This is a genomic window from Streptomyces sp. NRRL F-5122 (genome assembly GCF_001507435.1).
Lineage (GTDB): Bacteria > Actinomycetota > Actinomycetes > Streptomycetales > Streptomycetaceae > Streptomyces > Streptomyces lannensis.
Window position 1 is genome coordinate 1 of the sequence record NZ_LMWH01000257.1, and the last position, 47,957, is coordinate 47,957.

Consider the following 47,957-nt stretch of genomic DNA (forward strand, 5'->3'; position numbering starts at 1 on the left):
CGTGGTGGTGGTCTTGTCCCCGGTGTGGGTGAGGTCGTCGATGCCCGCCGAAGCAGACGTCATGACGGCCTCGGTGCGCAGCGGGTTGATCTCCGAGACGGCGCCGACGAACGTGGTCTTGCCGACGCCGAAGCCCCCCGCCACCACGATCTTCGCGGAGGTGGTCGCCCGACCTCCGTCAGAGCTTGCGAAGTCCACTGAGCACCCTTTCGAGCAGTGTCACGTCCGGCGCGCCGCCGTTGTTCTCGTCGCCGCCCGGCTGGTGGATGGCGACGAGTCCGGCCTCCGCGAGGTCCGCGACGAGGATCCGTGCCACACCGAGCGGCATGGACAGCAGTGCCGACACCTCTGCCACCGACTTCACCTCGCGGCACAGGTGGCAGATCCGCTGATGCTCCGGCAACAGCCCCATCAGCTGTGCCGGGTCGGCCGTGGTGCTGATCAGCGCCTCTATCGCGAGCTGATAGCGCGGCCGGGTCCGGCCGCCCGTCATCGCATACGGACGGACCAGCGGCTGGTCGCCCTCGTCCCCGTACGGCTCGGCGTACGGATCGTGAGAGGCGGTGGGCGGGGTCATGAATCCTCCGGGCGGGACAGCAAGTCGGTCAGTCGTGCCGTCTGACGGGGCCGGTGGGGGGATTGTGGCGGCCGGACGGTGATTTGGTGAGACAGGTGGTGCCGGGGCCGATCAGTGGAGCAGACTGCCCTGGAGTTCGGCGCGCAGGTCGGGCGTGAGTACCGCCCCTGCACGGTCGACCAGAAGGGCCATTTCGTAGCCGACAAGGCCGATGTCGCACTCGGGGTGGGAGAGGACGGCGAGCGAGGAGCCGTCGGAGATGGACATGAGGAAGAGGAATCCCCGTTCCATCTCGACGACCGTCTGCGCCACCCTGCCGCCTTCGAAGATCCGGGAGGCACCCGCGGTCAGCGAGGTGAGCCCGGAGGCGACGGCTGCGAGTTGATCCGCGCGGTCGCGCGGGAAACCTTCCGACAGCGCCAGAAGAAGTCCGTCGGCGGACACGACGACGGTGTGGGACACCCCGGGGGTGTTGTCCACGAAGTTGGTGATCAACCAGTTCAGGTTCTGTGCCGCCTGGCTCATCGGGCTCAACTAACGCTCCTGCTGGTGAGTGGGGCTGGGGTAGCTGCCGGTCGGGCCGGTACCGGCCTGGCGACCCTGGGCGATGCCCCGTCGGAGATTGGTCAGTCGGCCGCGTACGTCATCGGGCGCACGCGAGACCTGCGGACCGGTGTGGTGCTGTTGCTGCTGAGCCGTGCCCGGCACGAGGTTCGCGCGCGGGACCCGGCGCGGCAGGCCGGAGGTGGTGACGCCGCCCGCGGCAGGCTGCCGCACGCGCTCGGCCTGACGGACGATCTCGTCGTTCGGCGAGGTGCGCCAGGCCGCGTTGGCGGCCGGACGCTCCGGACGCTGGGGCGCCGGGGCGGTGGGGGGCTGGTGCGGGGGCGGCGGCACGGCGCCGTTGCCCTGCGGCTGCCGGTCGCCACGGAACCAGTTGGTCTCGAGCGTGTCGAACAGCGGGGTGCGTCCGTCGCCGGGTCCCGCCGGCGGCAGGGCCTCGGGCTCCTGACGCCGCGGCGGCTGCTGCGGCGTCGGCCGGGAGGCACCGTAGCCCTCGCCACCCATCTGCGGCCGCTCGAACTGGCCGGTGGACGACGGGTCCTGGCGGTTTCCGTAGCCCGGGGCCGCGAACTGCCCCGTGCTCGAGGCGTCGTAACCCTGCGGAGCGAACTGACCGGTGGAGGCGGGGTCCTGCGGACGGCCCGGCGTCGGGAACTGGCCCGTGTCCTGACCGCGGCCGGGAGCCCGGTACTGGCCCGTCGGAGCGTTCTGTGCGGGGTACTGGCCGGTGGGAGGGTTCTGTGCGGGGTACTGGCCGGTGGGAGCGTTCTGCGTCGGGTACTGGCCCGTCGGAGGGTTCTGTGCGGGGTACTGGCCGGTGGGAGCGTTCTGCGCCGGGTACTGGCCCGTCGGACCGCCCTGCGCCGGGTACTGACCGGTGGGAGCGTTCTGCGCCGGGTACTGGCCCGTCGCACCGTTCTGTACGGGGTGCTGACCCGTCGTACTGCCCTGGCTGCCGAAGACGTCCGACCGGACGAACGGGCCGCTGTTGTTCGCCGTACCGGGGCGCGGGCCGTTGAAGTCGGGCCGCGGGAACTCGTTGGTGGAGGCGGGGCCCTGGCGGTCGTCGATGCGCGGCATCGGCGAGGTCGTGGACAGGGCGTCCGGCTCCTCGTGGCCACGCGGAGTGTCGAGCGAGGCACGTGGAACCGGCGGCTGCGCGTTCTCGTCGCTCCAGCTCGGGGTGCGCTGCGCGTTGCCACCGGGCAGCTCGGCCCGTGCACCGCCGCGGCCGGACAGCTGCGGACGGCGGCGTCCGCCGCGCTCCTTGGGCTGCTTCTGCTGAGGCTGCTGGGGTTGCTGCGGTGCGGCCGTCGGCGTGGTGTCGCCGAAGGCGACCGCCGGGTTCATGCCGGAACCGTCGTCACCGAAGCCGCCCTGGCGGGAGCCGGTGTCCTGGAAGGCCTGGGCGCCCTGCTGGCCACCCTGTCCGAAGGCTCCGGCACCGGTGCCCGCGGGGGCCGGCCGGCCCTGCTGCGGAGAGCCGGGACCCTGCGGACCGCCGGGACGCCCACCGGGGGCGCTGCCGGGCAGCGCGGGACGCGGGCCCTGACCGGCGCCCACCTGACCGCGCTGAGGCGCTGCGCCGATGCCCTGGCCACCGGCCTGACCGGTACCGAAGGACGAACCGCTCTGCTGGGCCTGACGACGGGCCGCGGCCACACCGGCGGCGGCCTGCGCGGCGGCGGGGCCACCGGTCTGCGGGGCGCCCTGGCCCGGCTTGCCGGAGGCCGGCTTCTTGCCGCCCTGGGCCACGTCGACCGGGAGCATGACCAGCGCGGTCGTACCACCGGAGTCGGACGGGCGCAGCTGGATACGGATGCCGTGCCGCTGCGACAGACGACCGACCACGAAGAGGCCCATGCGGCGGGAGACGGACACGTCCACCGTGGGCGGCGCGGCCAGCCGCTCGTTGATCTGGGCGAGGTCCTCCGGGGACAGACCGATGCCGGTGTCGTGTATCTCGATCAGCACGCGGCCGTCGGGCAGCGCGTGACCGGTGACCTTGACCTTGGTCTGCGGCGAGGAGAACGAGGTGGCGTTCTCGAGCAGCTCGGCGAGCAGGTGCACGAGGTCGTTGACCACGCGGCCGGCGACCTCGGTGGCCGGCACGGCGGCCAGCTCGATGCGCTCGTACTGCTCCACCTCGGACGCGGCGGCGCGGAGCACGTCGACCAGCGGGACCGGGCGGGTCCACCGGCGGCCGGGCTCTTCACCCGCGAGGACGAGGAGGTTCTCACCGTTACGGCGCATACGCGTCGCGAGGTGGTCGAGCTTGAACAGCGAGGACAGCTGGTCCGGGTCGGCCTCGCGGGACTCCAGCTCCGAGATCAGCGACAGCTGGCGCTGGATCAGACCCTGGGACCGGCGCGAGAGGTTGGTGAACATCGCGTTGACGTTGCCCCGCAGCAGGGCCTGCTCGGCGGCGAGGCGGACCGCCTCGCGGTGCACGTCGTCGAAGGCCGCGGCCACCTGGCCGATCTCGTCCCGGGAGTGCACACCGACCGACTGGACGGAGGTGTCGACGTCCTGCGGGTCGGACTCGGACAGCTGCTTGACCAGCTCGGGCAGGCGGTCCTGGGCGACCTTGGTGGCGGTCTCCTGCAGGCGGCGCAGCGAGCGGATCATGGAGCGGGCCACGACGAAGGCGCCGACCAGGGACACGCCGAGGACGAGCAGGATCAGGGCACCGGAGATGATCGCCTCGCGCTCGGAGGCGTCCTTCAGCTCGCGGGCCTTCTGCTCCATCTGCTCGAGGAGCGTGCCCTCGATGCTCTTCATCTGCTGGATCTTGGCCGAGTCGTCGTCGACCCAGTCCAGGTAACCCTGCTTGTCCTGCGTCTGCAGGCCGTTCGCGCTCTTCAGGACGCGGCTCGCGTACTGGTCGGCGTCCTCGATCGTCGGGCTGCCCTGGTCGATCGGCTTCGTCAGGTCCTCGGCGCCGTCACCGTAGATGCTGCGGAAGACGTCCAGCTCGGAGTCCTGGCTGTCCAGGGCCGAGAGCGCGTACTGGCGGTCGTTCTCGGAGAGATGGCCAAACGTCTTGTTGGTCGTCGGGAGGGCCGCCGCGATGACCGCGCGCTGCACGGACGCGTACTCCTTGGCGGTCGAGAAGGCCGCCAGGGCGCGGGTGCGCTGGATCATCTCCGGGTTGCTGGTCGCCTGGGCCATGTCCTGGGACAGGCTGAGCAGCTGGGTGATCAGCCGGTGGTAGGCCTCGACCGTCTGGGCGGAGTTCTCCGACTCCTTGTAGGCACCGGCGCGGATCGCGCTGAGGTTGTTGAGCTCGCTCGCGATACCGACGACGCTCTCGCGCACACCGGAGAGCCGGCCGTCGTCGGAGGCGTCACCGATCTCCTGGGTGCCCTCCAGGAAGGCGGTACGGGCCCGGTTCGTCTTGTCGCGGACACTCTTGACCGTGAAGTCGTCGGTCGAGGCCCCGTGGGCCAGCGGGCCGGCGGACCGGTCGCGCTCCTCCTGGAGCGCCTCGGCCAGCGTCGTCGCCGACTTGGTCATGTCCGTCAGCAGCTTCATGTTCTCGAGCTGCCGGATCTGGTCCACGTTGTCGCCGATGCGCAAGGCACCGAGCGATGTGGCGGCGACCACGGGGAGCGCGAGCAGCGACACCAGGCGCGTGGAGATGCGCCAGTTGCGCAGGGCTATGCGCGCACCGGGGTCGATCGGAGGAGTCGTCTTGGGTGGGGCAGGCGGTGTGGGAGCCGCGGTCGCGCCCGTGCGCCCAGGACGCTCGGGACCACCGCCGGACGGTGCCTGTCCCGGGTTCTGGGCGTGCTGGGGCGAGGAACCACGGTCGGTCCCGCCGTGCGGCTCCGGCTCCGCCGAAGCGCTGCCATCCCTCTTGAAACGTCCCTGCACTAGCGTCGCAACCTCTGGACCAGGCGCCCCTCCGCGCGAGCGGCGGGACGGTGTCGGCGTGTAGAGAGGCGTCCTGAATACGCCCCCCTGATGGTCGTGAGTGACCGGCGCAGGCTCCCCCTTCCCGCCGCTTCTCGGCGCTGCGTTGCGCCCCTGCGCGCCGGTGCGATCCCGCGGCGGTCCGTGGAATTCCAGCACAGTGCAGGATCTCCAACAAGGCCAATGGGTGAGCCCGTGACCATCGTGACGCGGTGTGAGTGCCGTGTCACGAGGCGTAGAAAGTTATCTTGTACATAACGGACTTAGGCGCACGATCCATTGGGTCGTGAGCGGTGTCCCAGTCGCCATGATCAGGGGCGGAATGCAAGGTTCAATGGAAGAATGTCCGTTTGGCCGGTGCTCAACGGCAGCCTGAATTGCCCTTTTTGATCGCCGGTCAGTGAGCAAACTCACACGGGGATCATGCCCCCTTCATGGCTTCCGGCGGGAATTGCATGTTTAGCCTGGCGCTTTACAGGGATGGCGAATCCGACAACCCGCGCCCGGGTGACGGCCCTTGAGGCCCGCCCGGCGCCCGCAACGACAAGGTCAACGACAACAGTGAAGACCACGATGATGTTCCGCACGATAGCCAACCCGCGGCGCACGACGCTGGCGCACCTCGCCGACGCCGAAGAGCTGCAGGCGCCGGCGACGCCGGAACGTTCGGTCGACCTTCCCAGCCACACCGCCAATCCCCGTCGCACGGTGCTCAACGAGATCCCGGTGCAGGCCTTCGCCGGGGAGTGACCCGCGGGCCCCGTGCCGGCCGGTCGACGTGGTGCGGCGGCAGGACCCGGTGACCGCCGGGACGGGGTGATCACGCGCGCCCCGGGCGTGCGGCCGCGTCCGGTCCAGGCGGCGCCCGCCGTAATGCGCGAGGTGCCGGCCCCCCGCCGCGTTAGCCTGGAGCGTCATACTCCAGCCAGCTCAGTGAGGGGCGCAGGGATCTCGTGCGCATCGCCAGATTCTCCATCGACGGGAATGTCGCCTTCGGCGCGGTCGAGGGCGACAAGCCGGACGAGCTCGTTCTCGACATCATCAAGGGCATCCCGTTCGCGGACTTCGAGCTCTCCGGTACGAAGGTGCCGCTGAGCAAGGTCAGGCTGTTGCCCCCGGTGCTCCCGAACAAGGTCGTCGCCTTCGGCCGCAACTACGCGGAGCACGCCAGGGAACTGGGCAACGAGGTGCCGGAGGCCCCGTTCGCCTTCTTCAAGCCGTCCACCTCGGTGATCGGTCCCGGCGACGAGATCGCCTATCCCTCCTTCACCCAGGAGCTGCACTACGAGGCGGAGCTGGCCGTGGTGATCGGCCGCCTGTGCCGCGAGGTCCCGCGTGAGCGCGTCAAGGACGTGATCCTCGGCTACACCTGTGCCAACGACGTGACCGCGCGCGATGTCCAGCGGCGTGAGAAGCAGTGGGCCCGGGCCAAGGGCTTCGACACGGCCTGTCCGCTCGGCCCCTGGGTGGAGACCGATCTCGACCCGGGCGATCTCACCATCCAGCTCACGGTCAACGGCCAGCAGCGCCAGCTCGGCCGGACGAGCGAGATGATCCACCCGATCGAGGATCTGATCGTGAACATCTCCGAGGCCATGACGCTGCTCCCCGGCGACGTGATCCTCACGGGCACCCCCGCGGGGGTCGGCCCCCTCAACGTCGGCGACGAGGTCGCCGTCTCCATCGAAGGCATCGGCACTCTCACCAACAAGGTGATCAAGCGTGGCTAACGGCTCCGTCCGCGTACGTTTCTGTCCGTCCCCGACCGGCAACCCCCATGTGGGTCTGGTCCGCACCGCCCTGTTCAACTGGGCGTACGCCCGTCACACCGGCGGCACGTTCGTCTTCCGCATCGAGGACACGGATGTGGCCCGCGACTCGGAGGAGTCCTACGTCCAGCTTCTGGACTCGCTGCGCTGGCTGGGCTTCGACTGGGACGAGGGTCCGGAGATCGGGGGCCCGCACGCGCCCTACCGCCAGTCGCAGCGGATGGACATCTACAAGGACGTCGCACGAAAGCTCCTGGACGGCGGGTACGCCTACCACTGCTACTGCACGACGGAGGAACTGGACGCCCGCCGCGACGCGGCCCGCGCCGCCGGCCGCCCGTCGGGCTACGACGGGCACTGCCGTGAGCTGAGCGCCGAGCAGGTGGCCGCGTACGAGGCCGAGGGGCGTACGCCGATCGTGCGCTTCCGGATGCCCGACGAGACGATCACCTTCACGGACCTGGTCCGCGGCGAGCTGACCTTCACCCCGGAGAACGTGCCGGACTACGGGATCGTGCGGGCGAACGGCGCGCCCCTGTACACCCTCGTCAACCCGGTCGACGACGCGCTGATGGAGATCACCCACGTCCTGCGCGGCGAGGACCTGCTCTCCTCCACCCCCCGCCAGATCGCGCTCTACAAGGCGCTGATCGAACTCGGCGTCGCGAAGGGCGTGCCCGCGTTCGGGCACCTGCCGTACGTGATGGGCGAGGGCAACAAGAAGCTGTCCAAGCGCGACCCGGAGTCGTCGCTGAACCTCTACCGCGAGCGCGGCTTCCTGCCCGAGGGATTGCTCAACTACCTGTCCCTGCTGGGCTGGTCGCTCGCGGCGGACCGCGACATCTTCGCCGTCGACGAGATGGTCGCCGCCTTCGACGTGGCCGACGTGAACCCCAACCCGGCGCGGTTCGACCTGAAGAAGGCCGAGTCGATCAACGCGGACCACATCCGCCTGCTCGAGGTGAAGGACTTCGCGGAGCGCTGCCGGCCCTGGCTGAAGGCCCCGTTCGCACCGTGGGCGCCGGAGGACTTCGACGAGGCGAAGTGGCAGGCGGTGGCGCCGCACGCGCAGACTCGCCTCAAGGTCCTCTCGGAGATCACCGAGAACGTCGACTTCCTGTTCCTGCCGGAGCCGGTGTCCGACGAGGCGTCCTGGACCAAGGCCATGAAGGAGGGCAGCGACGCCCTTCTCCGCACGGCCCGGGAGAACCTGGAGGGCGCCGACTGGACCTCCGCGGAGGCGCTGAAGGAGGCCGTCCTGGCCGCCGGCGAGGCCCACGGCCTCAAGCTCGGCAAGGCGCAGGCCCCGGTCCGCGTCGCCGTCACCGGACGCACGGTCGGCCTGCCGCTCTTCGAGTCCCTGGAGGTCCTGGGCAAGGAGAGGACGCTGCGGCGGATCGACGCGGCGCTCGCGAAGCTCTCGGCCTGACCCGTTCGCGCACGAGGGGCGGCACCCGGCGGGGTGCCGCCCCTCGTGCGTTCCCCGGCGCCGTGAACCGCCGACGGGGCGAACGAACGGACACGGTCACCCGTCCGGAGCTACCGTCGGACCATGAGCATCAGCGCCGTGGTCTGGGACGTCGACGACACCCTTTTCGACTACACCACCGCGGATCGGGCCGGCATGCGCGGGCACCTCGCCGCCGAGGGGCTGCTCGGCGGCTGGGACACCGTCGAGCAGGCACTCGTGCGGTGGCGGGCGGTCACGGACGCCCAGTGGGCGCGGTTCTCGGCGGGGGAGACGTCCTTCGAGGGGCAGCGCAGGGACCGGGTACGGGTCTTCCTGGGCGAGGAGCTGACGGACCAGGCGGCGGACGCCTGGTTCCGCCGCTACCTGGACCACTACGAGGCGGCCTGGGCCCTCTTCCCTGACGTGCTGCCCGTCCTGGACGCGCTCGCCGTGAGCCACCGGCACGCGGTGCTGTCCAACTCCAGCGCGCACGTCCAGGAGTACAAGCTGCGCACCCTCGGTGTGCGCGACCGCTTCGAGACGGTTCTGTGCGCCGCGGAGCTGGGCGTCTCCAAACCGGACGCCCGGGCCTTCCGTGCGGCCTGCGACGCCCTGCGGCTCGCTCCGCACGACGTCGCGTACGTCGGCGACCATCCCGAGATCGACGGGCGCGGGGCCGCCGAGGCCGGATTGCTGTCCGTGTGGATCGACCGTGCAGGGGTGAGCACCGTCACGGACGGGCGCGCCCGGTCCGGCGCCGAAGGGTCCGCCGGCCTGCACCGGATCGCCTCCCTCGTCGAACTCCCCTCGGTCCTCGGCACGGATACCCGTTTTGGAGCGCCGTCCACCTTCGGGTAATGTTCTTCCTGCGCCGCCGGGGAGCGGGCCGAGAGGCCGGAACCGGAGGCGCAAGCTAGAACAAGATCCCCACAGGGGCTTGCGTTCCAGTGGCCTATGGTGTAATTGGCAGCACGACTGATTCTGGTTCAGTTAGTCTTGGTTCGAGTCCAGGTAGGCCAGCTCGCAGAGCTCATCTGCACCTGCGGATCAGATCCGCGAGCCCCCGTTGTGTAGCGGCCTAGCACGCTGCCCTCTCAAGGCAGTAGCGCCGGTTCGAATCCGGTCGGGGGTACAGATCCTTCCCGCGACGACAGTCGGGTCGCTCCCACTGATGTCGATGCAGGATCGCTAGGGCCCCCGTTGTGTAGCGGCCTAGCACGCCGCCCTCTCAAGGCGGTAGCGCCGGTTCGAATCCGGTCGGGGGTACGAACTGGTCTAAACCACAGTGGTCTATGGTGTAATTGGCAGCACGACTGATTCTGGTTCAGTTAGTCTTGGTTCGAGTCCAGGTAGACCAGCTCGGATCTGCGGAAACGCTAGATCCTCGCCCCCGTTGTGTAGCGGCCTAGCACGCCGCCCTCTCAAGGCGGTAGCGCCGGTTCGAATCCGGTCGGGGGTACACCGATCGCAGGGCCTCCACTTCGGTGGGGGCCCTGCGGCTTTTCCAGGATTGCGCTGCGGCGGGCCGCGGGGTGCGGGTCATTCCAGTCCGTAACGCCGCGCCGACTCCTCCTCCTGCGCGAGCCGGTGCAGTGCGCGCAGCACCGGCTCGAAGAGCACGGCCGCCGCGACCGCCGTCTCGACCTTGTCCCTCTCTGCGGCGTGCGTCTGCAGCAGGTCGAGGTCGCGCCGGGCCACCTGGTGCATCAACTCCGCGTACGGTTCCATGAGTTGGGCGTCACACGGATAACCGAGCCGGATCAGGGCGGCCACCGCCGCCAACAGTGACCGGTGCACGGGGGACAGGGGCGCGAGTTCGTGCGCGGTCTCCCAGCCCAGCATGCGCAGCAGTGCGTCCACCTCGCGCCGGGCGGCCACCACCGAGGGGTCCTCCTCGTCCGGCTCCGGCCCCTGTGGCATCGCCCAGAGGGCCGCGCCCAGGCGGATGGTGCGGCCGAGCGACTCGTCGTCGACGTGCCGCAGAACCTCCCGGGCGGTGGCGACCGGCATCCGGCCCACCTGGATCATCGCCCGCACGAGCCGCAGCCGGCGCAGATGGCCCTCGTCGTACTCGGCGGTCGTCGCGTTCACCTGGCGGCCGGGCGCCAACAGCCCTTCCCGCAGGTAGTACTTGATCGTCGCGGTGGACACACCGCTTCGCTCGCTCAACTCCGCCAGCCGCATCCCTTGCGCCTTTCCTCGGGTCGCGCCACTATCCAAGCATGGCGGTGTCGGATAGCGCCGCTGGCCAATGGCTGCCGAGGGGGACGCCGTGTTCGGGAAGCCCAAGACCGTGAGCCGTACGACCGCAGCCGCCGAGGGGGACGTGGTCGTCCTGCTCATCGGCATGCGGATCAACCACTTCTGGGCGATGCACCACTGGCTGCCGGTGCTCATGGCGATGCCCCGCATGCTGCGCGAGCTCAAGAAGAGGCCGGGGCGCGGTCTGCTCGGCCATGTCCTGCTGACGGCGTCCCCGCGGACGTACTACGTCGTGCAGTACTGGGAGTCCAAGGAGAAGCTGTACGCCTACGCGTCGGCGTCCGACATGTTCCACCACAGGGCCTGGGCGACGTTCAACCGCAAGGAGAAGGCGGGGAAGCTGCGGCAGCACGTGGGGATCTGGCACGAGACCTATGTGGTGCCGGAGGGCGCCTACGAGTCGATCTACGGTGACATGCCGGCCTTCGGGCTCGCCGCCGCGCACGGCGTCCTGCCCCTCGAGAAGCGGGGGCGCCGGGCCGGCGACCGGTTCGCGTTCCGTTCGGCGAAGGCCGGCCAGGGGGCGCAGCCGCCTTCGGTATGAAGCTCAGGGGTGCCGTTTCCCGGGAGAGGGCCCGCCGCGGCGTTGAGGCCGGCCCCGCCCCGCTGACGCGCTCGCTGCTCAGCCCGAGCGGCGCAGTGCCTCGGAGAGCCGGGCGGCTGAGTCGATGACGGCCTGTGCATGCATCCGGCCCGGGTGGCGGGTCAGGCGCTCGATGGGGCCGGAGACGGAGACCGCGGCGACCACGCGGTTGGAGGGGCCGCGTACGGGTGCGGAGACGGACGCGACGCCCGGCTCGCGCTCCCCGATGGACTGGGCCCAGCCGCGGCGCCGCACGCCGGACAGGGCCGTCGCCGTGAAGCGCGCGCCCTGCAGGCCGCGGTGCAGCCGCTCGGGCTCCTCCCAGGCCAGCAGGATCTGAGCCGAGGAGCCCGCTTTCATCGTGAGCGTGGAGCCGACCGGGACCGTGTCGCGAAGACCCGAGAGGCGCTCCGCGGCGGCGACGCAGATGCGCATGTCCCCCTGGCGGCGATAGAGCTGTGCGCTCTCGCCCGTGACATCACGGAGGTGGGTCAGTACGGGGCCAGCCGTCGCCAGCAGGCGGTCCTCGCCCGCCGCCGCCGCCAGCTCGGACAGCCGGGGTCCGAGGATGAAACGGCCCTGCATGTCGCGGGCCACCATACGGTGGTGTTCCAGCGCCACGGCCAGGCGGTGGGCCGTGGGTCGTGCCAGTCCGGTGGCGCCGACCAGGCCCGCGAGGGTGGCCGGACCGGACTCCAGAGCGCTCAGGACGAGGGCCGCCTTGTCCAGAACGCCGACGCCGCTACTGTTGTCCATGCAACGATACTCACGTCTCACTCTGTGAAACGCAAGTTCAATTTCCCGAGGAACCCGCCACCCTGGAAGTCACGGCGGCCCGCGTACCAACGGGCCCGGCGGCACACGCCCGGGATCCGGGGGTACGGGCGCTGCCACCTCAAGATCTCTAGTTGGGTCGGCGCACGCTTCGCCGACCGGAGGGAAAGCGATGGGTAGGACACTCGCGGAGAAGGTCTGGGACGACCACGTCGTCCGGCGCGCCGAGGGCGAGCCCGACCTCCTCTACATCGATCTGCACCTGCTGCACGAGGTGACCAGCCCGCAGGCCTTCGACGGTCTGCGCAAGAGCGGACGCCGGGTGCGCAGGCTCGACCTCACCATCGCGACCGAGGACCACAACACCCCCACCCTCGACATCGACAAGCCCATCGCGGACCCGGTCTCCCGCGCCCAGCTGGAGACGCTGCGCAAGAACTGCGCCGAGTTCGGTGTGCGCCTGCACCCGCTGGGGGACGTCGAGCAGGGCGTCGTGCACGTCGTCGGCCCGCAGCTGGGCCTGACCCAGCCCGGCACGACGGTCGTCTGCGGTGACTCGCACACCTCGACGCACGGCGCGTTCGGCGCGCTGGCGTTCGGTATCGGCACCTCCCAGGTCGAGCACGTCCTCGCGACCCAGACGCTGCCCCTGGCCCGCCCGAAGACCATGGCCATCACGGTCGACGGCGAGCTGCCCGAGGGCGTGACGGCCAAGGACCTGATCCTGGCCATCATCGCCAGGATCGGCACCGGCGGCGGCCAGGGCTACATCCTGGAGTACCGCGGCCCGGCCATCGAGAAGCTCTCGATGGAGGCCCGGATGACCATCTGCAACATGTCGATCGAGGCCGGTGCGCGGGCGGGCATGATCGCCCCGGACGAGACCACCTTCGCCTACCTCAAGGGCCGTCCGCACGCTCCCGAGGGTGCGGAGTGGGACGCCGCGGTGGAGTACTGGAAGACGCTGCGGACCGACGACGACGCGGAATTCGACGCCGAGGTGCGCATCGACGCCGCCGCGCTCTCGCCGTTCGTCACCTGGGGCACCAACCCGGGCCAGGGTGCACCGCTTTCGACGTCCGTCCCCGATCCCGCTTCGTACGAGGACGCCTCGGAGCGCCTGGCCGCGGAAAAGGCCCTGGAGTACATGGGGTTGGACGCCGGGCAGCCGCTGCGTTCCATCAAGGTGGACACGGTCTTCGTAGGCTCCTGCACCAACGGGCGCATCGAGGATCTGCGTGCCGCCGCCGCGATCATCGAGAACCGCAAAGTCGCCGACGGTGTACGGATGCTGGTCGTCCCGGGCTCCGCGCGCGTGGGTCTGCAGGCCGTCTCCGAGGGCCTGGACGTGATCTTCAAGGAGGCCGGCGCGGAGTGGCGGCACGCGGGCTGTTCCATGTGTCTCGGCATGAACCCGGACCAGCTGGCCCCGGGCGAGCGCTCCGCCTCCACCTCCAACCGCAACTTCGAGGGCCGGCAGGGCAAGGGCGGGCGCACGCACCTGGTCTCGCCGCAGGTCGCCGCAGCGACGGCGGTCCTGGGGCACCTGGCGTCCCCCGCCGACCTGTCCGACGCCGACACTCGTACGCCCGCTGGAGTCTGAGAAGTCATGGAAGCATTCACCACGCACACCGGCCGGGCCGTCCCGCTGCGCCGCAGCAACGTCGACACCGACCAGATCATCCCCGCCCACTGGCTCAAGAAGGTGACCCGGGACGGGTTCGAGGACGGGCTTTTCGAGGCCTGGCGCAAGGACTCCGAGTTCGTGCTCAACCGCCCCGAGCGGCAGGGTGCCACGGTCCTGGTCGCGGGCCCGGACTTCGGCACCGGCTCCTCCCGCGAGCACGCCGTCTGGGCGCTGCAGAACTACGGCTTCAAGGCGGTCGTCTCCTCCCGGTTCGCCGATATCTTCCGCGGCAACTCCCTCAAGAACGGCCTGCTCACGGTGGTCCTGGAGCAGAAGATCGTGGACGCCCTGTGGGAGCTCACCGAGAAGGACCCGACGGCCGAGATCACCGTGGACCTCGAGGCGCGTGAGGTACGCGCCGAGGGCATCACCGCCGCCTTCGAGCTGGACGAGAACTCGCGCTGGCGGCTGCTGAACGGCCTCGACGACATCTCCATCACCCTCCGGAACGAGTCCGACATCGCCGCGTACGAGGCGGAGCGCCCCTCGTACAAGCCGCGGACCCTCCAGGGCTGACGCCCGCGCCCGCAAGGGCTGGTTTCGGCCATCGCAACACCGCCTGTACCCCCAATCGTGGACGGTTGGGGGTACAGCCGTTTCCGCTGCCGAAAGCGTCCGGCGCGCCGCCTCGCACACTGCCAACTCTGCTGGTTACAAAGGTTGTTGCCGCGATCCGTGGACGGAGCCGCCATGACGTTCCGGGGCCCGCGGAAGGCCCGGGGGAGACGGCAGTTGCCCCCAGCGGGGGCGACAACTCGCCCCAGATGGCACAATCTGTGCATGGACAACGACGGCCAACTCGAGCTCTATACGGCGGTCGCGGCCCAACTCAAGGAAGCGCACGCAAGGGTGCGCACACTGCAAGTCCCGGAGGGCGTACGGATGGCGCTGACCCGGAAGCTGCTGGTCATTACGGCCGCGGCCAAGCACGATCCCGCCGAAGCGACCCGGCGTCTCGAGCGGTTCATGACCGACCTCGACGAGGACCGAATCCCCGAAGAGGAACTCTGAGGCAGCCGAATCGGTGCGGCACAAGGGTGATAAGCCCGTTTCGTGTTTGATTTGCGGTATATATCTGCCTAACGTGCGAAAAAGCTTGAACACTTTCGTTCTGGCGATGTCTCCGAAGGGGAAGACGTGAACAAGGCGCAGCTCGTAGAAGCGATTGCCGACAAGATGGGCGGCCGCCAGCAGGCTGCCGATGCTGTCGACGCGGTCCTGGACGCCATCGTCCGCGCGGTCGTCGGAGGCGACCGGGTCTCGGTCACCGGTTTCGGTTCGTTCGAGAAGGTCGAGCGTCCGGCCCGTTACGCCCGCAACCCCCAGACGGGCGAGCGGGTTCGGGTCAGGAAGACCTCCGTGCCGCGCTTCCGCGCGGGACAGGGCTTCAAGGACCTGGTCAGCGGGACGAAGAAGCTCCCGCGCGGTGGCGAGGTCGCGGTCAAGAAGGCGCCCAAGGGCAGCCTGCAGGTCGGCGCCGCGGCCACGGTCAAGAAGGCTGCGGCGAAGAAGGTCACGGCCAAGAAGGCGGCCCCCGCGAAGAAGGCCACGGCCAAGAAGGCGGCCCCCGCGAAGAAGGTCACCGCGAAGAAGGCCACGGCCAAGAAGACCACGGCGAAGAAGACCACCGCGGCGGCCAAGAAGACCACCGCGAAGAAGACCACCGCCAAGAAGGCGGCGGCCAAGAAGGCCCCGGCGAAGAAGGCCCCGGCCAAGAAGTCGACGGGCCGCAAGACCACCGCCAAGAAGGCCACCGCCCGCAGCTGACCGGGACGGACGGGCTACACGCGCCGGGCCGGGCTCCCCCTGGGAGCCCGGCCCGCGGTGTGTCCGGGGGTCAGAACGTCTGCAGGGTCACCAGCGTGATGCGCCGGTCCTCGCCCTCGCCCTCCGTCTCGATCCGCACCCGCTGTCCCGGGCGCAGCAGCCTCAGTCCGCCCGCGTCGAACGCCCGGGCGTCGAAGGGGACGGGGGTGCCGTCGTCGAGCAGCACCTGACCGGTGCGCGTCTCGGGGTCGTAGGTGTACGCGGTCGCCTGCATGACGGCAGCCTATCGACCGCTCCGGACACGTCGCCGGGCCGTGCGGACCCGGGGACGGCCCCGGCGGACCGGGGACCGCCCCGTCGTGTCAACCGCCGTGCCCGCCGGGGATGAGCAGCCGCGCCGCCACCGCCGCCGTGCGTGGTCCCACACCGAGCGCGAGCGCCGCGCGCAGATCCTCGCCGGTGTCCACGTCCTGGCGCACGGAGTCCACGTCGTCGAGCGCGAGTTCCACGGCGCCCGAGGCCAGATGACGCATTCGCGAATCCACGCCGAACGCGGGCAGCAATTCCAGGCCGGGGGCCGCGGCGAGCAGGGTCGTGCCGATTCCTGCGGCGTCGGGCAGAAAAGCGCGGGGGAATTCGGCGGCGGCGCCGAGTACCCGGGCCAATTCCGGGGCGCGCAGGGCGGGGAGATCGGCGTTCAGGGCCGCCACCGCGCCGCCGGGGCGTGATCGCCGCACGGCCGCCGCCGCGTGCGCGAGCGCGGTGTTCAGACCGCCCGCCGGCTCGTCCGTGACGATCCGGGCGCCGAGGGCCGCCAGCTCGCGTCCGGCGAGCGGATCGTCCGTGACGACCGCCACATCACGTACCGCGGCACAGGCGAGGGTCGAGGCCACCGTGTCCTGCGCGAAGGCCAGGGCGAGCCCCGGACGCACCGCGTCCGCCGCGGTGTCCGAGAGCCTGCTCTTGGCCCGCGCCAAGGCCTTCAGGGGTACGACGACAGTCCACTGCACGAGCGCTCCGTCCCTGTGTTGTCGCGCCCATTGTCACCTGGTCCGCCGACGGGGGACGACGGCCGTCCGGCGCCCGGCCCGTCGGCAACGGGTGCGAAGCACCATCCAAGGGCGGTGGTCGGTGACGGGCGGGCGTACGGTGTTCTCGACAGACGGGCGGCCGGGGGTGACACTTGTGCGGCCCACAACCCCAGTGTCAGGCCTTGTGCCGGCTCCTTAGAGGAAGGTGTCCGCGTGCCCCGCCGCAGAATCGGCTTCTGGTACCGCTTCGCAGCGGTCCTCTGCAAACCGCCGCTGGTGGTTCTGCTCAAGCGGGACTGGCGCGGAATGGAGAACATTCCGGCTGAAGGCGGATTTATCACCGCGGTGAACCACAATTCACACGTGGACCCCTTCGCCTACGCGCACTATCAGTACAACACCAAGCGTGTTCCCCGTTTCCTCGCGAAGAGCGGTCTTTTCAAGAAGGGTTTCGTCGGCGCCGTGATGCGCGGTACCGGCCAGATCCCCGTCTACCGGGAGAGCACGGACGCGCTCAGCGCCTTCCGTGCCGCGATCGACGCCGTGGAGAGCGGCGAGTGTGTCGCCTTCTACCCCGAGGGCACCCTCACCCGCGACCCGAACGGCTGGCCCATGACCGGCAAGACCGGTGCGGCCCGGGTCGCCCTGCAGACCAAGTGCCCGGTCATTCCGGTCGCCCAGTGGGGCGCCAACGCGCTGCTGCCGGCCTACGCCAAGAAGCCCAGCTTCTTCCCGCGCAAGACGCACCATGTGCTCGCCGGCCCGCCCGTCGACCTCACGCGCTTCTACGACAAGGACATGTCCCCCGAGCTGCTGAAGGAGGCGACGGAGGTCATCATGGCCGCCATCACCCGCCAGCTCGAGGAGCTCCGGGGCGAGAAGGCGCCCGAGAAGCCGTACGACCCCCGTGAGGTGCGCATCGAACAGCGCCGCCGGAGCGCCGCCGCGCAGGAGAAGGCCAGGGAGAAGGAGGGGCAGGGCCAGTGAGCAAGCCGGTCAAGGCGGCCGTGTTCGGAACCGGATCATGGGGGACGGCCTTCGGCATGGTGCTCGCCGACGCCGGGTGCGATGTCACCCTGTGGGCGCGCCGCGCCGAGCTCGTCGAGGCCGTCAACTCCACCCGTACGAACCCGGACTACCTGCCGGGCGTCGAGCTCCCCGAGAACCTGCGGGCCACCACGGACCCCGCCGAGGCGGCGCACGGGGCCGACTTCGCGATACTCGCGGTCCCGTCGCAGACCCTGCGCGGGAACCTCGCCGAATGGGCACCCCTGCTCGCGCCGCGCACGGTCCTCGTCTCGCTGATGAAGGGCGTCGAACTCGGTTCCGCCATGCGGATGAGCGAGGTCATCGAGGACGTCGCCAAGGTCGTCCCGGAACGCGTCGCGGTGGTCACCGGACCCAATCTGGCCCGGGAGATCGCCGCCCGTATGCCGGCCGCGGCCGTGGTCGCCTGCACCGACGAGGCCGTCGCGCAGCGGCTCCAGTCCGTCTGCCACACGCCGTACTTCCGGCCGTACACCAACACCGATGTGGTGGGGTGCGAACTCGGGGGTGCGGTCAAGAACGTCATCGGGCTGGCGGTCGGCATCGCGGACGGCATGGGCCTCGGTGACAACGCCAAGGGCTCGCTCATCACCCGCGGTCTCGCGGAGACCACACGGCTCGGCCTGGTGATGGGCGCCGACCCGCTGACCTTCTCGGGACTGGCCGGCCTGGGAGACCTGGTGGCCACCTGCTCCTCACCGCTGTCGCGCAACCACACCTTCGGCACCAACCTCGGCAAGGGCATGACGCTCGAGGAGACCATCGCGGTCACCAAGCAGACCGCCGAGGGCGTCAAGTCCTGTGAGTCCGTGCTCGATCTGGCCCGTCGGCACGGCGTCGACATGCCGATCACGGAGACGGTCGTCGGCATCGTCCACGAGGGCAAGCCGCCGGTGGTCGCGCTCAAGGAGCTGATGTCGCGCAGTGCGAAGCCGGAACGACGCTGAGCGACAGCGCCGGCCGGACGCTGCCTCAGGGCACTGGCTACAGGTACTCTCATCGCGATATGAGCACCGAGAACCTCCCCAAGAGCCCTGAGCAGCCGCCTCGCAAGCCGCGTGTCGCCGTCGTCTTCGGCGGCCGCAGCTCCGAACACGGGATCTCCATGGTCACCGCCGGCGCCGTGCTGCGCGCCATCGACCGGACGAAGTACGACGTCCTGCCGATCGGCATCACCCGGGACGGCCGTTGGGCGCTCACGGCCGACGAACCCGAGCGCATGGCGATCACCGACCGCCGTACGCCCACCGTCGAGGAGCTCGCCGAGTCACACGAGGGCGGCGTCGTGCTGCCCGTCGACCCCGCGAACCGCGAAGTCGTCTACAGCGAGCCCGGTTCGGTGCCCAAGGCGCTCGGCGAGATCGACGTCGTCTTCCCCGTGCTGCACGGCCCGTACGGCGAGGACGGCACCCTCCAGGGCCTGCTGGAGCTGTCCGGTGTCCCGTACGTGGGTTCGGGTGTGCTCGCCTCGGCCGTCGGCCAGGACAAGGAGTACATGAAGCGGGTGTTCACCTCCTTCGGGCTCAAGGTCGGTCCCTACGTGGTGATCCGGCCGCGCGAGTGGGAGCAGGACGAGCCGGCCGCCCGCAAGAAGATCGTCGACTTCGCCGGGGAGCACGGCTGGCCGCTGTTCGTGAAGCCCGCGCGCGCGGGCTCGTCGATCGGCATCACCAAGGTCGACGACATCGGGGGGCTGGACGAGGCGATCGCCGAGGCCCAGCGGCACGACCCGAAGATCCTTGTGGAGGCGGCCGTGCGCGGCCGTGAGATCGAGTGCGGTGTCCTCGAGTTCGAGGACGGCCCGCGTGCCTCGGTGCCGGCCGAGATCCCGCCGCCGCAGACGCACGCCTACTACGACTTCGAGGCGAAGTACATCGACTCGACGCCCGGCATCGTCCCCGCGCCGCTGACCGACGAGCAGACCGCCGAGGTGCGGCGGCTCGCGGTGGAGGCCTTCGAGGCGGCCTCCTGCGAGGGCCTGGTCCGTGCGGACTTCTTCCTCGCCGAGGACGGGGAGTTCGTCATCAACGAGATCAACACGATGCCCGGTTTCACGCCGATCTCCATGTACCCGCAGATGTGGCAGGCGAGCGGCGTCGGTTACGAGGAACTGGTGGACCGGCTGATCCAGGCGGCCCTGCGCCGTACGACGGGTCTGCGCTAGCCGGTCCGTGCGGCGCTCAGGAGGCGATCCCCTCGGGGATCGCCTTCTTGACTGCGGGCGCCAGATCGACGAGCGGCGCCACACCGTCGCCGGTGTGCGCCCTGGGCAGGCTGACCTCGACATACACCGCGCGCAATGTCGTGGTGAAGCGGAACGAGCCGTCGTCCAGCTTCTGCAGCAGCCAGCCGACGCCGTCCGCCTCCAGGCCGTCCGCCTCCGGGTCGTCCATCTCCGCGGGCCTCGCCACCCCGCAGCGCAGTATGATCGCCGGGCTTCCCCAGCCCGCCGTCAGCGCGGACCGGGGCTGGGGATCGTTCCGGTCGAGGCCGTCCACCTTCCGCGGCAGCACCTTGTCCAGGTTCCGGCACAGCTTCGTGACCTTCGTGTTCGGACTGGGAACCGTGGCCGAAGGGGTGTCGTCGCTCGAGGAACAGCCCGCCGTCGCGATCAGCAGGGCGAGGGCGGGCAGACCTGGGAGCCGGTGACGGAAGAAGCGCACCGGCCAAGCGTAGACGGGGGCTACAGGTGCACCACCGGGCAGGTCAGGGTGCGGGTGATGCCGTCGACTTGTTGAACTTTCGCGACCACCATGCGGCCGAGTTCGTCGACGGTGTCGGCCTGGGCGCGCACGATGACGTCATAGGGACCCGTGACGTCCTCGGCCTGGATGACCCCAGGGATCTTGCTGATCGTCTCGGCGACGGTCGACGACTTGCCGACCTCCGTCTGGATCAGGATGTACGCCTGTACCACGGAACCTCCAGGGCGGCCACGAGGATCATGTGGGGAGAAGGGACGCCACGGTATCGCGTCGCCGCTCGTCGCGGGGAGACCCGCGGGGGCTGTGGCGTGAGCGCCGGGGAACACCGGCGACACAAGTTGACGGTCGACTCGACCGTACCGAGGTCGATGCAGGCACGCGACCGGGCGCGGCAGGGAACAGAAGGGGACGTACGACGATGAAGGGCACCGTGGGCGAGCTCGGGGAGTTCGGGCTCATCAGGGAGCTCACCTCCCGGCTCACCACCACCCCGGCGGTGCGGATCGGCCCCGGCGACGACGCCGCGGTGGTCGCCGCGCCGGACCGCAGGGTGGTGGCGAGCACCGACATCCTCCTGGAGGGACGGCACTTCCGCCGCGACTGGTCGACGGCCTACGACGTCGGGCGCAAGGCGGCCGCGCAGAACCTCGCGGACATCGCCGCGATGGGCGCCGTGCCGACTGCGCTGCTGCTCGGTCTCGTGGTGCCCGCGGACCTCCCCGTCACCTGGCCCACCGAACTCATGGACGGACTGCGCGACGAGTGCCAGGTGGCGGGTGCGGCCGTGGTCGGCGGCGATGTCGTCCGCGGGGACACGATCATGATCTCGATCACCGCGCTCGGTGATCTGCGCAACCACGAGCCGGTGACCCGCGCGGGCGCCCAGCCCGGCGACGTGGTCGCGGTGACCGGGTGGCTGGGCTGGTCCGCGGCAGGGCATGCGGTGCTCTCCCGCGGCTTCCGCTCGCCGCGCGCGTTCGTCGAGGCGCACCGCCGCCCAGAACCGCCGTACCACGCGGGCCCCGCCGCAGCGGGGCTCGGCGCGACCGCGATGTGCGACGTCAGCGACGGGCTGATCGCCGACCTCGGGCACATCGCGGAGGCGAGCAAGGTGCGTATCGACATCCGCTCCGGAACCATCGACATCCCCTCCCAGATGAACGACATCGGGCAGGCCGTCGGCGTCGACCCCATCCAGTGGGTGCTCACCGGCGGTGAGGACCACGCGATCGTGGCGACCTTCCCGCGGGACGTGAAGCTGCCCGCGCGCTGGAAGGTGATCGGCGAGGTGCTCAATCCCTCGGCCCTGCCCCAGGTGACGGTGGACGGGGCGCCGTGGACCAGCAAGGGCGGCTGGGACCACTTCGGGGACATCGAGGCGTAGCGCAGGCGCGCGGGAGCGCCACGTCGCCCGTCGGGGTTCCGGCCGCCCCGTAGGCCGGAACCCCGACGGTGCGGGCGGTCGGCTGGATGTCCGTGGGCCTCTTTCCGGGGCGCCGAAAGGCGGAGACGGCGGAGTGTACGCGTCGAGCGACAGAGGGTGACCATGTGCGCGCGGCAAAAAGCCGGCCCACTCGGTGGACCGGCTCCGTGCAGCGAACCAGCGGTGGCCGCGCGCTACAGGTCCCCCTGCTCCTGGAGTCCCCCCACTTCGGCCGGAGCCGGGAGTGGGGAGAAGCCGAGAGTCCGGGGGGTCGGCGTCAGCGCGAGACCTTGCCGGCCTTGATGCACGAGGTGCAAGCGTTCACGCGCTTCGGCGTCCCGCCCACCACGGTACGCACGCGCTGGATGTTCGGGTTCCAGCGACGGGGCGTACGGCGGTGTGAGTGCGAGATGTTGTTGCCGAAGCCCGGCCCCTTGCCGCAGACGTCGCAGTTGGCAGCCACGGGTCACTCCAAAGACTTCAGATGCACTTACGGTTGATCCCGGCATGCCGGGATCGAGATCGTACGATCTGAGTGGCGCTGCCAGGGGAAAGCCCGATCTGGATCGGGCAACCGGAGCAGCATACAACGGCTGCACCCGTACAACGAAACTACCATGGCCGCCCCGGGGAACGACGGGCTCGCGGACCCCCGCCCCAGGAGGCCGCGAGGCCCGGTGCAGGCAGTCCGTGCGGCCCTCTTCCGGCCACGGCCCCCTCTGGGTCTACGCTGCGTCCCACGTCCAGCAGCTCAAGGAGGCGCAGGTGGCGCAGGTTCCGCAGCCATTGGATGCTCTCGCGGTGCGCACCTGGTGCGGTCTCGCGCTCCAGGAGCTGGGGCGGGCCCGCGAGGAGATCGACGCGATCAACGTCTATCCCGTGGCCGACGGGGACACCGGCACCAACCTCTATCTGACCGTGGAATCCGCCGCGGCCGCCGTCGAGGCCGTCTTCGCCGGGTACGAGGAGGCGGGCGGCGATCAGCGCCCGAAGCTCGCCGACGCGGTGCGGGCCATGGCGCACGGCGCGCTCATCGGGGCCCGCGGCAACTCCGGGACGATCCTGGCGCAGCTGCTGCGCGGCATGGCACAGGTGCTCGCCGCCGACGGGGAGACCGCACACACCGACGCGCAGGGGCTGCGGCTCGCGCTCCGGCGTGCGGCCGACTCCGCACGGGACGCCGTCGCCCACCCCGTGGAGGGCACGGTCCTGACCGTCGCCTCGGCCGCCGCGGACGCGGTCACCGGCGTGGAGGACGACTGCGGCGGCGTCGCCCGGGCCGCGTACGAGGGGGCGCGGGCGGCTCTCGCGGCGACCCCCGGGCAACTCGCGGTCCTGGAGCGCGCAGGTGTGGTCGACGCGGGCGGCCGGGGGCTCGTGGCGGTGCTCGCCGCGCTGGTGGAGACGTTCACGGGCGAGGCGCCGCGGGTTCCGGAGGGCGCGGGCCGCGTCGTCGCCCCGCGCCCGGACGACGACGTGCGGGGCGTCACCCGGGAGTGCGCCGATCCCCCCGCTGAGGAGGGCGGGCCCGCCTACGAGGTGATCTACCTCCTGGAAGCCGGGGACGCGGCCGTGGCACGGCTGCGGCAGCGGCTCGACACTTTGGGGAACTCCCTCGTCGTGGTCGGTGGCGACGGGCTGTGGAACGTCCATGTGCATGTGGACGACGCGGGCGCCGCCGTGGAGGCGGGCATCGAGGCAGGACGCCCGCACCGGATCAGGATCACGCACTTCGCGGCCGGGGACGTGCACACCACGGGCGCCGGGCGGCCGCCGCGCGAGCCTGTGCAGCGCGCGGTGGTGGCCGTCGTGCCGGGCGAGGGCCTGGCCGCGCTGTACCAGGAGGCCGGTGCGACGACCGTGCTCGCCCGGGCCGGGGAACCGCCCGCGAGCGGGGAACTGGTGGAGGGAGTACGGCGGGCGCACGCACGCGAGGTGGTGCTGCTGCCGAACGACTCGGACCTGCGCCACACCGCGGCCGCCGCGGCCGAACAGGTGCGCACCGAAGGCGTCCGCGTGGCCCTGATCCCGACCCGGTCCGCGGTGCAGGGCATAGCGGCGCTCGCCGTGCACGAGCCGGAGCGGCGCTTCGACGAGGACGTCGTCGCGATGACCTCGGCGGCGGGGGCCACCCGGTACGCCGAAGTGACCATGGCGGAACGGCAGTCGTGGACGACGGCCGGCATCTGTCAGGCCGGGGACGTCCTCGGCCTGATCGACGGCGATGTGGCCGTCATCGGCTCGGACGTGACGGCCGCGGCGGAGACCGTTCTCGACCGCATGCTCGCGGCGGGCGGCGAACTGGTCACCCTGGTCCTCGGCGACGACGCCCCGGAGTCGATCGCGGCGCGTCTGGAGTCCCGGGTGCGCGAGTCGTACCTCGCGGTCGACACGGTGGTGTACCAGGGCGGCCGCCAGGGGTCGCTGCTGCTGATCGGCGTGGAGTAGCCCGAGCCCGTCCGCCCCCGGAACCGGGGGAGCCGGGTTCCCGGCCGGGTGACGCCGGGCGCCCGCCCGTAGCAGCGGGCGCCCGGCGCACCTCATCGCTTGCGGTGCTCCTCCATGAGCTCGAGCATCCGCTCGGCCTCCGCCCGCCGTGCCCGGGCGGTCTCCTCGCCGTCGGCACTCCCGTACGCCGACAGCACCGCGCGCGCGCGTGCCGACGCCGCGTCGGGGCGGCCGAGGTCGGCCTCCAGCCAGCCCGCGGCCAACTCCGCGCCGGTACGGGCGTCGAGGGTGTCTGCGCCCAGGGACGTGAAGGTCGCGATCGCCTCCGTGAAGTGCGCCAGCGCCTCCGCGAAGGCCGCAGCCACCGCCTCCTCGCCGGCACCGTCACCGACCGACCGGGCGATCAGCTCGCCGAACTGGCGCTGCGAATGACCGAGTTCGCCGGTCAGACGGTCACGCGCCCCGGTGTCCTCGGCGGCGCGGGCCGCAGTGGCGCACTCCTGTGCCGCCTGCGCCATCAGCTCCCGTGCCGTGTCGAGGTCGGCCTCCCCCTCGGCGGCGAGCCACGCGCGGGCCCGCAGACCGCGCACCAGGCCGTGCGTGTTGCCCAGTTCGCGCCACAGGTCGACGGCGCGGGCGTACGCCCGGTCCGCCTCCGCGGGCAGCCCGGCCCGCCCGAGCGCCTCGGCGGCCAGGTGGGCCAGCATCGCGTGGTCCCGCTGCTCCGGCCAGTGCCGGGCGATCTCCGCGGCCCGAAGCCACTGCTCGGCCCCCGCGCGGTGCTCGCCCAACTCGGTGAGGCAGTCGCCGAGCCACCACTGCGTCTGCACGATCGCCCCGTCGCCGTGGGTCTCGGCGGTCAGATCGGGCAGCGCCGACTCCAGCACCTCGGCGGCCTCCGCGAAGCGCCCCTGGCGGAGCAGGAATCCGCCCAGCAGATGGCGTGCCCACGCGCCCAGCGTCGAGGCCTCACCCGCCTCGTCCGCCCAGTGCGCCGCCTCCAGGGCGTGCTCGGCGGCCTCCGCGAACCCGCCGGACGTCCCGACCGCCTCCGCCAGTTCCAGATGGAGCCGGGCCTGCGCGACGGACTCCAGAACGCCCTGCCCGTGCTCGAGCGCCGCGCGGGCCGCTTCCTGCGCCGTCTGCGCGTCGCCGAGCTGCCGGGCTGTCCGGGACAACCGCACCTCGTGGTCCACCGCGAACCAGGGCAGGCCCGCCGCCACGTACTCCCCGGCCGCCTGCGCCAGCAGCCGGGCACCGCTCTCGGCGTCACCGGCGTGCACCGCCAGCTCCCCGAGCATGGCCTTCGCCTCGGCGGCCCGGGACGCGAGGCGTACCTGCGCGGTGTGCGGTCCGGCGAACGCCAGCAGCTCCCGCGCCGCCTCCTCGGCGGCCGACACGGAGCCTTCGTCCTCGCGCAAGCGGTGCATCAGGACGCGGGCGCGCCCCACGAGCACGGACGCCGTCTGCCGTACGCCCGTGCCGCCCGCCTCGTGGAGGGCGAGCGCCTGCTCGCGCAGTTGGCCGATCGTCTCCAGTGCCTCGTCGGCGTGACCCGTCAGGGCGCGGACGTACGCCGCGCGCGTGCGTGCCGCCAGTGCCTCACCGGGGTCGCCGGCCTCGGCGAACAGCTCGGCCGCCCGGTCGAACGACTCGGCGCCGTCCGGACCCATGCTCATCGCCTCGTGGTCGACGAGGTCCGCGCGGTCCCGGGCGTCGAGCTCCCGGCCCTCCGCTGCCCGTGCCACCTCCGCCCATGCGTCCATGGCGTCCGGGTGCAGTGCCTCCGACAGGCGCCGGGCCTCGGCGAGCAGATCCGGAAGGTCCCGCTCCCGGTCCGGGGCGGCCGGTGGCCGGGCCTGCACGGGCGCCGGACGGGCCGCGCGCACACCCAGCGGCAGCCGTTCCACCAGCGGGCGCCGGTCCATCCGCTCCCGGGTGCGTCCTGTGACATAGGACGTCCCGTTGCGTGCGTCGAAGCGGCCGGCGAGCGCCAGCGCCTCCCCGCGCGCGTGGGCCGCGAGATGCCTCGCGGTCCACTCCCGGCCAGCGGGGCCCGGCACCGCCTGGTCGCCGAACCCGCGTTCGACCAGCCGGTCCATCAGCAGGGCCGTCACGGCCATGAAGTCCAGCCTGCTGCGCGGCTCCCCGGAGTCCGTGAAGTACGCGGGCCGCTCGGCGAGCAGTTCCAGGCCGCGCGCCTCATTGCCGCTCAGCGCGCAGAACTCCACGTGGTCCGCGTAGGCGCTGCGCATGCTCTCCATGGCCCGCACGAGCCGGAAGCCGCGCAGGTGGTGCGCCCGGGCTTCGTCCAGGAGGCCCAGCCGCAGCAGCGGAACCAGGGAGGAGGCCAGCACGGCGTGCGGTTCGTGGGCGCAGACGTGCTCGCCCTCCAGGACCGGCCGCCACAGACGCAGCGCCTGCTCGTCGTCGCCCTTGTGGGCCTGCCACCACCCCTGGTCGTGCAGTTCGCACGCGTGGCAGTCGGCCATGTCGTCGCGGTCGGCCGCCAGCCAGGCCCGGTACGCCCGATCGGCGCGCTCAGTGTCCCCGACGTGCGCGGCGATGTTGAACTCCGCGCTGCGCACTGCACGCTCGGAGTGCCCGGCCAGCCGGTAGCGGTGCTCCATCTCGCCGAGCCACTTCTCCATGGAGGCGAGCGGGATGTGCGGCTGACCGAGCATGCCCGCCGACATCCACTTGAAGACCCAGTGCAGCGTGTGGGTCTCGTACGCGTCGAAGTCCTCCGGGCGCTCGTCCCACATGCGCAGCAGACGCGCGAACGGGACGAACATCTTGTCCTTCTCGGAGCTGTAGTTGTAGACCTTCAGCTGGTGTCCGAGCGCCTCGATCACGGCCAGCGGGATGTTCAGCTTCTCCGCCTCCACGAGCAGTTGCTCGGCGCGCGCGTTGCGCGCCGGGCCCTCCGGCTGCTCGTAGTTGTCCGCCATCGCCTGGCGCAGCGAGTCGAAATCCATGACCTGGCTCATCGGGAGCCGCCCTCCGGGAAGTCGGTGTGGGTGGCCCATTCGAGGAGGCCGATGAAGGCGCGGTTCAGCAGTGCGGAGTCGGCGGGCCGAAGAGGACGCTGGGCCATCAGCAGGGCCTGCCCGTAGAGGGATTCGGTGGCGGTGCCGATCAGTTCCGGGTCCTGGAGGGAACCGATCCGGCGGATCAGCGGGTTGAGGTGGTTGAGGACCAGCCGGGCCCGGGGCGCACTGCCGCGCAGCGACCCCAGGATGCCCGCCCACAGGTCGTCGGCCTGTTCCTCGGCGTCGGCGCGCGCCTGCTCGTGCCGGGCCGCCCGGTCGTCCAGGTGCAGCGCGGGCACCGAGAGGGGATGGAACGCGCGCAGCACGACGTCGCAGCCCAGCGGGTCGAGCTTGGCGCGAGCGGCCGCGAGGAACGCCGACAGGGCGAGTTCCTCGCCGGGGTCCACCGCGTCCAGGTGAGCGGTGACGGTGTCCGCGTCCAGCTCCGCGACCACCGTCCCAGGGCGCACCGACGGCAGCGCCTCCACCAGCTCGCTGTCGTACGTGTAACCGCCGTTGACCACGCCGACGCCCTGTGCTGAGGCGATCGGGGCGACCTGGCGGTACTCCTCGACGGTCCGGGTGAAGTGCACGACCGGATGGCGCTGTGCGAACTCCTCCAGGGACAGCCGTCCGTCCGTCGTCTCGAAGGGGAGCCACGGCAGCATCGTGCGCAGCATCTCCTTGTCGTGCCGCGCCAGCGACTTCACACCCAGGTAGTGCACGGAGAGAAAGGCCGCGAGACGCTCCGGGTCGCCGGCCGCGAGCCGGGTCAGCCAGGACCGGATGCGCTCCCCGAGGGCCTCGCGCACCGCCGCCAGCGTCTCGTCCTCGTACAGGGACTCGCGCGAGGCAGTGGGCCGCAGACTGTCCGTGTCGAGCACACAGCGGACGAAGAACGCCCATTCGGGCAGCAGCTGTTCGGCCCGCTCGGTGAGCAGCATGCCCTTCAGATGCACCCGGTGGCTCGCCCGCTGGGCCGGGCTGACGGCGGTCGGCAGGACGTACGCCACGCCGCGGACCCCGGCGAGCGGCACATCCAGGTCGATCGAGTCCAGCGGGGTGAAACCGAACAGGTCGTGGCAGTGGCGGGCCAGGGCCACCCTGCGGGTGGCCGGGGACGGATAGCCCCGGTCCCACGGCGCCGGCAGGTCGGTGATCGCCTCGTCGCCGACCCGGACGTCGTAGGGCAGCAGCGAACCGAAGTCCCGCGCCAGGGTGTGCACCCGGTCCGGGGAGAGCCAGTCGGCGGCGCCGGGACGCGCCTGAAGGTACACGGTGGTGCCCGGCTCGGGCCGGGCGTCGTCGGGCAGGGTGCGTACGACGTAGGAACCGTCGTCGCGAGCCGTCCACTCCACGGGCGCGGCCTGCGGCGTCCGGGCGCTGCGGCTGACCACCCGGATGCGCTCGGCGACGACGAAGCAGGCCAGCAGCCCGATGCCGAACTGCCCCAGGAAGTCCGAGCGGACCTCCTGGATGCCGTCGGCCCGTTTCGAACTGCGCCCGATGGTGGCGAGGAGACCGTGCACGTCCGACTCGGTGAGCCCGATGCCCGAGTCCTCGATACGCAGACCGGTGCCGTCCGCGTGCAGCCGGACCCTGGCCGGTGCGTCGGGCTGCACGGCACGGCGGGCGGTGATGGCGTCCACGGCGTTCTGCAGCAACTCGCGCAGATAGACCTTGGGACTCGAGTAGAGGTGATGGGAGAGCAGGTCCACCAGACCGCGCAGGTCGACCTGGAACGTATGAGGTGATTGAGGTGACTGAGGTGCCTGGGATGACTGCGAGGTCTGGGAGTCCATCGTCACAGCGCCGAGGGTGGGGGACTGACGACGGCGCGGGGTCGGGCGGTCCCGGTGGGGCGGCGACCGCGGGGCGAGCCGGAAGATGGGCCATCCTAGGCCGCGAGCCACCCCGCTGACCAGCAGATTTGCGAGACGTATACGGCGATGTCAGTGAGGTGGTGTGCAATGGATCTCGTGCCCGCACTGGAAGAACCGCTGAAGAAGGTGCTCGGCCCCGCCACCGCGAAGGTGATGGCCGAGCATCTCGGCCTGCACACCGTCGGAGACCTGCTCCATCACTATCCGCGCAGGTACGAGGAGCGCGGTCAGCTCACCCACCTCGCCGATCTCCCCATGGACGAGCACGTCACGGTGGTGGCCCAGGTCGCCGACGCCCGACTGCACACCTTCGCCTCGGCCAAGGCGCCCCGCGGCAAGGGCCAGCGCCTGGAGGTGACGATCACCGACGGCAGCGGCCGCCTCCAACTGGTCTTCTTCGGCAACGGCGTGCACAAGCCCCACAAGGAACTCCTGCCGGGCACCCGGGCACTGTTCGCGGGCAAGGTCTCCGTCTTCAACCGCCGACTGCAACTGGCTCATCCGGCCTACGAGTTGCTGCGCGGCGAGGATGTGGCCGAGACGGTGGACAGCTGGGCGGGCGCGCTGATCCCGATCTACCCGGCCACCGCCAAGCTGGAGTCCTGGAAGATCGCCAAATCGATCCAGACGGTGCTGCCGAGTGCCCAGGAGGCCCTCGATCCGCTGCCGGACGTCCTGCGCGAGGGCCGCTCCCTGGTCTCCCTGCCCGAGGCACTTCTCAAGATCCACCGGCCGCACACCAAGGCGGACATCGCCGACGCGCGCAACCGCCTCAAGTGGGACGAGGCCTTCGTCCTCCAGGTCGCCCTGGCCCGCCGGCGCCACGCGGACGCACAACTGCCCGCGGTGGCCCGGGTGCCGGCGTCCGACGGCCTGCTGACGGCCTTCGACGCCGACCTCCCCTTCACGCTGACCGAGGGCCAGCAGAAGGTCTCGCGGGAGATCTTCGACGACCTGGCGACCGAACACCCCATGCACCGGCTGCTCCAGGGGGAGGTCGGGTCGGGAAAGACCCTGGTGGCGCTGCGCGCCATGCTCGCCGTCGTCGACGCGGGCGGTCAGGCCGCCATGCTGGCGCCCACCGAGGTGCTCGCCCAGCAGCACCACCGGTCGATCGTCGAGATGATGGGGGAGTTGGCCGAGGGCGGGATGCTGGGCGGCTCGGAGCAGGCCACCAAAGTCGTGCTGCTGACGGGCTCGATGGGGGCGGCGGCGCGGCGGCAGGCGCTGCTCGACCTCGTCACGGGAGAGGCCGGGATCGTGATCGGCACCCATGCGCTGATCGAGGACAAGGTGCAGTTCCACGACCTCGGGCTGGTCGTGGTGGACGAGCAGCACCGGTTCGGCGTCGAGCAGCGGGACGCGTTGCGCGGCAAGGGCAAGCAACCGCCGCATCTGCTGGTGATGACGGCCACGCCGATCCCGAGGACCGTCGCCATGACCGTCTTCGGCGACCTGGAGACCTCCGTCCTCGACCAGCTTCCGGCTGGCCGCTCCCCGATCGCCAGCCATGTGGTCCCGTCGGCCGACAAGCCGCACTTCCTTGCGCGCGCCTGGGAACGCGTGCGCGAGGAAGTCGGGAACGGCCACCAGGCGTATGTGGTGTGTCCCCGTATCGGGGACGACGAGGACGAGCCGAAGAAGGCGCGGAAGTCGCCGGAGGACGAGGCGGAGAAGCGCCCCCCGCTCGCCGTCCTCGACGTGGCCGGGCAACTCGCGAAGGGCCCCCTCCAGGGGCTGCGGGTCGAGGTGCTGCACGGCCGGATGCCGCCCGACGACAAGGACGCGGTGATGCGCAGGTTCGCCGCCGGCGGGACCGACGTCCTGGTCGCCACGACGGTCATCGAGGTCGGCGTCAACGTCCCGAACTCCACCGCGATGGTGATCATGGATGCCGACCGCTTCGGGGTCTCCCAACTCCACCAGCTGCGCGGCCGGGTCGGCCGCGGCTCGGCGCCCGGTCTCTGCCTCCTGGTCACCGACATGCCGGAGGCGAGCGCCGCACGTCAGCGGCTGAACGCCGTGGCCTCCACCCTCGACGGCTTCGAGCTCTCCCGCATCGACCTCGAACAGCGCCGCGAGGGCGACGTCCTCGGCCAGGCCCAGTCGGGCGCCCGCTCCTCGCTGCGCGTGCTCGCCGTCATCGACGACGAGGAGATCATCGCCGAGGCCCGCGAGGAGGCCGCCGCGGTGGTGGCCGCCGACCCGGAGCTGGAGCTCCTGCCCGGTCTGCGCACGGCACTGGACGCCCTGCTCGACGAGGACCGGGAGCAGTACCTGGACAAGGGGTGACCGAGCGGCGACGTCGCCCGGGCTGCGAGACTGGAGGAAAACACCTCGCCCATGGCGCAGGGCAACGACCCCCACACCGACAAGGACCGAAGAGATGACCCGCGTGATCGCCGGCCGGGCCGGCGGACGCCGTCTGGCCGTCCCGCCGGGGAACGGCACCCGTCCCACGTCCGACCGGGCGCGCGAGGGCCTCTTCTCCACCTGGCAGTCCCTCCTCGGCGGTCCATTGGCCGGCGAGCGCGTCCTGGACCTGTACGCCGGGTCGGGAGCCGTCGGTCTGGAGGCGCTGTCCCGCGGAGCGGGCCACAGCCTGCTCGTCGAGGCCGACGCCCGGGCCGTGCGTACCGTCCGTGAGAACGTCAAGGCGCTCGGGCTGCCGGGCGCCGAGGTCAGGGCGGGCAAAGCGGAACAGATCATCCACAGCCCGGCGCCGGCTCAGCCGTACGACATCGTCTTCCTGGACCCGCCGTACGCGGTCTCCGACGACGATCTTCGCGAGATTCTGCTCACACTCCGCGCCGGGGGCTGGCTCGGGGCCGAAGCCGTCGTCACCGTGGAGCGCAGCACCAGAGGCGGGGAATTCCGGTGGCCGGACGGCTTCGAAGCGGTCCGGGCCCGTCGTTACGGCGAGGGGACCTTTTGGTACGGTCGCGCCGCCTCTACGTGCGAAGACGCACGATGACCGGACCGGAGAGCGAGGGATCACAAGTGCGCCGCGCCGTCTGTCCCGGGTCGTTCGACCCGATCACCAACGGACACCTCGACATCATTGCCCGTGCGTCCAGGCTGTACGACGAGGTCTATGTCGCGGTGATGGTGAACCAGTCCAAGAAGGGCCTCTTCGAGGTCGACGAGCGGATCGAGCTGATCCGCCAGGTCACCGCCGACTACGCGAACGTCGTCGTGGAGTCCCACCACGGCCTCCTCGTCGACTTCTGCAAGCAGCGCGACATCCCCGCCATCGTCAAGGGCCTGCGCGCCGTCAGCGACTTCGACTACGAACTCCAGATGGCCCAGATGAACAACGGCCTGTCCGGCGTGGAGACCCTTTTCGTCCCCACCAACCCCACCTACAGCTTCCTGTCCTCCTCGCTGGTCAAGGAGGTGGCGGCCTGGGGCGGAGACGTCTCCCACCTGGTTCCCCCGGCCGTTCTGGAAGCCCTGGACAAGCGCCTCAGGAAGGACTGAGCGAGGCTGCGGAGCCCTCTGCGGAACCTGACAGTCCATCACTCGGTGTCGGTCGGGGCGGAAGTGGTCGTAGAGTCGAACCGTCCGTCTTCATCACAGCTGTAGAGAGTGGCGAGCACACGGTGGACGTGCAGAAGAAGCTCGACGATATCGTCTCGGTGGTCTCCGGCGCCCGGTCGATGCCCATGTCGGCCTCGTGCGTGGTCAACCGCGCCGAGCTGCTCTCGATGCTCGAGGAGGTACGCGCGGCGCTGCCCGACTCCCTGGCCGAGGCCCAGGAGCTGATCGGCGACCGTGAGCATCTGGTCGAGCGGGCCCGGCAGGAGGCCGAACGGATCATCGAGGGCGCGCACGCCGAGCGCGGCTCGCTGATCTCCGACACCGAGGTCGCCCGCCGCTCCCAGAACGAGGCCGAGCGCATCCTCACCGAGGCCCGCCAGGAGGCCGAGGAGGTCCGTGCCGAGGCCGACGACTACGTCGACTCCAAGCTCGCCAACTTCGAGGTCGTCCTCACCAAGACGCTCGGCTCGGTCGGCCGTGGGCGGGAGAAGCTCCTCGGCACCGGTCCCGGGCTCGACGAGCAGGGCTACGAGGACGAGGACGCCCCCGAGCGCAGCCACGACCCCGCGACCCTGCGCCGTGACGCCGACGCCTACGTGGACGCCAAGCTCGGAGCCTTCGAGGCCGTTCTCGCCAAGACCCTGGACGCCGTCGGCAAGGGCCGCCAGAAGCTGCACGGCCGGATCGCCACCGACGACCTCGGCGCGCTCGCCGACGACCCGAGGACCGTCCAGCACTCCAGCGACGCCGACTACCTGGCCGACCTCGCGGCCCTGGCGGACGCCCCGGCCGCCCCCGCCCAGGCGCCCGAGATCCCCGCCCAGCAGGCCGAGCCGGCCTACGCGCAGCAGCAGGACCCGTACGGCTATCAGCAGACGGACCAGTACGGCTATCAGCAGACGTACGCCCAGCAGGACGCCTACGGCTACCAGCAGGCCGATCCGTACGCCGCCTACCAGCAGCAGCAGATGCAGGGGTACGACCAGCAGGCCATGTACGGCCAGCAGCAGCCGGCCCAGGGATACGCCCAGCCCGACGCCCTGGACGAGACCAGCCTCTTCGACACCAGCATGATCAGTGCCGAGCAGCTGCGCGCCTACGAACAGGGGCGCGGCGGTCACTGACGGTCCCCGGCGGGCGGGATCAGGGAGTGTGCCGAACACCGGATTGGGCCGTGAGCGAAAGGTCCAGTATCCTGGCTCTTCGGTCGCGCGTACCGTCCGCGATCAAAGCTGCCCGCAGATGGCGGAGCGGCACCCCCTGGAGCCAGAAGACCGAAAGCAGGAACGGCCCTGAACGCCCGCCTCGACCACCGCAAGCCCCTCGTGTTCGACACGCACGAGCTGGGGCGGCGTCCTGGTGCGCTGCAGCGCCTGACCAAGACGATCGAGGCTCCGAAGGACCTCGGTATCCAAGGGGTCGTCGGAGTGCCGGAAGGCGCCCCGGTGGAGCTCGAACTCCGACTCGAGTCGGTCATGGAAGGGGTGCTCGTCACAGGCACCGCCCGTGCATCGGCCGAGGGGGAGTGCGTAAGGTGTCTGGAGCCGCTCGAGCTGGAGCTCGAAGCGGACTTCCAGGAGCTGTTCTCGTACCCTGACGCCGACGACCGGGGCCGTGTGATCGCGGAGCCGGGCGACGACGCCGAGGACGACGAGGACAGGTTCTTCCTCGAGGACGGACTTTTCGACCTCGAACCTCTGCTGCGCGATGCGGTGGTGCTCGCACTGCCGATGCAGCCGGTGTGCCGGGAAGACTGCCCGGGCCTGTGCTCCGAGTGCGGAGTACGGCTCGCGGACGACCCGGACCACCACCATGACGCCGTCGACATCCGTTGGGCGGCACTGCAGGGACTCGCCGGCACCATGACGGACGGCGAGAAGGACGAGATGAGCGGCGCCGAAGCGGGCGTCGACGAGAAGCAGGAGAAGTAGCCGTGGCTGTTCCGAAGCGGAAGATGTCGCGCAGCAACACGCGCCACCGCCGGTCGCAGTGGAAGGCTGCGGTCCCCACTCTGGTTGCGTGCGAGCGCTGCCACGAGCCCAAGCAGCAGCACATCGCGTGCCCGTCGTGCGGCACCTACAACAAGCGCCAGGTCCTCGAGGTCTGAGCGGCTGGTGAGAGGTGTGATGTCTGACGCCAAGGCGGACCCAAACGCCAAGAAAAAGGCGGAGAACACAGCCTCGTCCCACACGCTTCTGGAAGGGCGGCTCGGCTACAAGGTCGAGTCCGCCCTTCTGGTGCGTGCCCTGACTCATCGTTCGTACGCGTACGAGAACGGCGGTCTGCCGACGAACGAGCGACTGGAGTTCCTCGGGGACTCCGTGCTCGGCCTCGTCGTCACCGACACGCTGTACCGGACTCACCCGGACCTGCCCGAGGGCCAGCTGGCCAAGCTGCGGGCCGCGGTGGTCAACTCGCGTGCGCTTGCGGAGGTGAGTCGTGGGCTCGACCTCGGCTCCTTCATCCGGCTCGGCCGGGGCGAAGAGGGCACGGGCGGCAGGGACAAGGCATCCATTCTGGCCGACACCCTTGAAGCGGTGATCGGCGCTGTCTATCTCGATCAGGGCCTGGACTCGGCGGGGGAGCTGGTGCACCGCCTGTTCGATCCGCTGATCGAGAAGTCCTCGAATCTCGGTGCCGGCCTGGACTGGAAGACCAGCCTCCAGGAGCTCACCGCGACCGAGGGGCTCGGCGTGCCCGAGTACCTGGTCACGGAGACCGGCCCGGACCACGAGAAGACCTTTACTGCTGCCGCCCGCGTCGGAGGCGTCTCGTACGGCACCGGCACCGGCCGCAGCAAGAAGGAGGCGGAGCAGCAGGCCGCGGAATCGGCCTGGCGCTCCATCCGCACGGCCGCGGACGAGCGGGCCGAGGCGGAGGCCGAGGCGAAGGAGTCCTCCGACGGGGGCCCCGGCACTGCTTCGGCCCCGGCGGGCGATCCGGCCACAGCCTGAATCCTTCATCTTCACGGACCCCGCCCGGCGCATCCGCCGGGCGGGGTCCGCGTCGTAGGGCGCCTGGTTCACCGCTGTCCGCACGGCCGGCCGGAGCCCGCCGGAGGCCCGTGATCACGAGGTACCCTGCGGACGTCGTCCCTGTTCACCCTTCCGGAGGAACCGTGCCCGAGCTGCCCGAGGTCGAGGTCGTGCGGCGAGGCCTGGAGCGCTGGGTCGCCCACCGGACCGTCGCCGGCGTGGAGGTGCTGCACCCACGCGCCGTCCGCCGCCACATCGCGGGCGGCGAGGACTTTGCGCACCGGCTGAAGGGACAGCTCCTCGGCACGCCGAGCCGGCGCGGCAAGTACCTCTGGATCCCGGTGGAGACCACCGGCACCGCGATCCTGGCCCACCTCGGAATGAGCGGTCAGCTCCTTGTCCAGCCGCACGAGGCCGCGCAGGAGAAGCACCTCCGCATCCGCCTCCGCTTCGACGACGTCGTCGGCACCGAGCTGCGCTTTGTCGACCAGCGGACGTTCGGCGGTCTCTCACTGCACGACACCGGCACCGACGGGCTGCCCGACGTCATCGCGCACATCGCCCGCGACCCCCTCGACCCGCTCTTCGACGACGAGGCCTTCCACGGGGCGCTGCGCCGCAAGCGCACGACCATCAAGCGGGCCCTGCTCGACCAGTCGCTGATCAGCGGCGTCGGCAACATCTACGCGGACGAGGCGCTGTGGCGCGCCCGCGTCCACTACGAGCGCCCCACCGCGAACTTCACCCGGCCGCGTACCGCCGAACTCCTCGGCCACGTACGGGACGTGATGAACGCCGCGCTCGCCGTGGGCGGCACGAGCTTCGACAGTCTCTATGTCAACGTCAACGGGGAGTCGGGCTACTTCGACCGGTCGCTGGACGCCTACGGCCGGGAGGGCGAGCCCTGCCGGCGCTGCACCACACCGATGCGCCGCCGCCCCTGGATGAACCGCTCCAGCTATTTCTGCCCCACCTGCCAGCGGACGCCTAGGGCCGTGCCGTAGACGCGACGTCGTGGGATGCGCGTGCCACTCCCCGCGCCGCCGACCTGATCCGAACGACGGACCCTAGCCGTCCCGCTCCTCGTCGTACCGGTGACGGGCGGCGAGCACCTCGTCCATGTGCCCCTCCAGGGAGCGGATGAGGGCCAGCAGACGCTCGGCGACCTCGTGGCCGAGCGGGGTGAGTTCGTAGTCGACGCGTGGCGGATTCGTGGGCTGGGCCTCGCGGTGCACGAGGCCGTCGCGCTCCAGCGCGTGCAGGGTCTGGGACAGCATCTTCTCGCTGACCCCGTCGACCCGCCGCCTCAGCTCGTTGAACCGGAACGAGCCCTCGTGCAGGGCTCCGAGCGTGAGTGCCCCCCAGCGGCCCGTGACGTGTTCCAGCGTGCCCCGTGACGGGCACGCCTTGGAGAAGACGTCGTACGGGAGGTCCCGCTCCTGCGCCGTGGTCATGCCCGCAGCGTACGCGACCGCGGCACTAACCGACAGATTGCACTAACCAAGGGATAGTGTGAGGTGGGGTCGCACCGGATGCCGTCGAGCGGCACCCTGACCCGGACCGTCGTGGATCGCGACCTCTCGGAGGGAGAACCCACGATTGACGGCCCGGGCACGGCCAAGGACGGAGCTCAGCCGACTGACCTGCGTCGTCTCAGTAGCCGAAGAAGTGCTCCATGGGTCTGCTGACATGGGACCGCCTAGACGATCAACGCTGTGACCAGCGATCGAGCGGTCAACGGTTGTCAGCGTTGGTCGTCGGTGTGCACCCTCGGACGGCCCAGAGACGGCCCCGAAGGGCGCTGACCCGTGGCGGCGATACAGGCGAGATCCGCCTGGCGGGGGGCGGCGGAATATTCGCCATAAGACGCGACCGCTGTATGTCAAGATCGTGCACGTGAGCGAGCATTCGTGGTCCGACAACGACGCCGACCAGTTCTACCGCCAGCTGGCGGCGAACACCTTCATCACCCTCTACTGGCGCCGAGAGCTCCTCGATCAGACCATCGAGGGTCTTCGCGACCGGCACTTCGCGGTTGTGGAAGTGGATGCCTTTGGATGGACGACCGAGAAGGATCTGCACCGGGACATTGCCGCGGCCCTGGACTTCCCCGACTACTACGGCCGCAACCTCGACGCGCTCAACGACTGCCTTCGCGACGTGGTGGACGGTGAATACGGTGTACCTTCCGATGCCGCTGGCTTCGTCCTTGTTCTCACCCACTACGACCACTTCGCTCGGGCATGTCCCCGACAGGCTCAGATCGTCCTAGACATCCTGGCCGACCACGGCCGAAGCGCGGCGGTGTTCGGGCAACGCGTGCTGTGCCTAGTACACAGCGACGATCCGGACATCACCTTCCAGCCCGTTGGAGCCGTGCCGGTCATGTGGAATCAAGCGGAATGGCTCGACGCACGGCGCCGGCCCGGAACGGCCGGGTGCTGACCTCAAACGGTCTTGAAAACCGTCGTGGCGCGAGTCACCGTGGGTTCAAATCCCACACCCACCGCCCTGCTCGACGGCCCCTGACCAGGTGAAACGGTCAGGGGCCGTCGTGTTGTGGGGTGCCCGTTCGGCACCGTGGTTCCCCGTGACTTCCCGCCCGATCGGGCACGCGTAGGCACGCCGCTGCCCGGTGATCGCTGGCGCGCTGCGGGTAACAGAAATGGGCCCTGGCGTCACGGCTTCAAGCGCAAAGATTCCACCCATTTGTTCGGGCGGCCGTCAAAATGGTCCCGTAGCCGATCTTCGATGTGCTGAGGGCTCCAGACCGCAGCCCGCTCCAACTTCTGGCACTCTTCGAGCGTCGCGGGTGTTTCACTGCTAGCCCCGGTGACCGGATCCTCGTGATAGACGGTGATGTCGCCGCTGAGCGGATCTTGTTTGCCGAACAGATGGACCACGGTCTGTTCCTCGTGGGTCAGGGGCACTACGTCGAGCAGTTCCCAGACGCTACGGCGCCGAAATGCCGCATCCATGACCCAGATCTTGAAAGCAACGGGTGCTGCGACGATCTTGATGAGCTCGACAGGCGCTCCAGGTTGGCCGACGAGCTCGTAGAACTCGACGCACACTCCAGTGAGTTGCCTTCCGAAGGCGCATCGGCCCTCACCCAAATTGATGCGCACCACCCGTCCGGGCGCTCTGCTGGCGCGGGCCCTAGTGATCTTTCTGTCTCCTGGTGCTGGCTGCTTCATGTGCGGATTATCTCCGTCGGGCCTGCACCCTCAGTCAGCCGGTCTGCTGAGCGATCAGGGTACGTTCGCGGTCGGTGGAGTCTTAATGACCCAGTCAAGCGCCGTTGGCCGGGTGCTTCAGCACCAGTCTGGAGATCGCCTACGCGGATGGCGTCTTGTCTGCGGTGTCGCTGACCTGGGCCGCGCCTGGCCGGGATCTTGGTATGAGCTCAGAGCTGAGGCGTCCCGGCAGCGATCTCGAACCCGGAGGACTCGTCCCATGGAACCGCCCCCCACAGGCTCACCACGGCGGCCCAGATGCGGTGCACCAGAGGCCAGTCGGGGTTGTCCCCGCTGAGGGTGACGGTGGCTAGCAGGTCGCATCCCCAGATGCCTTGCTCATCGTTTGGCGATGCAGCGATCACAGGCTCCGCGATCTCGGCTACGCCCACGTGTACTTCCAGAGTCAACAAGTCCGCGACTGGCCTGTCGCTGTCGCTGCAGCCCGTACCGAGCCTGAACGCGGCCACGGATTTCTCGAACGGCCCCAACCACTCGCCGACCAGACGGTCACCGCTCTCCAGGAGGCGGTCCAGCAGGCGATCAAGCGCCTCGTCGCCTCTGTCTTCTCCAGAGCGGCAGAAGAAGCTGAGTTGGTAGGCCACGATTCCCCCGTCGTACGCGCTTGACCGGAAGCTGTTTCCACTGCGTCATCATGCACGCCGCACCTGCGATTGCGGTCGGCGGTGTCTTTACGACCGAGTCAGGCTGCTGTGGTGGTGCGCGTGCTTGCTGGTGGGCTCGTGGTGAAGGGGCGGTTGTCGCGAAGCAGAGCCCAGAGGACGTCGACGCGGCGGCGGGCGAGGGCGATGACGGCGGGGATGTGTTTGTGGCCCTGGGCTCGTTTCTTCAGGTAGTAGGGGCGGTTGGGGCCGTCGCGGATGATGCTGGTCTGCGCGGAGAGGTAGAACACGCGGCGCAGGCGGCGGCTGTAGCGCCGGGGTCGGCGGAGGTTGCCCGTGCGGCGTCCGGAGTCCTTGGCGACGGGGACCAGGCCAGCGGCGGAGGCGAGGTGACCGGCGTCGGGGTAGGAAGCCAGGTCACCCGCGGCGACGAGGAACTCAGCGCCGAGGATGGGGCCGATCCCCGGCATCGATTCGATGACCGCGGCCTGCGGATGGGTGCGGAAGGCGTCGCTGATCTGCCGGTCGAGCTGCTTGAGCCGCTCGTCCAAGGCCAGCACTTGCGCGGCGAGGTCTGGGGTGATGCCCGCGGCCGTGTCCTGGCCGGACAGTTCAATGTGCTGGGCATATGCGGCGGTGAGGGCGGTGGCGGCGACCGTCTCGGGGTGGCGCACGCCTCGGGCGGCGAGCCAGCGGGTCAGGCGGGCCTGGCCGCAACGGCGCAGGGCGGCGGGGGTCTGGTAGCCGGTGAGCAGGACCAGGGCGCCCTTGTGGTCGGCGTAGTCGAAGGCCGCTTCCAGGGCGGGACTGATGCCGGTGAGCACGTCGTGGAGGCGGTTGAGCAGACGGACCCGGTCGGCGATCAAGTCGGAGCGATGGGTCGTGAGCAGAGCCAGGTCAGCAACCAGTTTGGTGGGCACCTCGACGGGGGCGAAGTCTCGTCGCAGGCGGGCGGTATCGGCGATGACGTAGGCGTCGCGGGCGTCGGTCTTTGCCTCGCCCCGGTAGGCGCCGGCCATGCGGTTGACCGTTCGGCCCGGTACGTAGATGACTTGTTGGCCGTGGTCGGCGAGCAGGGCCAACAGCAGGGCGGGCGCGGTGCCGGTGAGATCCACTGCCCATCGGACCTCACCGGCCAGTGCGAGGACCTCGCTCAGGCCGGCGAGAATGACGGCCTCGTCGTTGCTGACCTTCCGGCTCCAGACGGTGGTTCCGGTGTTGTCGATGGCGACCCACCAGTGGTGGGCCTTGCTGGCGTCGATACCGACCCATAAGCAGGGCATCTGTGTGGTCATGTGCGTCTCCTCGGCCTCGGACAGCGTGCCGTTCCGGTCCGAGGACACCCCGCCGTCAGCTCCGTAAACAGCGACCGATTCGCACATCTCAATCAGCGGCCCGGGCGTCCCGAAGAGCGGGGTGGCTCTCCACCGGAGCCGCCGGGGGCAAGCGACTTTAGAGCCACACCCCACTCTTCCGGACCGCCAAACACCTTACGGAGCGACTTTGGCCGGGAGTTGCAATGGTCGAGTCAGGGGCGCATGGGCACTCGATCGGTTCTTCTGGAAGTGGTGCAGGCAGCCTCTCACCTGGAGGCCTCCCTCGCGACGCCTCCCTGACCTGGGCCGACACGGTTGCTAGCTGTCATCGTCTGTCAACGCCGGTCCGCCTCGCACGGCCCCAAGACGGCCCGAGACAGATCATCCCGTGATCTGGCAGGCTGCCCCCGTGATGACCTGGTCTGACTTCTGGGCACTCATCGACACCCTGCATGGAGAGGCGAGCGATACAGGCTGCCACCGCCTTGCCCAAGAGCTAGCAACTCGTCCGGTGCCTGAGATCATCGGATTCGCTGAACGGCTGTCGGAAGCTCTCTATCGTCTCGACCAGGAGAAGTTCGGTCTGCTGCCGGTAGCCGACATGACCGATAGCGACGGCAGCCCCTTTCCGCAGTCTGGAGATCACTTCCTGTACGCGCGCTGTGCCGTGGTCGCCGCCGGGAGAGCCGTCTACGAAGCCGTCTTCTTCGACGCTTCCAAGTTTGCGCCCTTCACTGCCACCACCTATGACGGCGAGTGGCTTCTGTACATGCCGGATCAGGCGTACGAGATGGCAACCGGGCAGGAGTGGCATCGATCCACCCGCTACTGCTTCGAGTCCTTTTCCAATCGGGACGGTTGGTCGCACCTGCAGAGCTGACCGCCCCAGCCACGATGTGTTCTGACCTCACGCGCCGTCCGCCCGCCCGGAGGAGCGAAGCGACGACGGGTGCTTGATCTTTCGAAGTCCTACGGGACTGGCTCTCGACCGCAACCGTTTCGACGATCGGCAGTGGCGTCCTGCACTCCGTGCTGCTGGTGCGGCCACGGGGCGGGACTACGGGATGCACGCACTACGGCACTTTTACGCGTCTGTGCTGCTGGACGCGGAGGAGAGCATCAAGGCGCTGAGCGACTACCTGGGACACCACGATCCCGGCTTCACTCTGCGGACCTACACGCACTTGATGCCGTCCAGCGCGACCCGTACTCGGGCCGCCGTCGATGCAGTCTTCGGTGACGAGAGGGCTGCCGATGACGGCCCCGAGACGGCCCAGGAGACCTCATAGGGCGCTGACCTGGGGAGTTCTCAGTAGCCGAAGTCCTGCGTCCACCAAGGGCCGCCGTCCCCGAAGTGCACTCCCACGCCCAGCGTCTGGAAGTCGCAGTTCAGTATGTTCGCCCGGTGGCCGGGGCTGTTCATCCAGGCGACCATCACGTCCTGTGCGGTCGCCTGGCCGCGGGCTATGTTCTCGCCGCCCAGGTCCGTTATGCCGAGCGCCGCGGCGCGGTCCCACGGGTCCTGGCCGCTGGGGTCGGTGTGGTCGAAGAAGCCCTGTGCCGCCATGGCCTCGCTGAACCCCTCCGCCAGCTTCTTCAGCGGGCCGTTCGGGGTCACCGGGCTGCAGCCCACCTTGGCGCGCTCGTCGTTGACCAGCTTGAGGACCGCGGCCGCGGCCGCTCCCTCGGCGGTCACCTTCGCCGGAGGCGTGGTCTGCGGCTCGGTCGTCTCCTGCTGCACCGGAGGCGCGGCCGTCGCCGTCTTCGTCGCGGTCGGGGCCGGTGCCTTCGAGGGCTCCTTCGCCGGCGTCGAGGGGGCGGCCGAGGTGGACGGAGGCGGCGTGGTCGGCGCGGCCGCGCGGTCGTCGTCGCGGCTCGTGGAGGTGGACCCGCGGTCGTCGGCGCTGCCGCTCGTACCGCCCTGCTCGGTCGCGAAGCCGGACGGAGCGGCGCCCCCCGCCTGCGGGCCACCGGCGTCCCCGCTCACGGTGAACTGCTTGGCGCCCGGCAGCACCCCGGCGGCGACCGCCACGGTGCCGAGCGCGACGGCCGCGGAGACTCCCAGCAGACCCGTGCGTACCGGGGTCGCGGCCTTCTTCCTGCGGTGCGAGCGGGTCGCAAGCCGATCCGCTTCCAGCACCGCGGCGAAGCCGTAGAGGTTCTCCGGACCGTAATCCTCCGCGGAGATCTGGTGCTTCTGCGTGACTTCGGTGGCGCGGCCCCCCGTGGCGGCGCGTCCGGCGGCGGAGCGTCGGTGGCGTCCCATCTGCTGGCCTTCCTGGTCTTGCGGTCAGCGCAACTCACTCGATCGAGTGAGTTTCACATGAGCTTCATATGGATGGGGACGCTACCGCATGGCGCAAGGGGAGGAAGTGCCCACTGTGACATTGGCCGGTTAGCGTGCACCCATGAACGACGAAGCACGGCTTGTGGCATGGGTGCGCGGACGTGTCCAGGGCGTGGGTTTCCGCTGGTACACGCGGGCCAAGGCGCTGGAGATCGGTGACCTGAGCGGCTTCGCCTCCAATCTCGACGACGGTCGGGTCCAGGTGGTGGCGGAGGGGTCCCGGCGCGGATGCGAGGTCCTGCTGGGCTGGCTCCGGGGCGACGACACACCCGGGCGTGTAGACGGAGTGACTGAGATTTGGGACACCCCGCGCGGCGGATACGAGGGCTTCGCGATTCGCTGAGCCATGACCGGGTGACCGTCCCGCACAAGCGGACGGACATGCCACTGGCACCTGCCCGAAGCAGAAAGAGCCTGGTGGTTGCCAAGAAACGCCGGGCGTGGCAGGCTCCGAAGATAAGGATGATCTCCACACCCGCAGGGGCCCTTGGGAGCCGCAGCGTCACCCAGCCGGGGCAGCGCGCGCACGGGTCGCCCCCGACGCAGGGTGTGATCGTGTTGACCGTCAAACTTTTTGGTGAGACGCTGAAAGCCCCGCGCACCTTAGCTGTTTGGCATGTAAGAACGGCGTAGAACTCAACAGTGCCAAGCATCGCGGGTGCGAATCCCTCACGACCCACACCGCATCGGTCGGTCACTCAGTGTGGAGGACCATCCATCATGGCAAAGGCGCTTCTCGGTTACGTCGGCGGCTCCGACCCGCGACTCCTCGCCGAGATGCGACGGCTCCAGCAGCGCGTCCAAGAGCTCGAGTCCGAGCTCGGACGGATCCAGGCGGAGAACGACGCGCTGACGGCTGCCGCTTCTCACGACAGGATCATGGAGAGCGTCGACGCACACCAGGCGGAGCCTGCGCTCACCTGATCACTGCATCGCTCCACGAAGGCACCCGCAGTGGTTGGGCAGCCCCTATCAACCGCTCAGTTGTCAGAGTTGCAAGGGACGCCTCGGCGTCCCTTCTTTCTTGCCCCCGCGCACCCCTTCAGTCTTCTTAACGGATGGTGTGCCCTGCGCGTTCATGGGTGAAACCGCGGGTTCATGGAGTGAGATACCGGGCGGAAGGTAGAGTCCAGCGGCGTGCACCTCAAGGCCCTGACCCTTCGCGGCTTCAAGTCGTTCGCTTCGGCCACCACGCTCCGGTTCGAGCCGGGGATCACATGTGTGGTGGGCCCGAACGGCTCGGGCAAGTCCAATGTCGTGGACGCGCTCAGCTGGGTCATGGGCGAGCAGGGGGCCAAGTCGCTGCGCGGCGGCAAGATGGAGGACGTCATCTTCGCCGGCACCACCGGGCGCCCCCCGCTCGGTCGCGCCGAGGTCTCACTGACCATCGACAACAGCGACGGGGCCCTCCCGATCGAGTACGCCGAGGTCACCATCACGCGGATCATGTTCCGCAACGGCGGCAGCGAGTACCAGATCAACGGCGACACCTGCCGTCTGCTCGACATCCAGGAGCTCCTCTCCGACTCCGGCATCGGCCGCGAGATGCACGTGATCGTCGGCCAGGGCCAGCTCGACTCCGTGCTGCACGCCGATCCCATGGGCCGCCGCGCCTTCATCGAAGAGGCCGCGGGCGTGCTCAAGCACCGCAAGCGCAAGGAGAAGGCCCTCCGGAAGCTGGACGCCATGCAGGCGAACCTCGCCCGCGTCCAGGACCTCACCGACGAACTGCGCCGCCAGCTCAAACCGCTGGGACGGCAGGCGGCGGTCGCCCGCCGAGCGGCGGTGATCCAGGCAGATCTCCGGGACGCCCGCCTGCGGCTGCTCGCCGACGATCTGGTACGGCTGAGGGAAGGGCTCAGGGCCGAGATCGCGGACGAGGCGGCGCTCAAGGAGCGCAAGGAGGCCGCCGAGGCCGAACTGAAGAAGGCACTGCAGCGCGAGGCGCTCCTGGAGGACGAGGTCCGGCAGCTGACGCCACGTCTGCAGCGCGCACAGCAGACCTGGTACGAGCTGTCCCAGCTCGCGGAGCGGGTGCGCGGCACGATCTCGCTCGCCGACGCCCGGGTGAAGAGCGCCACCTCGGCGCCCCCGGAGGAGCGGCGTGGACGCGACCCCGAGGACATGGAGCGCGAGGCGGAGCGCATTCGCGAGCAGGAGGCCGAACTGGAGGCCGCCCTCGAGGCGGCCGAGCGCGCGCTGGACGACACCGTCGCACACCGGTCCGAACTGGAGCGCGAACTCACGATCGAGGAGCGGCGGCTGAAGGACGCGGCCCGCGCCATCGCCGACCGCCGTGAGGGTCTCGCCCGGCTGAACGGTCAGGTAAACGCTGCCCGTTCGCGGGCCGCCTCCGCGCAGGCCGAGATCGACCGCCTCGCCGCCGCCCGGGACGAGGCACAGGAACGCGCCGCCGTCGCCCAGGAGGAGTACGAGACGCTGAAGGTCGAGGTCGACGGCCTCGACGCGGGTGACGCCGACCTGGCCGAGCAGCACGAGGCAGCGAAGCGGGCCCTCGCCGGTGCGGAAACCGCCCTGTCGGCCGCCCGCGAGGCGGCCACCACCACCGAACGCCGGCGCGCCGCGGTCGCGGCCCGCCACGAGGCGCTCGCCCTGGGCCTGCGCCGCAAGGACGGCACGGGCGCCCTGCTCGACGCGAAGGACCGTCTCACCGGTCTGCTCGGTCCCGTGGCCGAGCTGCTCTCGGTGACCCCGGGCCATGAGGTGCCGCTCGCGGCGGCCTTCGGTGCGGCCGCGGACGCCGTCGCGGTCACCACTCCGGGCGCCGCGGCCGAGGCGATCCGGCTGCTGCGCAAGCAGGACGCGGGGCGGGCGGCCCTGCTGCTGAGCGGCGCCCCCGACGACGTACCCGAGCAGGAGCCCGCCCCCGGGGCCGTGCACGCGGCCGATCTCGTCCGTGGTCCCGCCGAGCTGATGTCCGCCGTGCGGCGGCTGCTGCGCGGCGTCGTCGTGGTGGGCAGCCTCGAGGACGCCGAGGAGCTCGTCTACAGGTGGCCCGATCTGACCGCCGTCACAGCCGAGGGTGACCTCCTCGGGGCGCATTTCGCACACGGCGGCTCCGCCGGTGCGCCCAGCCTGCTCGAGGTGCAGGCCTCCGTCGACGAGGCCGCCGCCGAGCTGGAAGAACTCGCCGTCAGATGCGAGGAGCTGACCGAGGAGCAGCGGCAGGCGGGCGAGCGGCGCAGGGAGTGCGCCGCGCTCGTCGACGAGGTGGGGGAGCGCCGGCGCGCTGCCGAGCGCGAGAAGTCCTCCGTCGCCCAGCAGCTCGGGCGGCTGGCCGGCCAGGCACGCGGTGCCGCGGGAGAGGCCGAGCGCTCCACCGCGGCCGCCGCCCGGGCGCAGGAGGCCCTGGAGAAGGCCCTGGGAGAGGTCGAGGAACTCGCCGAGCGGCTCGCCGTCGCCGAGGAGATGCCGGTGGAGGAGGAGCCCGACACCTCCGTGCGGGACCGGCTCGCCGCCGACGGGGCGAACGCGCGCCAGACCGAGATGGAGGCCAGGCTCCAGGTCCGTACGCACGAGGAACGGGTCAAGGGACTGGCCGGACGCGCCGACTCCCTCGACCGGGCCGCCCGTGCCGAACGGGAGGCCCGCGCCCGCGCCGAACAGCGCCGGGCCCGGCTGCGGCACGAGGCCGCCGTCGCGGAGGCCGTCGCCTCCGGCGCCCGGCAGCTCCTCGCCCATGTCGAGATCTCCTTGGGCCGGGCGGAGGCCGAACGCACCGCCGCGGACGCCGCCAAGACCCGTCGGGAGCAGGAGCTCGCCACCGCCCGCACCGAGGGCCGCGACCTGAAGTCCGAGCTCGACAAGCTCACGGACTCCGTCCACCGCGGTGAGGTGCTCGGCGCCGAGAAGCGGCTGCGCATAGAGCAACTCGAGACCAAGGCGCTGGAGGAACTCGGTGTCGAACCGGCCGGGCTGATCGCCGACTACGGTCCTGACCAGCCGGTACCGCCGTCGCTGCCCGCCGAGGGCGAGGAGCTGCCCGAGGACCCTGAGCACCCGCGCAACCAGCCGCGCCGCTTCGTCCGCGGCGAGCAGGAGAAGCGGCTCAAGGCCGCGGAGCGCGCCTATCAGCAGCTCGGCAAGGTCAACCCGCTCGCGCTGGAGGAGTTCGCGGCGCTGGAGGAGCGTCACAAGTTCCTCAGCGAACAGCTCGAGGACCTCAAGAAGACCCGTGCCGACCTGCTTCAGGTCGTGAAGGAGGTCGACGAGCGCGTCGAGCAGGTCTTCACCGAGGCCTACCGGGACACCGCACGGGAGTTCGAGGGCGTCTTCAGCCGGCTCTTCCCCGGCGGCGACGGGCGGCTCGTGCTGACCGACCCGGACAATATGCTCACCACGGGTGTCGACGTCGAGGCGCGGCCGCCGGGCAAGAAGGTCAAGCGGCTCTCGCTGCTCTCCGGCGGCGAGCGGTCGCTGACCGCCGTCGCGCTGCTCGTGTCCATCTTCAAGGCGCGTCCCAGCCCGTTCTACGTCATGGACGAGGTCGAGGCCGCCCTCGACGACACCAACCTGCAGCGGCTGATCCGCATCATGCAGGAGCTGCAGGAGGCCTCGCAGCTGATCGTGATCACGCACCAGAAGCGCACGATGGAGGTGGCCGACGCGCTGTACGGCGTCTCCATGCAGGGCGACGGTGTGTCGAAGGTCATCTCCCAGCGGCTGCGCTAGCCGGGTGCGACCTGTAACGGTCCCCGTACCTGTTGAGTTCAACTACTGAACGCTATGGGTTCAGTCCTGGGGTCAAAGTTCACAGCTACCTGACTATTGACTTCGAAACTTGAAGGCATAGTCTCTGCAACGTTGCTTTTACCTTCAGGTCTCGCTACCTGACAGGGCTCACCCCCCACCCCCGGCGACGTTGCCGGTGGCCCGAGGAGTTACACACGTGACCAGCACAGCGCAGGCACCTCAGCCAGGAGCCGGGACGGCTCAACCCGATCATCTCGGGCACGTCATCTTCATCGCGGCGGCGGCCGCGA

The 47,957-nt window shown here is 70.4% G+C and carries 44 protein-coding genes, 5 tRNA genes and 2 pseudogenes; 33 read left to right on the forward strand and 18 right to left on the reverse strand.

Annotated elements, in window-relative coordinates:
* From ADL25_RS33775 to ADL25_RS33790, 4 genes and pseudogenes are all read right to left on the reverse strand, one after another.
* Positions 1–198: pseudogene (locus tag ADL25_RS33775) on the reverse strand (ATP/GTP-binding protein); the annotation flags it as partial.
* Positions 179–577: a DUF742 domain-containing protein gene (locus ADL25_RS33780; protein WP_059131717.1), complete on the reverse strand. Its 399-nt coding sequence runs from the start codon at positions 575–577 to the stop codon at positions 179–181. The gene ADL25_RS33780 and the pseudogene ADL25_RS33775, both read right to left, overlap by 20 nt.
* 111 nt (positions 578–688) lie before the next feature.
* On the reverse strand, positions 689–1,102 hold the full coding sequence (locus tag ADL25_RS33785; RefSeq protein WP_059131718.1) for a roadblock/LC7 domain-containing protein: 414 nt from the start codon (positions 1,100–1,102) through the stop codon (positions 689–691).
* A gap of 9 nt (positions 1,103–1,111) precedes the next feature.
* Positions 1,112–5,017 carry a nitrate- and nitrite sensing domain-containing protein gene (locus ADL25_RS33790; protein WP_059131719.1) on the reverse strand — a complete coding sequence of 1,302 codons (3,906 nt, stop codon included), beginning with the start codon at positions 5,015–5,017 and terminating at the stop codon, positions 1,112–1,114.
* 600 nt (positions 5,018–5,617) lie between these two features.
* On the opposite strand from ADL25_RS33790, the gene ADL25_RS33795 reads away from it, so the two are divergent.
* The 9 genes from ADL25_RS33795 (at position 5,618) to ADL25_RS33835 (ending at position 9,734) form a co-directional block, all read left to right on the forward strand.
* Positions 5,618–5,806 carry a hypothetical protein gene (locus ADL25_RS33795; RefSeq protein ID WP_059131720.1) on the forward strand — a complete coding sequence of 63 codons (189 nt, stop codon included), beginning with the start codon at positions 5,618–5,620 and terminating at the stop codon, positions 5,804–5,806.
* Between the two features lie 203 nt (positions 5,807–6,009).
* The gene (locus ADL25_RS33800) at positions 6,010–6,786 is read left to right on the forward strand and encodes a fumarylacetoacetate hydrolase family protein (RefSeq protein WP_059131721.1); all 777 of its coding nucleotides are present in this window, start codon (positions 6,010–6,012) and stop codon (positions 6,784–6,786) included.
* Positions 6,779–8,254: a glutamate--tRNA ligase gene (gene gltX / locus ADL25_RS33805; protein WP_079050742.1), complete on the forward strand. Its 1,476-nt coding sequence runs from the start codon at positions 6,779–6,781 to the stop codon at positions 8,252–8,254. The genes ADL25_RS33800 and gltX overlap by 8 nt, the downstream gene beginning before the upstream one ends.
* A gap of 123 nt (positions 8,255–8,377) precedes the next feature.
* Entirely contained in the window at positions 8,378–9,133 is a 756-nt protein-coding gene (locus ADL25_RS33810; RefSeq protein ID WP_059131723.1) for an HAD family hydrolase, read from the forward strand.
* A gap of 90 nt (positions 9,134–9,223) precedes the next feature.
* Positions 9,224–9,295, forward strand: a tRNA-Gln gene (locus ADL25_RS33815).
* A gap of 39 nt (positions 9,296–9,334) precedes the next feature.
* Positions 9,335–9,407: transfer RNA gene (locus tag ADL25_RS33820), tRNA-Glu, on the forward strand.
* Positions 9,408–9,468: 61 nt separating this feature from the next.
* Positions 9,469–9,541: transfer RNA gene (locus tag ADL25_RS33825), tRNA-Glu, on the forward strand.
* Positions 9,542–9,561: 20 nt separating this feature from the next.
* Positions 9,562–9,633, forward strand: a tRNA-Gln gene (locus tag ADL25_RS33830).
* Positions 9,634–9,661: 28 nt separating this feature from the next.
* Positions 9,662–9,734: transfer RNA gene (locus ADL25_RS33835), tRNA-Glu, on the forward strand.
* An 80-nt stretch (positions 9,735–9,814) separates the two neighbouring features.
* Here the strand turns inward: ADL25_RS33835 and ADL25_RS33840 are convergent.
* Positions 9,815–10,459 (reverse strand): MerR family transcriptional regulator, encoded by a 645-nt coding sequence (locus ADL25_RS33840; RefSeq protein ID WP_059131724.1) that lies wholly within the window; start codon positions 10,457–10,459, stop codon positions 9,815–9,817.
* 88 nt (positions 10,460–10,547) lie between these two features.
* Here ADL25_RS33840 and ADL25_RS33845 point away from each other — a divergent pair, with 88 nt between their 5' ends.
* Entirely contained in the window at positions 10,548–11,081 is a 534-nt protein-coding gene (locus tag ADL25_RS33845) for a DUF4188 domain-containing protein (RefSeq protein WP_059131753.1), read from the forward strand.
* Between the two features lie 78 nt (positions 11,082–11,159).
* Here ADL25_RS33845 and ndgR read toward each other — a convergent pair whose 3' ends face one another.
* A complete protein-coding gene (gene ndgR, locus ADL25_RS33850; RefSeq protein ID WP_059131725.1) occupies positions 11,160–11,876 on the reverse strand; it encodes an IclR family transcriptional regulator NdgR in 717 nt (238 codons plus the stop codon).
* A 190-nt stretch (positions 11,877–12,066) separates the two neighbouring features.
* Between ndgR and leuC the strand changes: the two genes are divergently transcribed.
* The 4 genes from leuC to ADL25_RS33870 all read left to right on the forward strand — a co-directional run bounded on the left by leuC (position 12,067) and on the right by ADL25_RS33870 (position 15,348).
* The gene (gene leuC / locus ADL25_RS33855; RefSeq protein WP_059131726.1) at positions 12,067–13,497 is read left to right on the forward strand and encodes a 3-isopropylmalate dehydratase large subunit; all 1,431 of its coding nucleotides are present in this window, start codon (positions 12,067–12,069) and stop codon (positions 13,495–13,497) included.
* A 6-nt stretch (positions 13,498–13,503) separates the two neighbouring features.
* Positions 13,504–14,097, forward strand: coding sequence for a 3-isopropylmalate dehydratase small subunit (gene leuD, locus ADL25_RS33860; protein ID WP_059131727.1), 594 nt, complete (start codon positions 13,504–13,506; stop codon positions 14,095–14,097).
* 264 nt (positions 14,098–14,361) lie between these two features.
* Positions 14,362–14,592 (forward strand): hypothetical protein, encoded by a 231-nt coding sequence (locus ADL25_RS33865; protein WP_059131728.1) that lies wholly within the window; start codon positions 14,362–14,364, stop codon positions 14,590–14,592.
* Positions 14,593–14,718: 126 nt separating this feature from the next.
* Entirely contained in the window at positions 14,719–15,348 is a 630-nt protein-coding gene (locus ADL25_RS33870) for an HU family DNA-binding protein (RefSeq protein ID WP_059131729.1), read from the forward strand.
* A gap of 70 nt (positions 15,349–15,418) precedes the next feature.
* Here ADL25_RS33870 and ADL25_RS33875 read toward each other — a convergent pair whose 3' ends face one another.
* Entirely contained in the window at positions 15,419–15,622 is a 204-nt protein-coding gene (locus tag ADL25_RS33875) for a hypothetical protein (protein WP_059131730.1), read from the reverse strand.
* An 88-nt stretch (positions 15,623–15,710) separates the two neighbouring features.
* A complete protein-coding gene (cofC, locus tag ADL25_RS33880; RefSeq protein WP_059131731.1) occupies positions 15,711–16,358 on the reverse strand; it encodes a 2-phospho-L-lactate guanylyltransferase in 648 nt (215 codons plus the stop codon).
* A gap of 234 nt (positions 16,359–16,592) precedes the next feature.
* Between cofC and ADL25_RS33885 the strand changes: the two genes are divergently transcribed.
* Genes ADL25_RS33885 through ADL25_RS33895 form a run of 3 tightly spaced genes read left to right on the forward strand, consistent with a single transcriptional unit; the run spans position 16,593 to position 19,590 of the window.
* Entirely contained in the window at positions 16,593–17,366 is a 774-nt protein-coding gene (locus ADL25_RS33885) for a lysophospholipid acyltransferase family protein (protein ID WP_059131732.1), read from the forward strand.
* Entirely contained in the window at positions 17,363–18,373 is a 1,011-nt protein-coding gene (locus tag ADL25_RS33890) for an NAD(P)H-dependent glycerol-3-phosphate dehydrogenase (protein ID WP_059131733.1), read from the forward strand. Before ADL25_RS33885 ends, ADL25_RS33890 begins: the two co-directional genes overlap by 4 nt.
* A 59-nt stretch (positions 18,374–18,432) precedes the next feature.
* The gene (locus ADL25_RS33895; RefSeq protein ID WP_059131734.1) at positions 18,433–19,590 is read left to right on the forward strand and encodes a D-alanine--D-alanine ligase family protein; all 1,158 of its coding nucleotides are present in this window, start codon (positions 18,433–18,435) and stop codon (positions 19,588–19,590) included.
* A gap of 16 nt (positions 19,591–19,606) precedes the next feature.
* Here the strand turns inward: ADL25_RS33895 and ADL25_RS33900 are convergent, their stop codons facing one another.
* Positions 19,607–20,089, reverse strand: a complete 483-nt coding sequence (locus tag ADL25_RS33900) for a DUF3515 domain-containing protein (protein ID WP_059131735.1) — start codon at positions 20,087–20,089, stop codon at positions 19,607–19,609.
* Between the two features lie 20 nt (positions 20,090–20,109).
* Positions 20,110–20,343 (reverse strand): Lrp/AsnC family transcriptional regulator, encoded by a 234-nt coding sequence (locus ADL25_RS33905; protein ID WP_059131736.1) that lies wholly within the window; start codon positions 20,341–20,343, stop codon positions 20,110–20,112.
* A 206-nt stretch (positions 20,344–20,549) separates the two neighbouring features.
* Between ADL25_RS33905 and ADL25_RS33910 the strand changes: the two genes are divergently transcribed.
* Positions 20,550–21,515: a thiamine-phosphate kinase gene (locus tag ADL25_RS33910; RefSeq protein WP_059131737.1), complete on the forward strand. Its 966-nt coding sequence runs from the start codon at positions 20,550–20,552 to the stop codon at positions 21,513–21,515.
* A 316-nt stretch (positions 21,516–21,831) separates the two neighbouring features.
* Here the strand turns inward: ADL25_RS33910 and rpmB are convergent, their stop codons facing one another.
* A complete protein-coding gene (gene rpmB / locus ADL25_RS33915) occupies positions 21,832–22,017 on the reverse strand; it encodes a 50S ribosomal protein L28 (protein WP_004924906.1) in 186 nt (61 codons plus the stop codon).
* Between the two features lie 302 nt (positions 22,018–22,319).
* Here rpmB and ADL25_RS33920 point away from each other — a divergent pair, with 302 nt between their 5' ends.
* Positions 22,320–24,002, forward strand: coding sequence for a DAK2 domain-containing protein (locus ADL25_RS33920; RefSeq protein WP_059131754.1), 1,683 nt, complete (start codon positions 22,320–22,322; stop codon positions 24,000–24,002).
* 92 nt (positions 24,003–24,094) lie between these two features.
* Here ADL25_RS33920 and ADL25_RS33925 read toward each other — a convergent pair whose 3' ends face one another.
* On the reverse strand, positions 24,095–26,980 hold the full coding sequence (locus ADL25_RS33925; RefSeq protein WP_059131755.1) for a hypothetical protein: 2,886 nt from the start codon (positions 26,978–26,980) through the stop codon (positions 24,095–24,097).
* An 8-nt stretch (positions 26,981–26,988) separates the two neighbouring features.
* Entirely contained in the window at positions 26,989–28,836 is a 1,848-nt protein-coding gene (locus ADL25_RS33930) for an HSP90 family protein (protein WP_059131738.1), read from the reverse strand.
* 168 nt (positions 28,837–29,004) lie between these two features.
* Between ADL25_RS33930 and recG the strand changes: the two genes are divergently transcribed.
* The 8 genes from recG to mutM all read left to right on the forward strand — a co-directional run bounded on the left by recG (position 29,005) and on the right by mutM (position 36,436).
* A complete protein-coding gene (gene recG, locus ADL25_RS33935) occupies positions 29,005–31,209 on the forward strand; it encodes an ATP-dependent DNA helicase RecG (RefSeq protein ID WP_059131739.1) in 2,205 nt (734 codons plus the stop codon).
* Positions 31,210–31,303: 94 nt separating this feature from the next.
* Positions 31,304–31,891 carry a 16S rRNA (guanine(966)-N(2))-methyltransferase RsmD gene (gene rsmD, locus ADL25_RS33940; RefSeq protein WP_059131740.1) on the forward strand — a complete coding sequence of 196 codons (588 nt, stop codon included), beginning with the start codon at positions 31,304–31,306 and terminating at the stop codon, positions 31,889–31,891.
* A 26-nt stretch (positions 31,892–31,917) separates the two neighbouring features.
* Entirely contained in the window at positions 31,918–32,397 is a 480-nt protein-coding gene (coaD, locus tag ADL25_RS33945) for a pantetheine-phosphate adenylyltransferase (RefSeq protein WP_063805791.1), read from the forward strand.
* A 122-nt stretch (positions 32,398–32,519) separates the two neighbouring features.
* On the forward strand, positions 32,520–33,581 hold the full coding sequence (locus ADL25_RS33950) for an ATP synthase F0 subunit B (RefSeq protein WP_059131742.1): 1,062 nt from the start codon (positions 32,520–32,522) through the stop codon (positions 33,579–33,581).
* A gap of 168 nt (positions 33,582–33,749) precedes the next feature.
* Positions 33,750–34,388 carry a YceD family protein gene (locus tag ADL25_RS33955; RefSeq protein WP_107116776.1) on the forward strand — a complete coding sequence of 213 codons (639 nt, stop codon included), beginning with the start codon at positions 33,750–33,752 and terminating at the stop codon, positions 34,386–34,388.
* A 2-nt stretch (positions 34,389–34,390) separates the two neighbouring features.
* A complete protein-coding gene (gene rpmF, locus ADL25_RS33960) occupies positions 34,391–34,564 on the forward strand; it encodes a 50S ribosomal protein L32 (protein WP_003951102.1) in 174 nt (57 codons plus the stop codon).
* 19 nt (positions 34,565–34,583) lie between these two features.
* Positions 34,584–35,411 carry a ribonuclease III gene (gene rnc, locus ADL25_RS33965; protein ID WP_059131744.1) on the forward strand — a complete coding sequence of 276 codons (828 nt, stop codon included), beginning with the start codon at positions 34,584–34,586 and terminating at the stop codon, positions 35,409–35,411.
* 164 nt (positions 35,412–35,575) lie between these two features.
* Positions 35,576–36,436 carry a bifunctional DNA-formamidopyrimidine glycosylase/DNA-(apurinic or apyrimidinic site) lyase gene (gene mutM, locus ADL25_RS33970; RefSeq protein ID WP_059131745.1) on the forward strand — a complete coding sequence of 287 codons (861 nt, stop codon included), beginning with the start codon at positions 35,576–35,578 and terminating at the stop codon, positions 36,434–36,436.
* Between the two features lie 63 nt (positions 36,437–36,499).
* On the opposite strand, the gene ADL25_RS33975 is transcribed toward mutM, so the two are convergent.
* Positions 36,500–36,886, reverse strand: a complete 387-nt coding sequence (locus ADL25_RS33975) for a winged helix-turn-helix transcriptional regulator (protein WP_059131746.1) — start codon at positions 36,884–36,886, stop codon at positions 36,500–36,502.
* A 436-nt stretch (positions 36,887–37,322) separates the two neighbouring features.
* Between ADL25_RS33975 and ADL25_RS33980 the strand changes: the two genes are divergently transcribed.
* Entirely contained in the window at positions 37,323–37,877 is a 555-nt protein-coding gene (locus ADL25_RS33980) for a barstar family protein (RefSeq protein ID WP_234381145.1), read from the forward strand.
* A gap of 233 nt (positions 37,878–38,110) precedes the next feature.
* Here the strand turns inward: ADL25_RS33980 and ADL25_RS46840 are convergent, their stop codons facing one another.
* From ADL25_RS46840 to ADL25_RS33995, 3 genes are all read right to left on the reverse strand, one after another.
* A complete protein-coding gene (locus tag ADL25_RS46840; protein ID WP_079050744.1) occupies positions 38,111–38,629 on the reverse strand; it encodes an Imm26 family immunity protein in 519 nt (172 codons plus the stop codon).
* A 209-nt stretch (positions 38,630–38,838) separates the two neighbouring features.
* Positions 38,839–39,273: a hypothetical protein gene (locus ADL25_RS33990; RefSeq protein WP_059131748.1), complete on the reverse strand. Its 435-nt coding sequence runs from the start codon at positions 39,271–39,273 to the stop codon at positions 38,839–38,841.
* Between the two features lie 98 nt (positions 39,274–39,371).
* Positions 39,372–40,586, reverse strand: coding sequence for an IS110 family transposase (locus ADL25_RS33995; RefSeq protein ID WP_059131757.1), 1,215 nt, complete (start codon positions 40,584–40,586; stop codon positions 39,372–39,374).
* A gap of 409 nt (positions 40,587–40,995) precedes the next feature.
* On the opposite strand from ADL25_RS33995, the gene ADL25_RS34000 reads away from it, so the two are divergent.
* On the forward strand, positions 40,996–41,487 hold the full coding sequence (locus ADL25_RS34000; protein WP_234381146.1) for a DUF4240 domain-containing protein: 492 nt from the start codon (positions 40,996–40,998) through the stop codon (positions 41,485–41,487).
* 73 nt (positions 41,488–41,560) lie between these two features.
* Positions 41,561–41,896, forward strand: a pseudogene (locus ADL25_RS34005) (tyrosine-type recombinase/integrase); the annotation flags it as partial.
* 20 nt (positions 41,897–41,916) lie between these two features.
* Here the strand turns inward: ADL25_RS34005 and ADL25_RS34010 are convergent.
* The gene (locus tag ADL25_RS34010; protein ID WP_059131749.1) at positions 41,917–42,873 is read right to left on the reverse strand and encodes a CAP domain-containing protein; all 957 of its coding nucleotides are present in this window, start codon (positions 42,871–42,873) and stop codon (positions 41,917–41,919) included.
* Between the two features lie 142 nt (positions 42,874–43,015).
* Between ADL25_RS34010 and ADL25_RS34015 the strand changes: the two genes are divergently transcribed.
* From ADL25_RS34015 to smc, 3 genes are all read left to right on the forward strand, one after another.
* On the forward strand, positions 43,016–43,297 hold the full coding sequence (locus ADL25_RS34015; RefSeq protein WP_059131750.1) for an acylphosphatase: 282 nt from the start codon (positions 43,016–43,018) through the stop codon (positions 43,295–43,297).
* Positions 43,298–43,674: 377 nt separating this feature from the next.
* Entirely contained in the window at positions 43,675–43,878 is a 204-nt protein-coding gene (locus ADL25_RS34020; RefSeq protein WP_059131751.1) for a hypothetical protein, read from the forward strand.
* A gap of 213 nt (positions 43,879–44,091) precedes the next feature.
* Complete coding sequence (gene smc, locus ADL25_RS34025) at positions 44,092–47,646, forward strand: chromosome segregation protein SMC (RefSeq protein WP_059131752.1); 3,555 nt, start codon at positions 44,092–44,094, stop codon at positions 47,644–47,646.
* Positions 47,647–47,957: the final 311 nt, after the last annotated feature.

What these genes read in the sequence shown, in the direction of transcription:
- ADL25_RS33895 (WP_059131734.1), top strand. Translation starts at nt 18,433, where the DNA reads ATGAGCACCGAGAACCTCCCCAAGAGCCCTGAGCAGCCGCCTCGCAAG.
- ADL25_RS33910 (WP_059131737.1), top strand. Translation starts at nt 20,550, where the DNA reads ATGAAGGGCACCGTGGGCGAGCTCGGGGAGTTCGGGCTCATCAGGGAG.
- ADL25_RS34015 (WP_059131750.1), top strand. Translation starts at nt 43,016, where the DNA reads ATGAACGACGAAGCACGGCTTGTGGCATGGGTGCGCGGACGTGTCCAG.
- leuD (WP_059131727.1), top strand. Translation starts at nt 13,504, where the DNA reads ATGGAAGCATTCACCACGCACACCGGCCGGGCCGTCCCGCTGCGCCGC.
- ADL25_RS34010 (WP_059131749.1), bottom strand. Translation starts at nt 42,873, where the DNA reads ATGGGACGCCACCGACGCTCCGCCGCCGGACGCGCCGCCACGGGGGGC.
- rnc (WP_059131744.1), top strand. Translation starts at nt 34,584, where the DNA reads ATGTCTGACGCCAAGGCGGACCCAAACGCCAAGAAAAAGGCGGAGAAC.
- recG (WP_059131739.1), top strand. Translation starts at nt 29,005, where the DNA reads ATGGATCTCGTGCCCGCACTGGAAGAACCGCTGAAGAAGGTGCTCGGC.
- ADL25_RS33975 (WP_059131746.1), bottom strand. Translation starts at nt 36,886, where the DNA reads ATGACCACGGCGCAGGAGCGGGACCTCCCGTACGACGTCTTCTCCAAG.
- ADL25_RS33995 (WP_059131757.1), bottom strand. Translation starts at nt 40,586, where the DNA reads ATGACCACACAGATGCCCTGCTTATGGGTCGGTATCGACGCCAGCAAG.
- rsmD (WP_059131740.1), top strand. Translation starts at nt 31,304, where the DNA reads ATGACCCGCGTGATCGCCGGCCGGGCCGGCGGACGCCGTCTGGCCGTC.
- ADL25_RS46840 (WP_079050744.1), bottom strand. Translation starts at nt 38,629, where the DNA reads ATGAAGCAGCCAGCACCAGGAGACAGAAAGATCACTAGGGCCCGCGCC.
- ADL25_RS33810 (WP_059131723.1), top strand. Translation starts at nt 8,378, where the DNA reads ATGAGCATCAGCGCCGTGGTCTGGGACGTCGACGACACCCTTTTCGAC.
- ADL25_RS33780 (WP_059131717.1), bottom strand. Translation starts at nt 577, where the DNA reads ATGACCCCGCCCACCGCCTCTCACGATCCGTACGCCGAGCCGTACGGG.
- ADL25_RS33840 (WP_059131724.1), bottom strand. Translation starts at nt 10,459, where the DNA reads ATGCGGCTGGCGGAGTTGAGCGAGCGAAGCGGTGTGTCCACCGCGACG.
- leuC (WP_059131726.1), top strand. Translation starts at nt 12,067, where the DNA reads ATGGGTAGGACACTCGCGGAGAAGGTCTGGGACGACCACGTCGTCCGG.
- ndgR (WP_059131725.1), bottom strand. Translation starts at nt 11,876, where the DNA reads ATGGACAACAGTAGCGGCGTCGGCGTTCTGGACAAGGCGGCCCTCGTC.
- ADL25_RS34020 (WP_059131751.1), top strand. Translation starts at nt 43,675, where the DNA reads ATGGCAAAGGCGCTTCTCGGTTACGTCGGCGGCTCCGACCCGCGACTC.
- ADL25_RS33785 (WP_059131718.1), bottom strand. Translation starts at nt 1,102, where the DNA reads ATGAGCCAGGCGGCACAGAACCTGAACTGGTTGATCACCAACTTCGTG.
- ADL25_RS33930 (WP_059131738.1), bottom strand. Translation starts at nt 28,836, where the DNA reads ATGGACTCCCAGACCTCGCAGTCATCCCAGGCACCTCAGTCACCTCAA.
- ADL25_RS33875 (WP_059131730.1), bottom strand. Translation starts at nt 15,622, where the DNA reads ATGCAGGCGACCGCGTACACCTACGACCCCGAGACGCGCACCGGTCAG.
- ADL25_RS33865 (WP_059131728.1), top strand. Translation starts at nt 14,362, where the DNA reads ATGGACAACGACGGCCAACTCGAGCTCTATACGGCGGTCGCGGCCCAA.
- ADL25_RS33925 (WP_059131755.1), bottom strand. Translation starts at nt 26,980, where the DNA reads ATGGATTTCGACTCGCTGCGCCAGGCGATGGCGGACAACTACGAGCAG.